This is a genomic window from Cryobacterium sp. TMS1-13-1 (genome assembly GCF_004403125.1).
In the GTDB taxonomy this organism is placed as follows: domain Bacteria; phylum Actinomycetota; class Actinomycetes; order Actinomycetales; family Microbacteriaceae; genus Cryobacterium; species Cryobacterium levicorallinum.
Window position 1 is genome coordinate 56,386 of record NZ_SOGX01000008.1, and the last position, 55,701, is coordinate 112,086.

Annotated in this window: 59 protein-coding genes, 1 tRNA gene and 1 pseudogene (2 of these 61 cut by a window edge); 20 read left to right on the forward strand and 41 right to left on the reverse strand. The window is 63.9% G+C overall.

Features of this window, described 5'->3' with window-relative positions; genetic code table 11:
* The 3 genes from E3T31_RS07105 to E3T31_RS07115 form a co-directional block, all read left to right on the forward strand.
* Window positions 1-213 carry the end of a LacI family DNA-binding transcriptional regulator gene (locus E3T31_RS07105; protein ID WP_134468131.1) on the forward strand. 750 nt of this gene lie to the left of the window's left edge, so the window shows 213 of its 963 coding nt (coding positions 751-963); its start codon lies off the left edge, out of view; its stop codon occupies window positions 211-213.
* A 62-nt stretch (window positions 214-275) separates the two neighbouring features.
* A complete protein-coding gene (locus E3T31_RS07110) occupies window positions 276-1,835 on the forward strand; it encodes an FGGY-family carbohydrate kinase (RefSeq protein WP_174844858.1) in 1,560 nt (519 codons plus the stop codon).
* Complete coding sequence (locus tag E3T31_RS07115) at window positions 1,832-3,469, forward strand: fucose isomerase (RefSeq protein ID WP_134468132.1); 1,638 nt, start codon at window positions 1,832-1,834, stop codon at window positions 3,467-3,469. The genes E3T31_RS07110 and E3T31_RS07115 overlap by 4 nt, the downstream gene beginning before the upstream one ends.
* A 76-nt stretch (window positions 3,470-3,545) precedes the next feature.
* Here E3T31_RS07115 and E3T31_RS07120 read toward each other — a convergent pair whose 3' ends face one another.
* The 3 genes from E3T31_RS07120 to E3T31_RS07130 all read right to left on the reverse strand — a co-directional run bounded on the left by E3T31_RS07120 (window position 3,546) and on the right by E3T31_RS07130 (window position 7,219).
* Window positions 3,546-4,526, reverse strand: coding sequence for an ABC transporter substrate-binding protein (locus tag E3T31_RS07120; RefSeq protein WP_134468133.1), 981 nt, complete (start codon window positions 4,524-4,526; stop codon window positions 3,546-3,548).
* Window positions 4,527-4,694: 168 nt separating this feature from the next.
* A complete protein-coding gene (locus E3T31_RS07125) occupies window positions 4,695-5,678 on the reverse strand; it encodes an ABC transporter permease (RefSeq protein ID WP_241977724.1) in 984 nt (327 codons plus the stop codon).
* 41 nt (window positions 5,679-5,719) lie between these two features.
* Window positions 5,720-7,219 (reverse strand): sugar ABC transporter ATP-binding protein, encoded by a 1,500-nt coding sequence (locus E3T31_RS07130; protein ID WP_241977725.1) that lies wholly within the window; start codon window positions 7,217-7,219, stop codon window positions 5,720-5,722.
* 194 nt (window positions 7,220-7,413) lie between these two features.
* Between E3T31_RS07130 and E3T31_RS07135 the strand changes: the two genes are divergently transcribed.
* Window positions 7,414-8,310, forward strand: coding sequence for a sugar phosphate isomerase/epimerase (locus E3T31_RS07135; protein WP_241977726.1), 897 nt, complete (start codon window positions 7,414-7,416; stop codon window positions 8,308-8,310).
* 49 nt (window positions 8,311-8,359) lie between these two features.
* Here E3T31_RS07135 and E3T31_RS07140 read toward each other — a convergent pair whose 3' ends face one another.
* From E3T31_RS07140 to E3T31_RS07155, 4 genes are read right to left on the reverse strand one after another with little or no spacing between them, the layout of a single operon-like run.
* Complete coding sequence (locus tag E3T31_RS07140) at window positions 8,360-8,773, reverse strand: RbsD/FucU family protein (protein WP_134468136.1); 414 nt, start codon at window positions 8,771-8,773, stop codon at window positions 8,360-8,362.
* A gap of 15 nt (window positions 8,774-8,788) precedes the next feature.
* On the reverse strand, window positions 8,789-9,637 hold the full coding sequence (locus E3T31_RS07145; protein WP_198416990.1) for an amidohydrolase: 849 nt from the start codon (window positions 9,635-9,637) through the stop codon (window positions 8,789-8,791).
* Window positions 9,634-10,590, reverse strand: coding sequence for an aldo/keto reductase (locus tag E3T31_RS07150; RefSeq protein WP_134468137.1), 957 nt, complete (start codon window positions 10,588-10,590; stop codon window positions 9,634-9,636). The genes E3T31_RS07145 and E3T31_RS07150 overlap by 4 nt, the downstream gene beginning before the upstream one ends.
* On the reverse strand, window positions 10,583-11,869 hold the full coding sequence (locus E3T31_RS07155) for an L-fuconate dehydratase (protein WP_134468138.1): 1,287 nt from the start codon (window positions 11,867-11,869) through the stop codon (window positions 10,583-10,585). The genes E3T31_RS07150 and E3T31_RS07155 overlap by 8 nt, the downstream gene beginning before the upstream one ends.
* A 107-nt stretch (window positions 11,870-11,976) precedes the next feature.
* Here E3T31_RS07155 and E3T31_RS07160 point away from each other — a divergent pair, with 107 nt between their 5' ends.
* The 3 genes from E3T31_RS07160 to E3T31_RS07170 all read left to right on the forward strand — a co-directional run bounded on the left by E3T31_RS07160 (window position 11,977) and on the right by E3T31_RS07170 (window position 14,548).
* A complete protein-coding gene (locus E3T31_RS07160; RefSeq protein ID WP_134468139.1) occupies window positions 11,977-12,849 on the forward strand; it encodes a fumarylacetoacetate hydrolase family protein in 873 nt (290 codons plus the stop codon).
* Window positions 12,842-13,591, forward strand: coding sequence for an SDR family NAD(P)-dependent oxidoreductase (locus E3T31_RS07165; protein WP_134468140.1), 750 nt, complete (start codon window positions 12,842-12,844; stop codon window positions 13,589-13,591). The genes E3T31_RS07160 and E3T31_RS07165 overlap by 8 nt, the downstream gene beginning before the upstream one ends.
* A gap of 156 nt (window positions 13,592-13,747) precedes the next feature.
* Window positions 13,748-14,548, forward strand: coding sequence for an isocitrate lyase/phosphoenolpyruvate mutase family protein (locus E3T31_RS07170; RefSeq protein ID WP_134468141.1), 801 nt, complete (start codon window positions 13,748-13,750; stop codon window positions 14,546-14,548).
* Between the two features lie 35 nt (window positions 14,549-14,583).
* Here the strand turns inward: E3T31_RS07170 and E3T31_RS07175 are convergent, their stop codons facing one another.
* Together E3T31_RS07175 and dcd are read right to left on the reverse strand one after the other, a co-directional pair.
* Complete coding sequence (locus tag E3T31_RS07175) at window positions 14,584-15,105, reverse strand: hypothetical protein (RefSeq protein WP_092447970.1); 522 nt, start codon at window positions 15,103-15,105, stop codon at window positions 14,584-14,586.
* 85 nt (window positions 15,106-15,190) lie between these two features.
* The gene (dcd, locus tag E3T31_RS07180; protein WP_134468142.1) at window positions 15,191-15,772 is read right to left on the reverse strand and encodes a dCTP deaminase; all 582 of its coding nucleotides are present in this window, start codon (window positions 15,770-15,772) and stop codon (window positions 15,191-15,193) included.
* A 71-nt stretch (window positions 15,773-15,843) separates the two neighbouring features.
* On the opposite strand from dcd, the gene E3T31_RS07185 reads away from it, so the two are divergent.
* Window positions 15,844-15,914: transfer RNA gene (locus tag E3T31_RS07185), tRNA-Gly, on the forward strand.
* Between the two features lie 312 nt (window positions 15,915-16,226).
* The gene (locus E3T31_RS07195) at window positions 16,227-17,090 is read left to right on the forward strand and encodes an NAD-dependent epimerase/dehydratase family protein (protein ID WP_134468143.1); all 864 of its coding nucleotides are present in this window, start codon (window positions 16,227-16,229) and stop codon (window positions 17,088-17,090) included.
* A 35-nt stretch (window positions 17,091-17,125) separates the two neighbouring features.
* Here the strand turns inward: E3T31_RS07195 and E3T31_RS07200 are convergent, their stop codons facing one another.
* Window positions 17,126-17,593, reverse strand: a complete 468-nt coding sequence (locus tag E3T31_RS07200) for a MarR family winged helix-turn-helix transcriptional regulator (protein ID WP_166788415.1) — start codon at window positions 17,591-17,593, stop codon at window positions 17,126-17,128.
* A gap of 270 nt (window positions 17,594-17,863) precedes the next feature.
* On the opposite strand from E3T31_RS07200, the gene E3T31_RS07205 reads away from it, so the two are divergent.
* The 4 genes from E3T31_RS07205 to E3T31_RS07220 all read left to right on the forward strand — a co-directional run bounded on the left by E3T31_RS07205 (window position 17,864) and on the right by E3T31_RS07220 (window position 19,753).
* Window positions 17,864-18,139 carry a hypothetical protein gene (locus E3T31_RS07205; RefSeq protein WP_134468145.1) on the forward strand — a complete coding sequence of 92 codons (276 nt, stop codon included), beginning with the start codon at window positions 17,864-17,866 and terminating at the stop codon, window positions 18,137-18,139.
* Between the two features lie 115 nt (window positions 18,140-18,254).
* The gene (locus E3T31_RS07210) at window positions 18,255-18,518 is read left to right on the forward strand and encodes a GlsB/YeaQ/YmgE family stress response membrane protein (protein WP_134468146.1); all 264 of its coding nucleotides are present in this window, start codon (window positions 18,255-18,257) and stop codon (window positions 18,516-18,518) included.
* Between the two features lie 170 nt (window positions 18,519-18,688).
* On the forward strand, window positions 18,689-19,099 hold the full coding sequence (locus E3T31_RS07215) for a DUF4383 domain-containing protein (RefSeq protein WP_092447976.1): 411 nt from the start codon (window positions 18,689-18,691) through the stop codon (window positions 19,097-19,099).
* Between the two features lie 51 nt (window positions 19,100-19,150).
* Window positions 19,151-19,753 carry a hypothetical protein gene (locus tag E3T31_RS07220; protein WP_134468147.1) on the forward strand — a complete coding sequence of 201 codons (603 nt, stop codon included), beginning with the start codon at window positions 19,151-19,153 and terminating at the stop codon, window positions 19,751-19,753.
* 38 nt (window positions 19,754-19,791) lie between these two features.
* Here the strand turns inward: E3T31_RS07220 and E3T31_RS07225 are convergent, their stop codons facing one another.
* On the reverse strand, window positions 19,792-21,147 hold the full coding sequence (locus tag E3T31_RS07225) for an ATP-dependent RecD-like DNA helicase (RefSeq protein WP_092447978.1): 1,356 nt from the start codon (window positions 21,145-21,147) through the stop codon (window positions 19,792-19,794).
* Between the two features lie 126 nt (window positions 21,148-21,273).
* Between E3T31_RS07225 and E3T31_RS07230 the strand changes: the two genes are divergently transcribed.
* Window positions 21,274-22,341: a hypothetical protein gene (locus E3T31_RS07230; protein ID WP_134468148.1), complete on the forward strand. Its 1,068-nt coding sequence runs from the start codon at window positions 21,274-21,276 to the stop codon at window positions 22,339-22,341.
* Here the strand turns inward: E3T31_RS07230 and E3T31_RS07235 are convergent.
* The 15 genes from E3T31_RS07235 to E3T31_RS07305 all read right to left on the reverse strand — a co-directional run bounded on the left by E3T31_RS07235 (window position 22,338) and on the right by E3T31_RS07305 (window position 35,507).
* Complete coding sequence (locus E3T31_RS07235) at window positions 22,338-24,329, reverse strand: cytochrome c oxidase assembly protein (protein ID WP_134468149.1); 1,992 nt, start codon at window positions 24,327-24,329, stop codon at window positions 22,338-22,340. The genes E3T31_RS07230 and E3T31_RS07235 overlap by 4 nt on opposite strands.
* 211 nt (window positions 24,330-24,540) lie before the next feature.
* Entirely contained in the window at window positions 24,541-24,828 is a 288-nt protein-coding gene (locus tag E3T31_RS07240) for an HU family DNA-binding protein (RefSeq protein WP_092447981.1), read from the reverse strand.
* Window positions 24,829-25,131: 303 nt separating this feature from the next.
* Window positions 25,132-25,437, reverse strand: a complete 306-nt coding sequence (gene rpsN / locus E3T31_RS07245) for a 30S ribosomal protein S14 (RefSeq protein ID WP_092110538.1) — start codon at window positions 25,435-25,437, stop codon at window positions 25,132-25,134.
* A gap of 2 nt (window positions 25,438-25,439) precedes the next feature.
* Window positions 25,440-25,607, reverse strand: a complete 168-nt coding sequence (gene rpmG / locus E3T31_RS07250; RefSeq protein ID WP_035880539.1) for a 50S ribosomal protein L33 — start codon at window positions 25,605-25,607, stop codon at window positions 25,440-25,442.
* On the reverse strand, window positions 25,607-25,843 hold the full coding sequence (gene rpmB, locus E3T31_RS07255; protein WP_035835252.1) for a 50S ribosomal protein L28: 237 nt from the start codon (window positions 25,841-25,843) through the stop codon (window positions 25,607-25,609). Before rpmB ends, rpmG begins: the two co-directional genes overlap by 1 nt.
* 244 nt (window positions 25,844-26,087) lie before the next feature.
* Window positions 26,088-26,507 carry a Fur family transcriptional regulator gene (locus E3T31_RS07260; RefSeq protein ID WP_134443427.1) on the reverse strand — a complete coding sequence of 140 codons (420 nt, stop codon included), beginning with the start codon at window positions 26,505-26,507 and terminating at the stop codon, window positions 26,088-26,090.
* Window positions 26,504-27,355 carry a metal ABC transporter permease gene (locus E3T31_RS07265; protein ID WP_134468150.1) on the reverse strand — a complete coding sequence of 284 codons (852 nt, stop codon included), beginning with the start codon at window positions 27,353-27,355 and terminating at the stop codon, window positions 26,504-26,506. Before E3T31_RS07265 ends, E3T31_RS07260 begins: the two co-directional genes overlap by 4 nt.
* Window positions 27,355-28,254 (reverse strand): metal ABC transporter permease, encoded by a 900-nt coding sequence (locus E3T31_RS07270; RefSeq protein ID WP_241977728.1) that lies wholly within the window; start codon window positions 28,252-28,254, stop codon window positions 27,355-27,357. The genes E3T31_RS07265 and E3T31_RS07270 overlap by 1 nt, the downstream gene beginning before the upstream one ends.
* Entirely contained in the window at window positions 28,255-29,052 is a 798-nt protein-coding gene (locus E3T31_RS07275; RefSeq protein WP_241977730.1) for a metal ABC transporter ATP-binding protein, read from the reverse strand.
* 7 nt (window positions 29,053-29,059) lie between these two features.
* On the reverse strand, window positions 29,060-30,112 hold the full coding sequence (locus E3T31_RS07280; protein ID WP_134468151.1) for a metal ABC transporter substrate-binding protein: 1,053 nt from the start codon (window positions 30,110-30,112) through the stop codon (window positions 29,060-29,062).
* 59 nt (window positions 30,113-30,171) lie between these two features.
* Window positions 30,172-30,531 carry a hypothetical protein gene (locus tag E3T31_RS07285; protein ID WP_134468152.1) on the reverse strand — a complete coding sequence of 120 codons (360 nt, stop codon included), beginning with the start codon at window positions 30,529-30,531 and terminating at the stop codon, window positions 30,172-30,174.
* 234 nt (window positions 30,532-30,765) lie between these two features.
* Window positions 30,766-32,175, reverse strand: a complete 1,410-nt coding sequence (locus E3T31_RS07290) for a dihydrolipoamide acetyltransferase family protein (protein ID WP_134468153.1) — start codon at window positions 32,173-32,175, stop codon at window positions 30,766-30,768.
* Window positions 32,176-32,207: 32 nt separating this feature from the next.
* Window positions 32,208-33,212 (reverse strand): alpha-ketoacid dehydrogenase subunit beta, encoded by a 1,005-nt coding sequence (locus E3T31_RS07295; RefSeq protein ID WP_134468154.1) that lies wholly within the window; start codon window positions 33,210-33,212, stop codon window positions 32,208-32,210.
* On the reverse strand, window positions 33,212-34,363 hold the full coding sequence (locus E3T31_RS07300) for a thiamine pyrophosphate-dependent dehydrogenase E1 component subunit alpha (protein ID WP_134468292.1): 1,152 nt from the start codon (window positions 34,361-34,363) through the stop codon (window positions 33,212-33,214). The genes E3T31_RS07295 and E3T31_RS07300 overlap by 1 nt, the downstream gene beginning before the upstream one ends.
* Window positions 34,364-34,400: 37 nt before the next feature.
* On the reverse strand, window positions 34,401-35,507 hold the full coding sequence (locus E3T31_RS07305) for a histidinol-phosphate transaminase (protein WP_134468155.1): 1,107 nt from the start codon (window positions 35,505-35,507) through the stop codon (window positions 34,401-34,403).
* Between the two features lie 113 nt (window positions 35,508-35,620).
* Here E3T31_RS07305 and E3T31_RS07310 point away from each other — a divergent pair, with 113 nt between their 5' ends.
* A complete protein-coding gene (locus tag E3T31_RS07310; protein ID WP_134468156.1) occupies window positions 35,621-36,013 on the forward strand; it encodes a phage holin family protein in 393 nt (130 codons plus the stop codon).
* 9 nt (window positions 36,014-36,022) lie between these two features.
* Here E3T31_RS07310 and E3T31_RS07315 read toward each other — a convergent pair whose 3' ends face one another.
* Both E3T31_RS07315 and E3T31_RS07320 read right to left on the reverse strand, forming a co-directional pair.
* Window positions 36,023-37,483: an alpha/beta hydrolase gene (locus E3T31_RS07315; RefSeq protein WP_134468157.1), complete on the reverse strand. Its 1,461-nt coding sequence runs from the start codon at window positions 37,481-37,483 to the stop codon at window positions 36,023-36,025.
* Window positions 37,480-37,761, reverse strand: coding sequence for a hypothetical protein (locus E3T31_RS07320; protein WP_134468158.1), 282 nt, complete (start codon window positions 37,759-37,761; stop codon window positions 37,480-37,482). Before E3T31_RS07320 ends, E3T31_RS07315 begins: the two co-directional genes overlap by 4 nt.
* Before the next feature lie 126 nt (window positions 37,762-37,887).
* On the opposite strand from E3T31_RS07320, the gene E3T31_RS07325 reads away from it, so the two are divergent.
* Both E3T31_RS07325 and purB read left to right on the forward strand, forming a co-directional pair.
* On the forward strand, window positions 37,888-38,415 hold the full coding sequence (locus E3T31_RS07325) for a low molecular weight protein-tyrosine-phosphatase (RefSeq protein WP_134468159.1): 528 nt from the start codon (window positions 37,888-37,890) through the stop codon (window positions 38,413-38,415).
* A complete protein-coding gene (gene purB, locus E3T31_RS07330; protein ID WP_134468160.1) occupies window positions 38,412-39,794 on the forward strand; it encodes an adenylosuccinate lyase in 1,383 nt (460 codons plus the stop codon). Before E3T31_RS07325 ends, purB begins: the two co-directional genes overlap by 4 nt.
* Before the next feature lie 59 nt (window positions 39,795-39,853).
* Here purB and E3T31_RS07335 read toward each other — a convergent pair whose 3' ends face one another.
* The 5 genes from E3T31_RS07335 to E3T31_RS07355 form a co-directional block, all read right to left on the reverse strand.
* Window positions 39,854-40,861 carry an NAD(P)-dependent alcohol dehydrogenase gene (locus tag E3T31_RS07335; RefSeq protein ID WP_370304388.1) on the reverse strand — a complete coding sequence of 336 codons (1,008 nt, stop codon included), beginning with the start codon at window positions 40,859-40,861 and terminating at the stop codon, window positions 39,854-39,856.
* 47 nt (window positions 40,862-40,908) lie between these two features.
* Window positions 40,909-42,402, reverse strand: coding sequence for a mannitol dehydrogenase family protein (locus E3T31_RS07340; protein WP_134468162.1), 1,494 nt, complete (start codon window positions 42,400-42,402; stop codon window positions 40,909-40,911).
* Window positions 42,403-43,215: a carbohydrate ABC transporter permease gene (locus E3T31_RS07345; RefSeq protein WP_134443440.1), complete on the reverse strand. Its 813-nt coding sequence runs from the start codon at window positions 43,213-43,215 to the stop codon at window positions 42,403-42,405.
* A complete protein-coding gene (locus tag E3T31_RS07350) occupies window positions 43,215-44,165 on the reverse strand; it encodes a carbohydrate ABC transporter permease (RefSeq protein ID WP_134468163.1) in 951 nt (316 codons plus the stop codon). Before E3T31_RS07350 ends, E3T31_RS07345 begins: the two co-directional genes overlap by 1 nt.
* 74 nt (window positions 44,166-44,239) lie before the next feature.
* A complete protein-coding gene (locus E3T31_RS07355; protein WP_134468164.1) occupies window positions 44,240-45,586 on the reverse strand; it encodes a sugar ABC transporter substrate-binding protein in 1,347 nt (448 codons plus the stop codon).
* Window positions 45,587-45,812: 226 nt separating this feature from the next.
* Here E3T31_RS07355 and E3T31_RS07360 point away from each other — a divergent pair, with 226 nt between their 5' ends.
* Window positions 45,813-46,823, forward strand: a complete 1,011-nt coding sequence (locus tag E3T31_RS07360) for an AraC family transcriptional regulator (protein WP_241977732.1) — start codon at window positions 45,813-45,815, stop codon at window positions 46,821-46,823.
* A 42-nt stretch (window positions 46,824-46,865) separates the two neighbouring features.
* Here the strand turns inward: E3T31_RS07360 and E3T31_RS07365 are convergent, their stop codons facing one another.
* The 8 genes and pseudogenes from E3T31_RS07365 to E3T31_RS07400 form a co-directional block, all read right to left on the reverse strand.
* Entirely contained in the window at window positions 46,866-47,135 is a 270-nt protein-coding gene (locus E3T31_RS07365; RefSeq protein WP_241977734.1) for a hypothetical protein, read from the reverse strand.
* A 26-nt stretch (window positions 47,136-47,161) separates the two neighbouring features.
* Window positions 47,162-47,758: a hypothetical protein gene (locus E3T31_RS07370; RefSeq protein WP_134468165.1), complete on the reverse strand. Its 597-nt coding sequence runs from the start codon at window positions 47,756-47,758 to the stop codon at window positions 47,162-47,164.
* Window positions 47,759-47,858: 100 nt separating this feature from the next.
* A complete protein-coding gene (gene dnaB / locus E3T31_RS07375; RefSeq protein ID WP_369828705.1) occupies window positions 47,859-49,166 on the reverse strand; it encodes a replicative DNA helicase in 1,308 nt (435 codons plus the stop codon).
* A gap of 595 nt (window positions 49,167-49,761) precedes the next feature.
* Entirely contained in the window at window positions 49,762-50,211 is a 450-nt protein-coding gene (rplI, locus tag E3T31_RS07380) for a 50S ribosomal protein L9 (RefSeq protein WP_092110565.1), read from the reverse strand.
* 9 nt (window positions 50,212-50,220) lie between these two features.
* Window positions 50,221-50,484 carry a 30S ribosomal protein S18 gene (gene rpsR / locus E3T31_RS07385; protein WP_035835236.1) on the reverse strand — a complete coding sequence of 88 codons (264 nt, stop codon included), beginning with the start codon at window positions 50,482-50,484 and terminating at the stop codon, window positions 50,221-50,223.
* 49 nt (window positions 50,485-50,533) lie between these two features.
* Window positions 50,534-51,052, reverse strand: coding sequence for a single-stranded DNA-binding protein (locus E3T31_RS07390; RefSeq protein WP_134468167.1), 519 nt, complete (start codon window positions 51,050-51,052; stop codon window positions 50,534-50,536).
* A 243-nt stretch (window positions 51,053-51,295) separates the two neighbouring features.
* Window positions 51,296-51,664, reverse strand: a pseudogene (gene rpsF, locus E3T31_RS18285) (30S ribosomal protein S6); the annotation flags it as partial.
* 148 nt (window positions 51,665-51,812) lie between these two features.
* Window positions 51,813-53,243 (reverse strand): CCA tRNA nucleotidyltransferase, encoded by a 1,431-nt coding sequence (locus E3T31_RS07400; protein WP_134468168.1) that lies wholly within the window; start codon window positions 53,241-53,243, stop codon window positions 51,813-51,815.
* A 79-nt stretch (window positions 53,244-53,322) separates the two neighbouring features.
* On the opposite strand from E3T31_RS07400, the gene E3T31_RS07405 reads away from it, so the two are divergent.
* Window positions 53,323-55,632 (forward strand): DUF6049 family protein, encoded by a 2,310-nt coding sequence (locus E3T31_RS07405; RefSeq protein WP_134468169.1) that lies wholly within the window; start codon window positions 53,323-53,325, stop codon window positions 55,630-55,632.
* Window positions 55,625-55,701: the beginning of a murein biosynthesis integral membrane protein MurJ gene (murJ, locus tag E3T31_RS07410; protein WP_134468170.1), read on the forward strand. The gene runs 1,552 nt beyond the window's last position; the window shows 77 of its 1,629 coding nt (coding positions 1-77); it begins with the start codon at window positions 55,625-55,627; its stop codon lies beyond the right edge, outside the window. Before E3T31_RS07405 ends, murJ begins: the two co-directional genes overlap by 8 nt.

Below are 55,701 nucleotides of genomic sequence, written 5' to 3' on the forward strand. Positions count from 1 at the left end.
CTTCGAGCGCTCATCGAGCGGGATCTCATGACCCCACTGGTCGGTATCGCCAGTTTTGGCGACCTGCCGTTCGCGACGCTCTCGCCCCGTGGCGTGACCGTGATCCCCCTGCCGGCACGCCTGCTCGGCGAAGCCGCGGCTCGGCTGCTAATCGAGCGCCTTCGCGGCGACGATCAACCGCGCCGCACAATCACACTCAGCAATCTCGCCTGATCAGGCCGCTGAGTCGGGTCCGAATTCTTGACCCTGAAATCGATTTCATTTAGGCTGAATGCATGAGCATTGATGCGATTATCGGCGTAGATATCGGCACGTCCAGCAGCAAGGGCGTTCTCGTCACGCTCGACGGGACGGTGCTGCATTCGGCCAGCCGCTCGCATGACCCGTCACGGCCCCGAGACGGCTGGGCCGAGATGGATGCCGACCTGTGGTGGAGCGAATTCGTCGCCATCTCTCGTGAGCTGCTCGATGCTGCCACGGGCGACAACGTTCACATCGTCGCGGTGGGAGTCAGTGGTATGGGACCGTGTGTCCTGGTCACCGACGCGAGCGGAATGCCGCTGCGCCCGGCCATCCTCTATGGGATCGACACCCGCGCGACGCAGCAGATCGCCGACCTCACCCGTACCCTCGGCGACGACGACGCCATCATGGCCCGCACCGGATCAGCCCTGTCGACCCAGGCTGTCGGCCCCAAGCTGGCGTGGCTCGCGGACCACGAACCCGATATCTTTGCACGGTCCCGTCGACTCTTCATGCCGAGCTCCTGGCTGGCCTGGAACCTCACCGGCGCGTACGTACTCGACCACCATTCCGCTAGTCAGTGCACTCCTCTCTACGATGCCGGCGCACATGAATGGTACGAACCATGGGCGCGGCCACTGGCCGGACCGATCGAACTCCCGACCCTCTGCTGGCCCGGCGACATCGCGGGCCACATCACGGATGCCGCGGCCGCCCAATCGGGACTGCCCGCGGGCATCCCCGTGATCGCCGGAACGATCGACGCCTGGTCCGAGGCCGTGAGCGTGGGTGCCCAGCGTCCCGGCGATCTCATGCTCATGTACGGAACCACTATGTTTCTCGTCAACACGGTTCCCGAGCCGGTCACCGCCGTCGGACTGTGGGGCACGGTCGGCGCCTTCCCCGGGACACACAACCTCGCGGGCGGCATGGCGACATCCGGCGCGATCACGGGCTGGCTGCGCGATCTGCTCGGCGCAGGCGACTTTCCCGAGCTGCTAGCGCTGGCCGCGGCATCCGGTCCGGGCGCGCGCGGGTTGCTCATGCTTCCTTACTTCGCGGGGGAACGTACCCCGATTCAAGATCCGAGCGCACGCGGTGTCATCGCGGGACTGACAATTTCCCACACGGCGGGCGATCTGTACCGCGCCGCCCTGGAGGCGACCGCCTTCGGAGTGCGACACAACATCGAAGCCATGCAGCTGGCCGGCGGTTCGATCGAGCGCATCGTGGCCGTCGGCGGCGGTGCGCAGGGCAACCTCTGGACCCAGATCGTCAGTGATGTCACCGGGCTTCCTCAGGTGATCCCGAGCGTACTGATCGGTGCGAGCTTCGGTGCCGCCTTCCTCGCCGCTCTCGCCGTCTCAAAGGCAGATATCGACTCGTGGAACCCGCCGGCCGAGGTGCGACAGCCCGATCCGAGCGTCCGTTCGGACTACGACGAGTTGTACGCGTTGTACCGCGACCTCTACCCGGCCACTCGGGAGATTACCCACTCCCTCGCCGATCGGCAGAGCCGATCGTATTCCCCTTCCCTTTCACCCACCGCGACACAACCCCACACCAGCAATCAGAAAGCGAGTCTTGTATGACCAACTACCTCCTGCCCACACCGCTCACCCGTGCATCGACACCCGAGCGCACGATTTTCACCGTCGCGAGCGGTGACCTGCGTCAGGCCGCAAACCTCAAGTGCTGGCCGACGCAGCAGCAACTCGAATCAGACTTCGGTTCGGCGGTGAATCGGTTCGGTTGGGCCGTTCAGCGAGGACATGCCGCTGACGCTTTGAGCGGTCACGGATTCATCGACAGCCAGCGCATGGGCATCGAGGTTTTCAAGACCATCCCCAGCGACGCCCCGATCGTTGTGGTTGAGGCCGTCTGGCAGTACAGCCACCATGTACTCGCCGGCCTGCGCGCCCACCGGGGGCCGATTCTCGTCGTGGCAAACTGGGCAGGGGATTACCCCGGACTGGTCGGCCTGCTCAATCTCACCGCAAGCCTCACCAAGGCCGGCATCGTTTACTCCTCACTCTGGAGCGAGGACTTCACCGACGAATGGGCCGTGTCACAGCTTCAAACCTGGCTGGAGACCGGACGGATCATTCCCGACGAGAGCCACGTTCGCGATCTTCCCGCGCTTGATTCGGCCATCCCCGAGGTCGCCCTCGGTGTGGCGCTGGCGCAGCAGTTGCAACAGGAACAGGCCATCATCGGCATCTTCGACGAGGGTTGCATGGGCATGTACAACGCCATCATCGATGATGAGTTGCTCAACCAGTTGGGAATCTACAAGGAGCGTCTGTCCCAGAGTGCCCTGTTCGCCGAAATGGCGCTGGTCACCGATGCAGAAGCAGACACGGTGAAGACCTGGCTGGACACCGCCGGGTTTACGTTCCACTTCGGCCAGGACGACGCCACCGAGCTCACTCCCGCCCAGGTGCACAGCCAGTTCAAGATGTACATCGCCGCGCTGCGCATTTCGGATGACTTCGGCCTTGACGCCGTCGGAATCCAATACCAGCAGGGCCTCAAGGACCTCGTCCCCGCGAGCGACCTCGCCGAAGGCCTCCTGAACAACGTCGAACGCCCTCCGGTCTTCTCCCGTGACGGCAAGCGAGAGCTGTACGCCGGAACGGCCCTGCCGCACTTCAACGAAGTGGATGAGGGCGTGGCTGTCGATGCGCTCATCACGAACCGGGTCTGGACCGCGATGGGACTCGATCCCGCGAACACGCTCCACGATGTGCGCTGGGGCGAAGAGTACAACGGTGAGTTCGTTTGGGTCTTCGAGATTTCCGGATCGGTCCCGGCTTCTCACAACGGCGGCTACGACAAGAGCTACAGCATGCGTCAGCCACCGATGTTCTTCCCGCTCGGCGGTGGAACGCTCAGTGGCGTGTCCAAACCGGGCGAAATCGTCTGGTCGCGGGTTTTCATTATGGATGGCGTCCTCCACGTCGACCTCGGTCGGGGCCACGTCGCAGACCTCCCCGCCGCTGAGACCCAGCGCCGGCTGGACGCAACCGACCCGCAGTGGCCGATCATGCACGCCGTGCTCGACGGAGTCACCCGCAACCAGCTGATGGGCCGGCACAAGGCCAACCACGCGCAGGTCGTTTATGCGCCGGATGCCGACACCGCCGACCGCGCGCTGGTCGCCAAGGCAGCCCTGTTTGCAGAGCTCGGTGTTCTTGTACACCTGTGCGGCGACGTCAGCGTATAACGACAGCAGCCAAGCACACATAAAGCAGCCCCCACCCGATCGGATGGGGGCTGCTTTATGTGATCAGGCCGTGAAACTACTTGTAGAGAACGGCTGCAATCTCAGCATCTTTCATGTTGGTCTTGTCGAACCAGAAGTAGCCGGTGTCGATGACCTTCTCCGGGGTTTTGCCGTTGATGGCGTCGAAGGCGGCCTGAACCGTCGCCTCGCCGATGCCGATGGGGTTCTGCGTGATCGCGCCGGCCATCAGGCCACCGGTGATCGCGTCGATCTGAGCCTGACCGGAGTCAAAGCCGATGACGGTGAGTTCACCCGGAGCAAGTCCGAGCTCGCCGACCGCGTTCACAATGCCGATGGCCGAGCCCTCGTTGGTGCCGTACAGGCCCTTGAGGTTGGGGTGTCCGGCGATCATGGCCTTGGCGATATCCGCGGACTTCAAGTGGTCACCGTCGCCGTACTGAATGTCAACGATCGTGATGTCCGGGTACTTGGCCGCGATCTGGTCAACGAACCCGTCGCGACGCTCAACGCCGGTGGAGTTGATCTGGCTGTGACCGACGATGCCGACCTCACCCTTGCCGCCGATGAGCTCTGCCATGTGGTCGGCAGCGAGCGCGCCGGCGCCCAGGCTGTCAGTCTTTGCGATGCTCAATGGGTAGTCACTGTTGCACCCGGCATCGAACTGAACGACGGGAATGTTCGCCGCCTTCGCGGCGTCCATCAGCGAAACGCACGCTTCGGGATCGAGTGCTGCATAGCCGATCGCATCCGGCTTCTTGTCGATGGCGGCCTGAAGCATCTGCAGCTGGCTGTCCACCTCAGTTTCCGAGGCCGGGCCGTCAAACGTGACGGTGACGCCGAGCTCAGCGGCCTTGCTCTCGGCTCCGCTCTTCACGGCCTGCCAGAACTGGTGCTGGAAGCCCTTGGACACCAAGGCGATATACGGCTTGTCGCTGCTTGCAGCATCGCCGCCGGCGTCTGAGCCGCCCGCCGAACAGCCGGCCAGGGCGAGCGAGATAACGGCCGCAGCGGCCAGGAAGACAACTCTCTTTTTCATCGATTAACTCCATTGTTTTTTCGGTGGACAACTTCGTAGCAGTCACGTAATACTAACGAAATGGGTGCTGGAAAGACTGCATAAGTACAGGTAGATACACGATCGTTACATTGGCGTAATCACGCTGATGCAACCGATTTCAAAAATCCTGAATGCGACCTGTCGGGGCTAGGAAACGTCCCGACGTTGACGCAAAGCATCGGTGAACACCGCGATCAAAATAACGACGCCAATGACAACGTTCTGCCATTCAGTTTGGATCGACATGATGCGCAGCCCGTTGATCAGCACGCTCATAATGAGGGCGCCGATCAGGGTTCCGAGGATCGATCCTCGACCGCCCAGGAGTGACGTTCCACCGATAATGACGGCAGCGATAGCCTGTAGCTCGTAGCCGGATCCCAACTGAGGCTGGGCCGAGTCCAGTCGCGCGCCGATGACAACACCGGCGACGCCGGTGAACAGGCCGGCGACGGTGTAAATCACGATCTTCCACTTGCGCGTGTCCACCCCCGACAGTCGGGTCGCTTCCTCGTTGCTGCCGATTGCGAAGGTGTAGCGACCGAGCAGTGTCTTGCTCAGGAGTACATAGGCAAGGAGGGCGAGCACGAACAGGATCAAGACAGCGTTCGGGAGGCCGGGGATGACGGACCCGAGAGCGATGTCCTTGAACCCAGCAACGCCGCTGAAATAGATCGGGCGAACTCCGGAGATAACGAGCGCGAGTCCCTGCGCGATGAGCATCATCGCGAGGGTCGCGATGAAGGGCGGCAGCCTGAGAATTGCGATGTTAAAGCCGTTGACAAAACCCATCAGCCCGCCGGTGAGGACACCACCGATCACTCCGACCATAAGCGGCAGCTCGAGGTTGACCAGGAAAATTCCGGTCATAACCGCCGCGAGTGTCATCCCGGTTCCGATAGAAAGGTCGATCCCGCCGGTGATGATCACGAAGGTTGTTCCCAGCGCCAGGATGCCAATCACTGCCGTCGAAAGCAGTATCCCGGAAATATTGCTCCAGGTGAAAAAGTTACTGCTCGCAAACGAGAAGAACACGAGCAGCACGACGAGCGTCGCAAACGCAAGCGATTGCTGGATCTGAGCGCGCAGGAAGCTTTTGGTCGAACGGCGCGGTTCTGGGGCCCCTCCCACGACGCCTGTCTGGTCAGTTACGGGGGTAGCATTCATGGCCGTCACAGCTCTTTCTCGTCGCCCATGCGGGTGGCGTAGTCCATTATTTTTGCCTGATCGGCATCTTCGTTGTCGAGAATTGCGGTAATCCGCCCGTTGGCCATCACCACGATGCGGTGCGACAATCGCAACACCTCCGGCAATTCAGAGGAGATCATGATGATCGATTTGCCTGCGGCCACGAGTTCGTTGAGCAGCTTGTAAATCTCTTCCTTGGCCCCAACGTCGATGCCCCTGGTCGGTTCATCGAAGATGAGAATGTCACAATCCCGCGCGAGCCATTTGGCAATGACGACCTTCTGCTGGTTGCCGCCGGACAGGTTCTTGGTTGTAGCCGAGATCGAGGGGGTTTTGATTCGCAACGACGCGACGTAGTCGCGCGACTTCTGCTTGCCCTTCATGGTGTGGACGAAACCAAGGGCATCGGTGTAGTCGCGCAGGGAAGCCAGCAAAACGTTGGTGTTCACGTCTTGTTCGAGCAAGAGGCCGTACGCCTTGCGGTCTTCCGAGAGGTAGCCGATTCCGTGCGCGACCGCATCAGAGGGCTGCTTGATATTGACCGGTTTACCATTGATGTGCACACGACCGCCGTCGGAGAGATCGGCACCGATAATTGCTCGGGCCACCTCCGTGCGCCCGGCACCCATCATGCCGGCAAAGCCGAGAATCTCCCCGCGCCGCAGTTCGAAGGAAACATTTTTGAGGAGTTGGCGGGTGTTCAGCCCCTCGACTTTGAGCACAATATCGCTGTTCGTGTGGGCGCGCGCTGTCGGACGCGCACTGGCCTCGATGTGTCGACCGACCATCATTTCAATGATGGTCGGAATGTCCAATTGCTCCTTCTGCAAGGTACCGATGTATTCACCGTCCCGCAGAACAGTGACGCGATCGGTGATCCGACGCAGCTCATCCATGCGATGCGAGATGTAGATGATACCCGTGCCCGCACTCTTCAGCCCCTCGATGAGGGTGAAGAGCGTCTCGGTTTCTACATCGGTCAACGCCGACGTTGGCTCATCCATGATGAGCACCTTCGCATCGAAGGAGAGTGCCTTAGCGATCTCCACCATCTGCTGCTTCGCGACGGTGAGGGTTTCAACGAGGGCCCTCGGGTCTAGGTTGATGCCTAGACGCTTGAGCAACTCGTCAGCTTTGCGGTTGAGTGCCCGCTCCCGCAGAAACAGCCCTCCACGCGGCTCGCGTCCGATGAAAATATTCTGCGCAATTGTCAGGTGGGACATCAGGTTCATCTCCTGATGAATAATGCTGATGCCGAGCGCCTGAGCGGTCTTGGGGCTGTCAATGGACACCTCCACCCCATCGAGGAAGATGCTGCCCTCGTCTTTGGTATAGATCCCGGAGAGAATCTTCATCAGGCTGGACTTCCCGGCACCGTTCTCCCCGACCAGCGCGAGAACTTCCCCGCGGTCGAGTTCGAATTGAACGTCTTTGAGCGCCTGGACGCCCGGAAAGCTTTTGCTGATTCCGGTGACTCTCAACAATTGGTTTGACATACATCACCTACTTCATCGGAGGATGGACCTCGGCTTCGCGCCACTTGATCATGACAGATATCAGCTCAAAGATCCGACCAATTGCGAAACAATTGGTTCGGTTATGAGCTGTATCCTAATGTATCTAATCCGTGTCGTGCGCAATAGTCTGGCGGTGCTGGTTTCGTGCGATGCAGAATTCAATGAAGAAATTTGAGAGAGAAGTCCACGTGCAAATAGGCGCCCACGCCCTCGTTTTTACGGGAACTTTTGACGAAGCAGGATTGACCCTCGCGATCGAGAAGACCAAAAAGGCGGGTTTCGATCTGATCGAAATTCCGCTGATGGACCCGTCAACATTCGACCGCAGGCTGGCGGCACGACTGCTCTACGACCACGATCTGGCGGCCACCGCATCGCTGGGACTCAGCCAATCAACAGACCTTACCAGTGCAGATCCCGCGTGCGTTGCGGCCGGCGAGAGGACGCTCGAGGAGTGCCTCGACATCGTGCATGCGTTCGGCGGCACGCGGTTATGTGGTGTGATTTACAGCGCCATGCAGAAGTACCTGGAGCCGGTGACCGCCTCTGGCCGGGCGTCAAGCGCCACCGTGATCAACCGGCTGGCTTCGCGGGCCGCGGGCCTCGGCATCCACTTGTCACTGGAGGTGGTCAACCGGTATGAAACGAATGTCATGAACACTGGCCGTCAGGCTTTGGGGTTTCTCGACGACATCGATCACGATAACGTGTCAGTACACCTTGACACGTACCACATGAACATTGAGGAGTCGGATCTTTTCTCCCCCGTGCTCGATGTGGCAGACCGGCTCGGGTACGTGCATATCGGAGAGAGCCACCGTGGCTATCTCGGCTCGGGAACAGTGGACTTCGGATCCTTTTTCCGCGGCCTCGCGCGTATCAAATACGACGGGCCGATTGTGTTTGAATCCTTCTCCTCGTCCGTCGTCAATCGTGACCTCAGCCGAACCCTCGGCATCTGGCGCAACCTTTGGGAAGACTCCGATGACCTGGCGGCACACGCCAATATCTTCATCCGAAACCAGCTCCGGGCCGTGCAGTCAATCTCACTCCAGTAGCCCCGCGCAGCCTTCTGGTCGCCGCGGCGACCCGAAGGCTGCGCTGCCGCTACTCGTGACCGACGAGACCCTTGCGCACGATGACACAACCGTAGGTGCGCGTTTCGCCGGTGCGCACGATGACATAGGCATCAGCGACATCCCGATAGAAGTCGAATCGTTCGACGAACCGAGCACCGGTCAGGTCGATCCGGGCCGCTTCCAACAGCTCGGTCTGCACCGGAAGAACCGCCCCATCGGCCGAGGTCATGAGGTCCACCGCCGGGGAATCATCCAGCGGCAACACGCTGCGGATGGCCGCCAGGACCTCCGGCGCCGTGGTACCGGGAAGCTCCACCAGACGGTTGGCCAGCCGTGCGGCCGGAAAGTGAGCATCCACGACGATGACCTTGTCCGAGTGCCCCATTTCCTCGAGGTGCTTGAGCAGATCGCCGTTCAGGAGCGGGTTGATTCCAGTGAGCATTGAAGATTCCAATCGTTAGTCGGTCAGGTGGTAAATCCGTGCGGCGGTGCCGCCAAGGATGCTCGCGCGTTCCGGTGGGCTCAGTTCAGCGGCAAGCTCGCTGATCACCTGCCAGGTCGGCTGATACCCGCCGTGCGGCACGGAGATGGGCCAATCGCCGCCGTACATGAGGCGGTCAGGGCCGAAAAGGTCGAGGGCGATCCGCCACACGTCGCGGAGTGCATCGGTCGAATACGGCGCCGTCATGCTTCGTAACCCGGAGAATTTCGCCACCGTTCCGGGGTGCTCGGCAACCCGGCTGAGGGCCAGGTGCCAGTGCGCAAAATCGTCCCGACCGCGCGGCGGCGTTCCGAGGTGGTCAACCACGAGGGTCAGTTCGGGCAGAGCGCGCACCAGCCGCTCGGCCTGGGCGAGATGACGCGGCCAGGGATCATGAAGGTCGAAGGGCAGTCCTCGCTTCGCAAGGATGGACAGAGACTCGCGCACCTCCGGCAGGTCGAGAAAATCCGCCCGCGGATCGTCATTTATCAGGTGGCGCACACCGCAAAAGGACCGGTGCTCGCCCCAGCGCTCGAGGGCATCGACGCTCCTGCGCACATCGTCGAGTGGGACCCAGCCGACGACACCGCGAACCCAGGGGCGGCTCATCGCCACCTCGAGCAGGTACGCCGTATCGACGAGGGAATCCTCCGCCTGCACCAGCACGGCACCGTCCATTCCGGCCGTCTTCAGTTCAACCTGCGCCTGCTCGGCGGTCCAGCTGGCGTACAGGGCGCCGTGCTTAGGGCCGAGCCATCCGTACTCCGACACGGTCAGATCCCACAGGTGCATGTGCGCGTCGATGCGCTCGCCCGATGCGGTCACGCCGAGATGAGTTTCTGTTCGATGAGCCGCTGCCAGAGTTCGCTCGGGATGACCTCGGCCATCCGCTTCGCATTCTGGGCCAGCTGTTGCGGGCTGCTCCCGCCGACCACGACACAGCGCACCAAGCTGTCACGCAGCGAATATTGCAGTGCAGCGGCGGGCAGCGACACCCCAAAATCGTGGCAGACGGCAGCGATACGCTGCACCCGGGCCAGCAATTCAACCGGAACGTCGCCGTAATCGTAGCGGGCGTCTGCCCCGGGACGATCAGTGGCGAGCAGCCCCGAGTTGAGCACGGAGGCATTGACGATTCCGACGCCGAAGTGTCGGCAGGCCGGTACGATCTCGGTCAGCGCGGACTGATCAGCCAGCGTGTACCGGCCCGCGATCATGATGAGGTCGAGCACGCCGGTCTGCACACAGGCCAGCAGCGCGGCCGTGGCCATGGATCCCACCCCGATGCGGCGCACCAGCCCGGCCTCACGCAGCCCGACCAGGGCCGGAATAGCCCGGTTGAGCCCGTCCTGAAGCTCATTGCGTTCGGGATCGTGCAGGTAGACCACATCAAAGCGATCCAGGCCGGTGCGCTCGAGCGACTCATCCAGGCTGCAACGGATGCCGTCGGGCGAGAAATCCCAGACGCGCTTCAGATCGGCGGGCACCGCGAAATCATTGTCCAGGTCGAGCCGGCCCGCACCCTCCGGGTTCGGCCGCAACAGTCGGCCCACTTTGGTCGACACTGTGAATTCATCCCGCGATTTTGTAGCCAGAAATGCACCGAGGCGGCGCTCCGACAGGCCGAGGCCGTAGTGCGGGGCTGTGTCGAAGTGCCGAATTCCCGCGTCCCATGCGGCGCCCAGAATCAGGCTGGCATCGGCATCCGTTATCGCCCGGTAGAGGTTTCCCACATTGGCGGCGCCGTAGCCGAGCCGCCCGGGAGTGAATTCAGTCATTTCTGGTGAAAGCGTACTCGTCCCGGCTGGCGGCCAGCATCTCGGTACCGGCGCCCGGCGCCGTCGGGGCTTGGTAGGCGCCGCCGCGCATCGCGACCGGGGTGACGAAGTGTTCGTGCAGGTGATCGACGAATTCGATCACCCGACCGTCCTTGGTTCCGGAGACGGCGACGAAGTCGAACATGGAGAGGTGCTGAACCGCTTCGCACAGGCCCACCCCGCCGGCGTGCGGGCAGACGCGCACGCCGAACTGGGCTGCCAACAAGAGGATCGTGATGTTCTCGTTCACCCCACCCACGCGGGTGGCATCAATCTGCAGCACCTGCAAGGCATCGGCCTGGAGAAACTGCTTGAACATGATGCGATTGGCCATATGCTCGCCGGTCGCAATGGGAATCGGTGCTACGCCCCGCGCGATGGCTGCGTGCCCGAGGATGTCATCCGGGCTCGTCGGCTCTTCGATCCAGGCCACATCGAACTCCGCCAGGTGCGACATCCACTCGATCGCCTCGGCAACGCCCCAGCGCTGGTTGGCGTCGACACCGATGCGAATGTCCGGCCCGACCGTTGCACGAGCCAGGCGCATCCGTCGGATGTCATCGTCGAGGTTGCCGCCCACCTTGAGCTTGATCATGCCAAAACCGTCGTCGACTGCCTCGGCTGCCAGCCGGGCTAGTTTCTCGTCGCTGTAGCCCAGCCATCCCGGTGTCGTCGTGTAGGCGGGGTAGCCGGATTCGAGCAGTTCGACTTCGCGCTCGGCCCGACCGGGCAGCGCCGCCCGCAGGATACGTAGTGCGTCGTCTGGAGTGAGCGCATCCGTCAGGTATCGAAAATCGACGAGGTCGATGATCTGCTCCGGCGTCATACGGGAGAGCAGTTGCCACAACGGCAACCGCGCGCGTTTCGCCTTCAGATCCCAGAGGGCGTTCACCACGGCACCAATGGCCATGTGCATGACGCCCTTTTCCGGGCCCAGCCAGCGCAACTGCGAGTCCCAGACAAACTCGCGCCAGGTCGCGCCCATGTTGTCGAGGAGGTCTTCTGTGGTGCGGCCGACCACATGCTCGGCCAGCGCGGCGATCGCCGCCACCTGAACATCGTTGCCGCGACCGATGGTAAAGACGAATCCGTGCCCTTCGAGGCCGTCGTCGGCGTCGGTGACGATGCGTACGTAGGCAGCCGAGTAGTCGGGGTCCGGATTCATTGCATCCGAACCGTCGAGGGAGGTCGACGTAGGAAAACGAACGTCGCTGGTTTGCAGCGCGAGAATTGTACTCACAGAATTTTCTCCTTGTTTGGCACCCCGAGCCTAAACATCCGATGTATAGAATGTCAATCGAGGACTTGATTCGGAGACACCGGACGCTCAATGACGAGAGTTGGCACATGAAGTTTGCCCGCCTGGGCCCGATCGGCCAGGAAAAGCCCACGGTGCTGGTCGACGGCACCTACTACGACCTATCGCCGATTACTGCGGACATTGACGGGGCGTTTCTCTCCACTGGTGGGCCCACGGCCGCCCGTGTCGCACTGGCTGCCGGGGAACTCCCGCCGCTCGAGCACGCCGACGCGCTGCGAATTGGTGCGCCCATCGCCCGACCGAGCGCTGTCATCTGCATCGGAATGAACTATGCAGCCCACGCAGCAGAATCCGGAGCCCTCCCCCCCGAGATCCCAATCATGTTCCTCAAAACCCCCAACACCGTCGTGGGGCCGAATGACACCGTGGAGATTCCGCCCACCAGTACCAAGACCGATTGGGAGGTCGAGCTCGGAGTGGTAATCGGCAGGCGAGCCTCCTACCTCGCGACCCCGGCGGACAGCATCCACCACATTGCCGGATTCGTCACAGCGAACGACCTCTCCGAGCGGGACTTTCAGATGAGCGTCTCGGGCGGGCAGTGGTCGAAGGGCAAGTGCGCTCCAGGTTTCAACCCGACCGGGCCCTGGCTGGTCACTCCCGACGAGGTGGACTACCAGAACCTCACGCTACGCAGCTGGGTGAACGGCGAACCGAGACAGGATTCCAGCACCGCTGACCAGATTTTCAGCGTGGATTTCGTGATCTGGCACCTCAGCCAGTATCTGACCCTGGAACCCGGGGACCTCGTGCTCACCGGCACTCCGGAAGGCGTGGCGCTATCCGGGCGTTTCTCTTACCTGGCAGCGGGGGACACCTGCGACATCGAAATCGAGGGCCTCGGACGTCAGCACCAGAAGTTTGTCCCGACCTCCTTTGAAAGGCACACGCATGAATGAGTTCGAGAAACTCGTAGCCGTTGTCACGGGCGGCGCGTCCGGGATTGGCGCCGCGATTGCCGACCGCTTACACGCCGGTGGCGCCCGCGTGGCGGTGCTCGACCTGAACCCGCACGACGCAGCGGCCGCGCACTTCGCGGTGCAGACCGATATCGCCGACTCCGCCTCCGTTAGCGTCGCGATCTCCGCGGTAGCCAAGGAATTTGGACGCATTGACATCGTTATCAACAATGCCGGCATCGGTGCGCAGGGAACGATAGCTGACAATGACGACGAGGAGTGGGCGCGCGTGCTGAGTATCAATGTGATCGGCATTGCCCGCGTCACTCGGGCCGCCCTGCCCTGGCTGCTGCGTTCACCGTCCGCGGCGATCGTGAATATCTCGTCGATCGCAGCCACAGCCGGACTGCCGGAACGGGCCCTGTACAGCGCGTCCAAAGGCGCAGTACTGGCACTCACCCGCGCTATGGCGGCCGACCACCTCCGCGACGGCATCCGCGTGAACTGCGTGAGCCCCGGCACCGCAGACACACCCTGGATTGGTCGGTTGCTCGCGAAGGCCATCGACCCCGCGGCGGAACGCGCCGCGCTCAACGCGCGGCAACCGCACGGCCGCCTCGTCGATGCGCAGGAGGTCGCCGACGCCGTTGCATACCTGGCCAGCCCGCGTTCCGGTTCCACCGTGGGCATCTCGCTGGCGGTCGACGGTGGCATGCAGCAGTTGCGGTTGCGCGCCCAATAACGACCGAGGGCCGCCCGGTTCGGTGGTGCGCCCCGAGGAAGCGCCACTGAGCACCGCTGTGTCGACGGCCGGACGCCCGCCCGTCCTTGCCTGAGCATCTACTGAATTACGGCTGTTCCCTCGCCCGGGGCGCGCAGGCCGGTCAGACTGAAGGGCATGACTCTTACCCAGCTCCAGAAGGCCGAACTCCTGCTCTCGCTGCACGTGCCCGGCGAGCCCCTCATCGTCACCAACGTGTGGGACGCCATCACCGCCAAGGTCGTGGCCGATGCGCCCGGCGTGAAGGCCCTCGCCACCGCGAGCCACTCCATCTCGAACGTGCGCGGCCTGCCAGACGGCGAGGGACTCTCGCTGGACGAGGCCATCCGTGCCGCCACGATCATCGCCGGCGCCGTCGACCTGCCGGTCTCTGCCGACTTCGAGAAGGGCTACGCACCGGATGCTGCCGGCGTGACCCGCAACGTGCGTCGCCTGATCGAGGAATCCGGCATCGTCGGCATCAACATCGAGGACTCTGTCGGCCCCGCGAAGGCCCCGCAGTTCGACATCGAGACCGCCGCCGCCCGCGTGGTCGCCGCGAGAGCCGGCGCCGAGCAGAGCGGCATTCCCGTCGTCATCAACGCCCGCGTCGACACCCTGGCCGGCGGCGGCGACTGGGACGAAGCCGTCGCCCGCGCCAACGCCTACCTCGGCGCCGGCGCTGACGTCATCTTCTTCCTCGGCCTGACCGACGAGGACAAGGTGGCCCGCGCGATCGAGCAGGTCAACGGAAAAATATCGGTGATCGGTGCGCCCGGACTCGTTCCGCTGAAGCGCCTCGCCGAACTCGGCATCAGCCGAGTCAGTTTCGGCCCGGGCACCCTCGGCCTCACCCTCGCAGCACTGCAGGCCGCGGCCACGAACCTCACCGCCCTCGGCGACTACCCGGCCGACCTCGGGTTCAAGTTCACCCTCTAAGCCACCCAGACACCGAGGCCATCAGCATCCGTTTCTCAGCGGATGCGGGTGGCCTCATTGTGTTCAACGAGTTGCCAGGTCGCGCCTTCATCGGCGGAGACCCACCCCTCCCACTTGTAGCTGTCGGGGGTGATGGCGGTGAAATTCCAGCGGATCGGGCGGCCGTCCGTGCGGGTGCCCTCCTGCCGAACTCCATGCCGGTATGGGGTGGCCACAAGCTGGCAGTATTCGCCCAGCGCCGGGGCGAAGTAGCTCACGCGCCAGGCTCCGGCGAACGGGTCGTAGACGCGCACGGTAGTGGCGACGGTTTCAAACCCAGACGGATGCGTCGTGCTCGCGACGACCTCGACGTCTTGCACGGCCCGACCGTCGAGGATGAATTCGACCATCCAGACGAAGTCACGTTCGATCCACTCTCCGGTGGTCTCGTCGAGGCGGGTACCCTTGGCGGCCCAGGATCCGACCATCTGGCCGAAGCGGTGCATGCGCCCCGGATACTCCGGCGTGGGACCGTGCGCGATGAGCGCCTCGTCGAATCGGGTGGGCATGGAGGTCATACCCCGATTTTACCCGACGCGAGGTTACGTTCGACGTATTACGTTTGCTCGGCCCGCGCGCATCCGCTTGTGTTGGAAGGCTGCGTCAGCGGTCGATGACCGTGCGGTGAAAATTTTGGAACGAGCGCGACGCCGTCGGGCCGCGCTGGCCCTGGTAGCGGGAGCCGTATTCGCTCGAGCCGTAGGGCTTCTCGGCCGGGGAGCTGAGCTGAAAGAAGCACAGCTGGCCAATCTTCATTCCGGGCCAGAGCTTGATCGGCAGCGTCGCAACGTTGCTGAGCTCGAGCGTGACGTGGCCCGAAAAGCCGGGGTCGATGAACCCGGCCGTGGAGTGGGTCAGCAGACCGAGACGTCCGAGCGAGCTCTTGCCCTCGAGCCGGGCGGCAATGTCGCCTGGCAGGGTCACCTGCTCGTAGGTGGCGCCGAGCACGAATTCGCCCGGGTGCAGAATGAACGGCTCGTAGGGCTTGGTCTCGATCAGGCGGGTCAGCTCTGGCTGGTCCTCGGCCGGATCGATGTAGGCGTACTTGTGGTTGTCGAACAGCCGAAACAAGCGGTCGAGGCGCACATCAATGCTCGATGGCTGGATCATTGCGGGGTCGAGCGGCTCCAAACCGATTCGTCCAGCGTCGAGTTCAGCCTTGATATCGCGATCTGAGAGCAGCACGGTGCCAGCCTAGCCGCGCCGGGTTGATATGCTGGCACGGTTCCGATTGTTGTTCACTCACGGTCGGGCGTGCGGATGTAGTTCAATGGTAGAACTTCAGCTTCCCAAGCTGATAGCGCGGGTTCGATTCCCGTCATCCGCTCCGAATAAGCACCGTCACGTTCTCACTGGACGACTTCGTGTGGTGCAACCGGACTGTGACCACCCAAAGTTGTCCAGTCAGCGACGAGGTTGGTCGGCACCCATGTCGTGCAGAAAGTACGCCCCGAGCGTCGTCACCAGGCCACCTCGCCGGCCCGAAAACCACAGGCCGGGCATGGGCGTTCGAGTACCCAGGTCCAGTCAGACGTGTCAGGAACGATAGGCATGGTTTCATGGTAATGCCCGCACTTCGCGGCGCTGCGGGCTCATCGTCATGGTGCGCCCGCTAGCGTGGAATAAATCAAGGAGACAGATGACGGTACTCATTGCCGGATGCGGCGACCTCGGCACCGAGGTTGGCCTGCGGTTCGCGCGGCTGGGGCACACTGTGGTCGGGCTGCGGCGCAACGCACGCCTGCTCCCCCCAGAAATCACCGGCCAGTCCATCGACCTGAGCGTCGAGAAGCCCGCCATCCCGCCAGACACCGAGTTCGTGATCGTCGCGATCTCGGCCGGCAGCCCCACGGCCCTGGCCTATCGCGCCGCCTACCTTGATGGCCTGCGCAACCTGCTCGACGCGCTCAATGAAGCGCAGGTCACGCCGCGCCGCGTGCTGCTGGTCTCGTCGACGGCGGTCTACGACGTCAACGACGGCAGCCGGGTCGACGAACAGACGCCGGCGAATCCGAAACCGGGCACCGATTCAATAGTGCTCGATGCCGAACGGATGCTCCACTCCAGACTCCCCGCCGCCACCGTTCTGCGCCTGGCCGGCATCTACGGCCCCGGCCGTGAACGCCTGATCGAACAGGTACGCGCGGGTGCCGGGCTCTCCGCCCAGTCACGCCACACCAACCGCATCCACCGGGACGACGCCGCCGCCGCGATCGTTCACCTGCTACTGCGTTCTGAGCGACCGGCGCCGCTCTATCTCGGCGTCGACAATGAGCCAGTGCGCAGTGACGAGGTGCTGACCTTTCTCGCCGCCGAGCTCGGCCTGCCCGAACCGTCGCTGAACGAGTCGGACCAGCCGACGCGCACCCGCGAAAGCCAAAGAGGCGGCGACAAGCTACTGAGCAACCAGCTTCTGCGCGATACCGGCTTCATCTTCAGCTACCCCACCTACCGGGAAGGCTACCGGGCTATGCTGGCCGGGCGCGGAATCCGCCACCCCTAACGGTGGCCCAGGCGGTCATACTCAGGCGGTCAGGCTCAGGCGGTCAGGCTCAGATCGGCATCCGATCCTACGGTCAACGCCATCGCGGACAGCATGGCGCCCAGCCGTGCTTGGTCCTCCGGGCTCACGTCGCGCACGGAGTGAGCGATGAGCGCCTCGAAGTCGTCGTAGATTTTCTGCGTGATCTGCTCCGCGGCCGGTGTCAAGGTCAAGAGCAGACTGCGTCGATCGTGCGGGTGAGCCACCCGAACCAGCAGTTGCAAGGCCACGAGTCGATTCGAGATCGCGGTCACTGCACCGGTCGTCATTTCCATCGATTCCGCGAGCAATTTCGGGGTAATGCTGCCCGTTTCCGCGACGCGGGCAATGGCGCGCAGCTCACTCCCGGTCAGACCGCTCTCGGTCGCAACCCGGTTTCGATTGCGATCCATGGCGCGCAGAAAAGCTAAAGCGGATGCCGACAAGGCATCCGGGGTGCGTCCGGAACTGTCCCGACCATACATTCGTTCTCCTGACCTCTGGTCTGTTGGTTTCGCCCAACTTAAGGCTCGCAAAATTGCCCGTGAGGGCATTCTGTTCTGTCAGTGTAGCCGCTAGATCAATTTGTAAGTTTCTTAACTCTTAAATAGTTTACTGTTTGAAGTAAATCCCGTATATTGAATCTCGCGCTGCCGAGCAGCGCGACGCGCGGAGTCAGCGGTGGCAGCGAAGCCCCCGCACGCTCCTAACCGGCAGCGCGCTCACGAACCTGTCACAACGAAATGGACCATGCAATGCAGAGCTATCGGTTGACGATCAATGACGACTGGTTTTACCTGTCGGCCGAGTACAACATTGCCGGTCTCAAGTCAGCCCTGTCCGCCGCTGTGCACAGCGGCGGAGGCTTCGTCGACGTCGTCAGCCCCATGCGGGCGCACGTCTCCCTGCTGATCACGGCCCACTCCATGGTCAAGATTGAAACGATCAATGCCGTCGACCTCCCCGATATCAACGACGCAACCCCGGTGATCGGCCCGCAGCACCTGGACGACGACTACTGGCTGGACTGAAGCCCGCAAGTCGAATCGTTGGCCGGAGGCTATTGACGGTGCACAGACAGACGGGTACATTCACGCGAACGGCTTAGTCCGCGCCACATCCAGGCCAACCTGAAAGGCAGTTCTCATGAGTTTCCTCGGATTTCTCCTGCTCGGTCTCATCGCCGGAGCCATCGCGAAGGCGATCCTGCCCGGTCGCCAGGGCGGGGGCTGGTTTATCACCCTGCTGCTCGGGGTTGTCGGTGCCTTCCTCGGTGGCTGGCTCGGCGGGCTCCTGTTCAATGTCAGTCTGGAGGAGTTCTTCTCGCTGACTACCTGGGCCCTCGCTATCGTCGGATCGCTGATCGTGCTGCTTATCTACGGCGCGATCACTAACCGTCGCAAGGCCTGACCCGCCTCAGCACACAGCGCGTCACCCAATTCGGGTGGCGCGCTGTTTTTGCGCACCGATCCCCCCAAACGGGGAGATCAGGGCCACAATTAGTACCAATCCGAAGCGGATGGAGCTCCGAATAAATAGCAACCACGGGTTAGCCGTGAATCACCTAGGAGGCACCTGAAATGCGCACATCACCCAATCGCCTGATCGCCACCGTCTTCGGCGCGGTCTATCTTCTCGTCGGATTACTCGGCTTCGCCGTCACCGGCAGTGTCGGCTTCATCGCCACCGAGGGCGGATTGCTTCTCGGCATCTTCGAGGTCAACCCGCTGCACAACATCGCGCACCTCTTGATCGGAGCGGCCCTGCTCATCGCCGGACTCTCCAACGCCATGGCAGCCAAGGCCACCAACAGCACGATCGGTGCCGTGTACCTGCTCCTCGGAATCGTCGGATTCTTCATCGCGAGCACCTCGCTGAACATCCTGGCGCTCAACACCGCCGACCACTTCCTGCACCTCGCCAGCGCGATCGTGCTTCTCGGTGTCGGCCTCACCGCAGACAAAACGGTTCACAGCAAAGCCAACGCCTAACGCCGCACCGCTTCACTCCATCCCTTCGCGCACCAAGTCAATAGGAGCATCATGTCCCCGGTCGTTCGCACCTGGCTCGGCTTCGCCGCTTTCGGCGCCGCCCTGATCCATCTGGCCGTGGGTGTGACCGCTCCATTGCCCCTGTCGGTTCTGCTGGTCGGGTTCGGCATTGCCGAACTCGGCTGGGGAATCGCCACCCTCGCTGCTGGCCGGGTGCTGGTGCCCCGGATCATCGTGGGCGCGGCGCTTATCCCGGTCTTCATCTGGGGTACCACCGCCGTGCTCGGCAGTGGCCTCGGGGTGACCAGTGGCCAAACCGGCCTGCCGCTCTACCCGATGTCCGTCGCTTCACTCTTCAACGTATTCCTGGCCGCCACGGTAGCCATCGCACTGCGCCACTCACCGACCGGGCCCCCTACGCCCGCGACCCCCAGCATTGAAACGCGACGTGCTTCCGCAGCAGGCGCTGCCACACCCAGCGGCTGGCGTTTTCTTACCGGCCTCGTCGTCGGAGGCTTTCTGCTCTCGGCGCTCACCACCCCGGCCCTCGCCGCCACGGAGGTCGGCTCCCATGCCGTGCCCCACGGTTCACACGGTTCACACGGAGTGACCGAACCGACCATCCCCGACTCCGGCGGCCACGGAGCACACTAGAGTCCCTCGCAGAGCTCACCAGCGCACGACACCACGGGTCAGGCGGGCAGCCCGGTTTCAGGGTCGGTTGGCTCCTGGCCCGACGTGTCAAGCCCCGCCAGGTTAGCCACAGGCGGCACCACCTCGATGTTCATGAACCGTTTGACGTTCTCGTCGACGATTATGTCGCTCGGTCGCAGTGGCCTGGTCAGGTACAGGCCATTGAGGCTGGTAAGCCGGCTCAGCGCAACGTACGTCTGACCGGGGCTGAACACCCGTGCTCCCAGGTCGACAATCGCCCGCTCGTAGGTCGCACCCTGCGACTTGTGAATGGTGACCGCCCAGGCCAGCCGCAGCGGAAATTGCGTGAATTCCGCCACGACATCCCGGCTCAGCTTCTTGGTCGCGGCGTTGTAGGTGTACTTGTACTTCTCCCACACCGTCGGCTCAACCTCGTGCACGTCACCGTCGATGTCGACGAACACCGTCGAGGTGACCTTGGTGACCGTGCCGATACTGCCGTTCACCCAGCGCGGCCCGCCATCGAGCGGGGAGTCGTTGCGCAAAAACATCACCTGTGCTCCCACCTTGAGCTCGAGCACCTCGTCGGCCGGAAACTGCTTTCCGCCGAAATCCCCGGTGATATCGGCCTTCGCGGTGAGCGATTTGCCCGACAGCTTCTTCAAAGCGGATGCGTTGATGCGGTTTACCGCATCATTGCGCGTCGCGAGGGTGATCACGCCCTCACTCGGCGGGGTTCGCATCCCCGCACCGTTGAGCGCACCACCGATCTCGGCGGTGACCTGACCGTGGCGCACGGCATTGAGCATGAGCTTGAAATCGTTGTCACGCTGGCGGTGAATCTCGGTGAGCTCGAAGATGCGCAGCTCGGCATCCCGCCAGACCTTGGCGTCGAAGAACCACATCGACCGATAGTGGTCGGCGAAATAGGCGCGCTCGTCGGGGCCGCCGGGCACCGGGGCCAGCTGGTACGGGTCGCCGAACAGCACGATCTGCACCCCGCCGAACACCTCGAACGGGCGTTGGCGGGCCTGACGCAAACTGCGGTCGATCGCGTCCATCAGGTCGGCGTTGACCATCGAGACTTCGTCGATCACGAGGGTGTCGATGGTATTGAGGAGCTTGCGCACCTGGTCGTTCTGGTCGATCGGGCTGTCGGCGATGACTCCGATCGGCAGGCGAAAGAGCGAGTGAATAGTCTGGCCACCCACGTTGAGCGCAGCGACACCGGTCGGTGCCGCAATCACGATCTGCTTGCTGGTGTTCCAGGAGAGATGGTTCAGCAGCGTCGATTTACCCGTTCCGGCCCGACCGGTGACGAACACGTTCTGCTTGGTTCCCTCGATTGCCGCGAAGACCAGCGCCTGTTCACGGCTGAGCGGAATCTCGGACACGGCACACTTTCTCTGGCAGGCTCATGCTGCGCGGGGGACATACCACTGTAACGTCCCGTGGACCCACAGCGAGCACTGGATCGGGCACTGGCCGCATGTCCGACCCGCCCCCCGTACAATATTTATGTGACCACCCCGGCCGAAAACCAGCGGGCGAGCGGGCGCCGCGGCAGAATGCTCCGGGCCGTCCTCGCCCTCGTGGTGGTCGCTGCCCTCCTCGCGGCCGGTCTCGTGGGAACCATCACCGCCCTCAATCGCACGGTGTATAGCGCCGGCGGATTCGTGGAACAGTACCTCGACGCCCTCGCCCGCGGCGATACCGTCGGAGCCCTCGCGCTCGGTGGGGTCATGCCTTCGGCTGCGGAACTGACCGCGGCGGAACTGACCGTCGAGTTGCCGGAGACGCTGCTGCGGGCATCCGTTTTGAGCGGTCTGAGCGATATCGAGTTGAAGAGTGACACGCCCAGCGATGCGGCCGGCGATGACACGCACCGGGTCGTCTTCGACTTTGATTTGAACGGCACAGCGTCGAGCATGGCGTTCACGGTCGAGCGGGCCGGAACCTTCGCTGGCGTCTTCAACGCCTGGACGTTTGCCGTCAGCCCGCTCGCTGTGCTGCAGGTGTCGGTGCTGCACGAACGCACCTTCACGGTCAACGGCCTCACGCTCGATACCCGCGCCCACGCGGCAGCGGATGCGCCAGCCACCTTCTCTTCCGGCGCCGCGTACCTCGCCTTCGCCCCGAACCGCTACACCATTGAACACTCCTCAGCCATGCTGACCGCGGAGAAGACGAGCGTGCGCGTGACGGCATCCGGGGCCACCGCGGTCGAGATCGACGCCCTGCCTAACGAAAAGATGATTGCGCAGGTGCAGTCAGAACTGAACAAGTTCCTCGACGAGTGTGCCACCCAGACCGTGCTGCAACCGACCAGCTGTCCGTGGGGTATCACGATCGATGACCGCATCGAGGGCGCCCCGGCCTGGTCGATCACCGGTTACCCCGCGGTTGAACTCACCGCCGGCGAGCGGTCCTTCGAGATGGTGGCGACGGCCGGACAGGCCCACATCGTGGTCGAGGTGCAATCCCTGTTCGACGGCGACATCAGCACCCGCGACGAAGACGTGCCGTTCACCATGGGGCTCAGCGTCATCGTGCAGCCCAGCGGCGCCCTGGCCATCCAGCTGCACTAGCCGCGCGGACTTTGCGCGTCGCGCTCGGTGATCCGGGCCAGGTTGGTATTGTAGGCGATCAGCTCGGCGTCTTCGTTGCGATCGGCCTTGCGATCCAGCCTTCTCGTGACCTTGGTGTCGTCGCGGCTCCACTGAATCGCCACGACAACGGCCAGCACAAAGGTCGGCAGCTCGCCGATGCCCCAGGCGACGCCACCGCCCATCTGCTGGTCGGCGATGGCGGAGAGACCCCAGGTGCGGCCCATCGCGCCGTACCAGTCGGCCAGGAGCAGCCCGGTACCGCTCATCAGGGCGAGGCCGAAGAAGGCGTGGAAAGCCATCGTCACCAGCAGCAGCAGCAGTCGGAAGGCATACGGCAGGCGGTACGGCACCGGGTCGATGCCGATCAGGGACTGCACGAACAGGTAGCCGGTGATCAGGAAGTGCACGATCATCCATTGGTGGCCGATGTGGTCGGTCGTCGCCCAGCTGAAAATGGACGTGTAGTAGAACACCCAGAGTGAGACGCCGAAGAGTAGGGCAGCGACGATCGGGTTGGCGACGACGCCGGCGAAGCGCGAGTGCACGGCGGTGAGAATCCATTCGCGCGCCCCAAGGCTGCCGTCGTGGCGCTTGGCGATGGCGCGAGCTGCCAGCGTCACCGGGGCTCCCGGAACGAGCATCAGGGGCACGAGCATGGTCAGCAACATGTGCATGAGCATGTGGGTGGAGAACAGGTACTTCTCGTACACGTTCACCCCACCGTTGGTGATGTAGAACAGGGTGAGGATGCCCAGAATCCAGAGCACGCTGCGATAGATCGGCCAGGAGTCGCCGCGGCGGTGCAGCCGCCAGACGCCGGCCAGGTAGAAGAAGATGCCGAAGGCGCAGAACAGAATCCAGGCGAGGTCGAAGCCCCACTCGGTGAAATAGCGGGAGAAGGTCAGCTCCGGCGGCAGGAGTTCGCCGGTGAGAATCTGGGCCGGTGTCGACTGCGGAATCTCGGTGGCGACAACCTGGTCGACCGGTGTCGCCGTGCGAGCGAGGGCGGCGGCTACGCCCGAGGCGAGCCCCATGAAGCCGAGTTCGGTCACCACGAGCCACCAGAACCAGCGGCCGTGCGTCGAGTCGGTCCGCTGCATCCGCTTGATGAAGAACCGGCGTTGCAGAATGCCGAAGCCGCCGAGGGCGACGAGGGCAGCGACCTTCACGAGCACAAGCAAGCCGTACGGGCTGAACAGGTTGTCCCAGCTGCCGATGCGCAGTTCGGCGCTGACATAGCCGGAGGCGGCCACCACGACGAAGGAGACCAGGGCGAGGGAGGAATAGCGTGCAATCACCGAGCGGATGCGTTCGCCGTCGAGCTGGGTACGCAGCACGATGATGGTCAGCAGGCCGCCGAGCCAGATCGCCGCGAAGACAAGGTGCAGGCCGAGGGCGGTGATCGCAGCGTTGTGGCCGGCAGCGCCCGCCGAGTGGCCCTGCTGGGCCATGGGCAGCAGCGAGAGCAGCGCCAGCACGGTGACGAAGATCAGAGCGGTCTGATTGCGCACGGCGAAGCAGAGCACGGTGACGCCGGCGGCGATCAGCGTGGTCGCGAGCCAGGCCTGGCCGAGGTCGATCTGGCTGAAGAACTGACCGACCGTGGCGCTGAACTGATCACTGAAGCCGAAGGGAACATTGGTGACCTGGAGAAAGGTCAGAAAGCCGGTGACAGCGGATGCGACGGCGAACAGTGCGGCCGAGGCTGCGGCGAAGTCGAGGGCGGTGCCGAACTCGCGTTCCCTGGGGCTGAGGGCGAAAAGCGTCAGCACGAGGGCACCGATCGTTCCGGCCGCGCTGATGTTGACAATGACCTTGGCGAGGGGAAGTCCCCAACGCACCACCGGCCCGGGGTCGGCCAGCAGTTGGGCCGAAGCTCCGCCGCCATAGGCGAGGGCAACAAGGGTGGACAACACAGCGACCAGCAGCAGGGCTGCCGGTCCGAGAACGCGGACGAGACGGGGCACCCGCCCAGCTTATTCGCCCAGCCCTGGGCATCCGTCTCGCCTGAGGCCGGTGCCCGGTGCCGGCGCGCGCCGAGCCGTGAGTTTTGGCCCGTTTGCCGGCCTTTTTCGACGAGAAATTCACGTCTCGACGCGGCCCTCGATCGACATCGGATGCCCGGGGACGCCAAAGGGGGCGCCGACCGTGGTCGACGCCCCCTTTCAGTACTGAAAGCTACTTCGCGGCAGCCTTGAGCTTGCTTCCGGCGGTCAGCTTGACGCGGTGGCCGGCAGCGATGGCGATTTCGGCGCCGGTCTGCGGGTTGCGGCCGGTGCGAGCAGCGGTTGCGGTGCGCTCGACGCCCAACCATCCCGGGATGGTGACCTTGCCGTCAGCGGCAACGGTCTCGGCCAGGGTTGCAAAGAATGCATTCAGAACGCCGTCAACGGCGGCCTGGCTCTGTCCGGAGTCAGCGGCAACCTTGGCAACGAGCTCGGTCTTGTTCAGCGACTTGTCAGCCATTGAGTGTCCTCCTCGGACCTTCGTCTGTATAAACAGCGATATTCGTAATACGGATGCTCCTCGAGAGAGAAGCCCCGCTGGTCGGTTCGACCGAGTTGAAATCTAGCATTGATCCGCCAAAATCCCCGGATTTACGGCGATTTTCGACCATTTCAGGGCAGTTTCACCCGCTCAGACACCCGATTTCGCTCTCCGCGAAAGGTCGTGAACAACAAAACGGGATGTCGACCGAAGTCGACATCCCGTTTTGATGGTTCAGAAGCCGGCGAAACCGGCTACCAACTGCACTTACCAGCGCAGGAGTTACCAGCTGGACTTGGTGATGCCGGGCAGCTCGCCACGGTGCGCCATGTCGCGAAAACGAACGCGCGAGATGCCGAACTTGGAGAGGTGGCCACGGGGACGACCGTCAACGGCGTCACGGTTGCGCAGGCGCACCGGGCTCGCGTTGCGCGGCAGCTTCTGCAGGCCCTTGCGAGCAGCTTCACGCGACTCGTCGGTGCCGGCAGGGTCAACCAGGGCCTTCTTGAGCTCAAGGCGCTTGACGGCGTAACGCTCGACGATGACCTTGCGCTGGTTGTTCTTGGCAATCATGCTCTTCTTCGCCATGTTTAGCGCTCCTCACGGAAGTCAACGTGCTTACGGATGACCGGGTCGTACTTCTTGAGTACCAGACGGTCGGGGTCGTTACGGCGGTTCTTCTTGGTCACATAGGTGTAACCGGTTCCAGCCGTGGAACGAAGCTTGATGATCGGACGTACGTCATGAGCCTTAGCCATTAGATCTTCACCCCACGAGCGAGAACGTCCTTGACGACGCTCTCGATACCACGAGCATCAATAACCTTGATGCCCTTTGCGGACAAGGTCAACGTGACCTTGCGACGAAGCGACGGCACGTAGTACGTCTTCTTCTGAACGTTCGGGTCGAAACGACGCTTGGTGCGTCGGTGCGAGTGCGAAATGTTGTGTCCGAAGCCGGGAACAGCTCCGGTCACCTGGCATACAGATGCCATGGTTTCCTCCATTACCGAAGAGCGAATGCTCTTCCCAAGATCCCTTGTCGACGGGCAGAACCACATCGGCCCGGAGCTAACTCAAGGCCGGGGGAGAATCGCCCGCAATGTACGCACACAGGCGTAGCAGCTCTCAACGCTACTAGATCCGCGCGCCTCCCGCAAACTCTCCTGGCCGCGAGAGCGGGTGAACGGTTACTTCAGCGAGCACGAAGCAACCGTTCACCCGCTCTCGCACAACTTGTTAAGCGGATGCTGCGGCTGCTGCTTGACTCGTCGCCGTTGCAGTGCAGGCGGCGCAGAGACCGAAAACATCCACGACGTGGGCGGCGGCGGTGAAACCATTCTTGGCGGCGACGTCTTTCGCCCAGGTTTCCACGGCATCCGCTTCGATCTCGACCGTGAGCCCGCAATTGCGGCAGATCAGGTGGTGGTGATGATCATTGGTGCTGCACGCGCGATACAGGCTCTCGCCCTCCGGCGACTGCAGGGAGTCGGCGTCACCCTTGACCGCGAGGTCGGCGAGGGCGCGGTAGACCGTGGCGAGGCCGATTGGGGATCCGGTCGCGTGCAGGGCGGAGTGCAGCGCCTGGGCGCTGACGAAGCCGTCGTTGGCATCGAGGGCGCCTCGAACGGCCTCACGCTGCCAGGTGTTTCGCTTCATGACTTCAACCGTAGCGATGTTCGCGCGGGCTGGCGCGCATCCGCTTCTTGGGGCACCCGCGCGGCACCGACCAATCGCCGAGCGACCAGGGCGAGCAGAAAGAACGCCGCCGCGGTGAGGGCGATGCTGGGGCCAGCGGCCACATCGAGCGAGCGGGAGAGCAGCACGCCGACCACTCCGGACGCTGCACCGAGCACGGGAGCGATCAGGAACATCTGTGAGGTCGTGCGCGACACCAGGCGGGCCGCGGCGGCGGGGGCGGCGATCAGGGCGATGGCGAGGATTGCCCCGATGGCCGGCATCGCGGTCACGACCGTGGCCGTTATGAGCACGAGGGTCAGCAGTTCGATCGCCCATTCTCGATAGCCCGCTGCGCGAAAACCGTTCACGTCGAAGGTCGAGAAGATGATCTGTTTCCCCAGAAACACGATGGTCAGCACTGCGAATGCCAGCACGATGGTTACGAGGGTCACATCTCTGGTGGTCACCGTGAGAATCGAGCCGACCAGATAGGAGTCGACCTTGACCGGCAACGAGGGGTTGAGTCCCTGCAGCAGAACACCGAGCGCGAATCCGGCGGTGAGCAGAATGCCCGATGCGACCTGATTTCCCTGTCGCTTGACGCGTCCGATCATGGTCATGATCCCCACAATGAGTACGCTAGCCACTGCGGCGCCGAGCGGGATGCTCACGCCCAGGATCGCGGCGCCGACCGCTCCCGGAAAGGTCGCGTGGGTGAGGGCCTGGGCGAAGAAGGTGCGCTGGCGCAGTACCACGAGGGTCCCGACGAGGCCACTGAGCGCGCCGATCAGCAGCGCGGCGAGGAGCGCCTGCTCGAAGTAGCCCATCAGCGCAGCACCGCGCCCGCAGTGCGACGAGGGCCGCCGATCCGGTCAATCCCGAGCCGAGCGACCAGGGCCAGCACGTAGCCGCCGACGAGCACGAGCACGACGGTGGCGCCGCTCGGCAGGTCGACACCGCGGTTCACCGAGGCTTCGTAGCCGAGCGCGAGACCCAGCCAGGCGGCCAGAATCGCGAAACTGGCGGCGACCAGAAAGAGCAGCCAGAGGCGACGGGTCACCAGACGAGCGACCGCGCCCGGCACGATCAGCACGGCAAGCACGAGCAGGTTGCCGACCGCGCTACTGGCGGCCACCACGACCAGGGCGATGGCGACGTTGAGCAGAATGTCGAGGACGAGCGGGCGGTATCCGGCCGCAGCGGTGCCCTCGAGGTCAAAGGCGCGAAAGACCTGCTCCTTGAGGGTGAACCCCACGATAATCAGCGCAATCAGGCAGACCACGACGGTCTGATTGACCTCGGCCGCACTGACGGTCAACAGCCGCCCGAACAGCAGCGCGTCGAGCTGGCCGACGTAATTTGTTTCCCGTGAAACCACAATGATTCCGACGCTGAACATGGCCGTAAAAACGATCGCGATCGCAGCATCCGAGGTGACTGCCCGTCTGACGATCACCGTGAGCACGACTGCGGCGATGAGGGCCGCCACCAGTGCTCCGACAAAGAGTCCGTCACGACCACCCCAGACGAATCCGATCGCCACCCCGGGGAAGACGGCGTGGGTGAGTCCGTCGCTGATGAATTCGAGTCCGCGCAAGTTGACGAGTACGCCGACGAGGCCGGCCACGAGGCTCAGCACCACGAGCACGAGCAACGCCCGAGCCATGAAAGGCAGATCGAACGCGGTGATCAGCACGGTATTCATCACCGGCGTGACGGCATCCACTCAGTGACCCCCGTGGCCGGGAACCACGATGGTGTGCTCGTCCATTTCGACGCCGACCGAGCCGAACGCCTGCTGCACGTTAGCGAGGGTCAGCACCGTATCGCGCGGCCCGAACGCCACCTGGGCGCCGTTGAGCAGCAGCACGCTTTCGCACACGGCGCGGGCCAGGTCGAGGTCGTGGGTGGATACCAGCACGGCGACCCCCTGCAGCTTGAGCCGCTTTACCGTTTCGATGAGGGCATCGCGGTTCACCTGGTCGAGTCCATTGAAGGGCTCATCGAGCAGAAGCAAACGCGGGGCGGATGCGACGGCTCGCGCCAGCAGACCGCGCTGCTGCTGCCCGCCCGACAGCTCCCCGAACCGAGTCTTGGCTCGATTGCTGAGTCCGACGGTCTCCAGCGCCTCGGCGACAGCCTGCCGATCAGCCTTGGCCGGCATGCGCCACCAGCCGAGCGAGCGGTAGCGGCCCATCATGACGACTTGCTCGAGCGAGACCGGAAAGTGCGGGTCGAGCTGGTCGGTCTGGGGTACGTAGCCGATGTAGCCGGCGGGGGCTGGCCACTGGCCGAGCACCTCGACCGTGCCGTCCGTGCGGGTGATGAGTCCGAGAATGCCCTTGAGCAGGGTGGACTTGCCCGAGCCGTTCGGGCCGATCAGGGCAACGGCCTGACCCGGCAACACGGTGAAATCAATGCCGGTGAGCGCAGGCTCTGCGCCGTAGGCAAACGACGCTGCCGCCACTCGAAGAGCGGCGGCAGCGCTCGATGTTGGTGTTTCTTGAGAAGTGTTCTCGATCACGTGTTAACTATTGCAGCTCGGCGGGCAAAGCAGAGGGTGTGACGCCCCACGATTCGAGCATCAGCGTTGAATTGTGCAGCTGCGCCTTGATGTAGGTGTCGCCGGCGCTACCGTCGGGGCCGAGCGAGTCGACGTAGAGGGCGTCGTCACCGGAGTAGACGGTGACGCCGGCTTCGGTGGCGATCGTCTCGGCGGTTTTCGGGCTGAGCGACGCCTCGGAGAACACGGCCGTCACACCGGTGGCCGTGATCGCCGCGACCAGTGAATCGATCTCGGCGGCGCTCGGCTCGGCGTTGTCGTCGAAGCTCGGAATCACCGATCCGACGTAATCGATGTGGTAGGCAGCGGTGAAGTAGCCGAGGGCGTCATGGTTGCTCACGAGCAGGCGGTCGCTTTCCGGCACGGTCTCCACGTTGGTGCGGATCCAGTCGTCGAGCGCACTGAGCTGGGCGGAATACGCTGCGGCGTTGACCTCAAAGTCCGCGGCGTTCTCACTGTCGGCAGCCACGAGGCCGTCGGTGATCGTCCGCACGATGGTCTCGGCGTTGTGCACGTCGGTCCAGATGTGTGGGTCTCCACCGTCGTGGGCGTCTTCGGCCTCGCTGGCGTGGGCATCCGCTTCTTCGTCAGCGTGGTCATCCTCCGCCGCGACTTCGTCGGAGTGATCTTCGCTGGCCCCAACCTCGGAGATGGTGATGCCCTCGTCGGCGTCGATGGTGACACCGTCGAAGCCCGACGCGGCGATGGCGTCGTCGAGCCACTCCTCGAGTCCGACACCATTGATGACGAGCACGTCGGCGGCGCCGAGCGCAGTCAGGTCGGCCGCGGAGGGGTCATAGCTATGGGCGCTCTGGTTGGGCTGGATCAGCTGCGTGAGGTCGACACCGCTGGCGTCACCGATCACGTTGCGGGTGAAGTCGGCGACCTGGGTGGTCGTGGCGACGACCTTGAGTCCAGCGTCCGCGCTGTCGGCGCTGGCGGTCGTGCCGGCCGAGCACCCCGAAAGGGCGAGTGCTGCGGACGCGAGGAGTGCGGGAACGGCGAAATATCTCTTGTGCATGCTTCGAGATTAGCCCTGTTGATAATGATTGTCAAAACCATTAACCGTGCCGGAGCGTACTACTGGTAGCTGACGAGGTCGGGCACCGGCACGACCTGCAACAGGGTTTGCTCCGGGCTGAGCCTGGGGGTGTCTTCGTCGTAGAAGTTCTTCCACCCCCAGGCGACACCGGCCGGGGCATCCACGTGCAGTGCCGACCAGGTGGCCTGTTTGTCGGGCTGGCCGCCGAGACCGTCCACGTGAATGAGCAGTCCGATCTCCGGATGCGTCACGTCGAGCAGCGTACGGTTGCCGATCATGCTGGAGCGAAACTGGTGCAGGACGAGGAGTTTCTGGGGCAGGGCCTCCTCACTGGTCAGCGCAGCGAGCCAGCTGACGACGGCATTGATCTCCGCCACATCGACCGAACCGATCTGCACGAAGTGGCGCTGATCTCGTCCAGGGGCACGACGGTTCGGGCCGTCAGCGACGCAAAGGCCAGGGGGGATGCCAACCGCCGCACGCGTACATCGACCGCCGCCAACTCGCCCTCCTCGACCGTTCATCCTGAGGTCTACCACGATCGGGGCGTCACAACTGCGGTCAGGTCGAAGGAATGGGCCACATTCGACGCTGACCGTGGGTCTTTCCGCCGTTGTGAACGACGCGCCGTCCTACTCGAGCAGCAGGGCCGGTTCCTCCATGATGCTCGCGACGTCGGCGAGAAAACGGCTCGCGACGTCGCCATCGACGACCCGGTGGTCGAAGCTCGCACCGATCGTGGTCACGTACCGCACCCGTACCTCGCCGTCGACGACCCACGGCTTCTGCTTGATCGTGCCGAGGGCCACGATTCCGGCCTCCGGGGAGTTGAGAATGGGGGTGCCGGTGTCCATACCGAACACGCCGATATTGGTTATCGTGATCGTGCCGTTGCTCATCTCGGCCGGGCTGGTCTTGCCGTCGCGCGCGGTCATGGTGAGCTTCTCGAGCGCCGCAGCGAGCTCGAGCAGGCTCATGTCCTGCGCTTCCTTAATGTTGGGCACGATCAGCCCGCGCGGGGTCGCCGCGGCAATGCCGAGGTTGACGTAGTGCCGCACGATGATTTCCTCATCGGTGAAGGTGGAGTTCACCGTTGGATTGCGGCGCACCGCCCAGATCATGGCCTTGGCCATGATCAGCAACGGCGAGACGCGAATGCCGGCGAAGTCGGTCGAGGCCTTGAGCCGCTTGACGAATTCCATCGTGCGGGTGGCATCCACGTCGACGAACAGGCTCACATGCGGTGCGGTGAAAGCGCTCTTCACCATGGCCTGGGCGATGGCCTTGCGAACGCCCTTCACCGGAATGTGCTCGTCGCGATCGACCGGCCATTCCGGCGTCTGGATGTTGCGGAACACACTGGCCTGGGTCGCCCCGCGCAGCACGTCTTCCCGGGTCACGTCACCCACCGGGCCGGTCGCTTCGACGAGGGCGAGGTCGACGCCGAGGTCTTTGGCGAGCTTACGAATCGGCGGCTTGGCCATGACCGGGCCGACGGATGCCGCGCGCCGGGTCGGTTCCAGCGGCTCGGCCCGCGGGCGCACCGCGGGTTCGGGCGCCAGCGTCTCGTGGGCGACACTCGAGCCGCTGTGCCGACGCCGCCGGGTGGGCATCGTCGCGGCAGCGCCGCGGCCGACGAGAAGCGGTTCGGGCGCCTCATCGCTGATGCTGCTGCTGGTGTCCGTTGTGAGCGTGGTCGTGTCGGCGCTGTCAGTGTCGGCCGTCTGCGCAGCGGATGCACCGGCATCCGCTGCCAAACCGGCCGCCGGCAGGTCTGCACTCGCGTCGGCGTTCGGCCCGCTACCGGAATGTATCGTGATGATCAACGTACCCACGTCGACCGTCGTGCCCGCCGCGACCAAAATCTCACCGACGACTCCCACGAACGGAGACGGCAGCTCGACCAGGGATTTGGCCGTTTCGATCTCGACCAGCACCTGGTTGATCGTCACGGTATCGCCGGGGGCGACCTTCCATTCCACGATTTCGGCCTCAGTCAGGCCTTCGCCGACATCGGGGAGGGTGAATTTCGACACGCTCATAAGGCGCCTTTCTTGAAGTTCATAAGTACCAATTAGTAAGCGAGAGCGCGGTCCACGGCTTCGAGCACCCGGTCGGGACTCGGCAGAAAGTGCGTCTCGACCGCCGCCGGCGGGAAGGGGGTGTCGAAGCCGGAGACGCGCAGCACGGGCGCTTCGAGCGTATAGAACGCCCGCTCGGCGACCGTGGCGGCGATCTCGCTGCCGACACTGACAAAGCCGGGGGCCTCCTGGGTGACCACGAGGTGACCGGTCTTCTGCACGGAGTTCAGAATCGGTCCGTAATCGATCGGGGAGATCGAGCGCAGGTCGATCACCTCCAGGCTGATGCCCTCGGTGGCGGCCAATTCGGCGGCCTGCAGCAGCACGCTCACCATGGCGCCGTGGCCGACGACGGTCACGTCGGTCCCGGCGCGCACCACGCGGCTGGCGTGCAGCGGCGTTCCGCTCTGCTCGAACCGCACGTCGCCCTTGGGCCAGTAGCGGCTCTTCGGCTCGAAGAAAATGACCGGATCGTCACTCGCGATAGCTTCCTGCATCATCCAGTAGGCATCGTGCGGGTTCGACGGGCTCACCACGCGCAGGCCGGGGGTGTGCGCGAAGTACGCCTCCGGGCTTTCCTGGTGGTGCTCGATCGAGCCGATGTGTCCGCCGTAGGGAATGCGAATCACGACGGGCATGATCAGGCCGCCCTCGTGGCGGTTGCGCATACGCGCCAGCTGGCTGGTGATCTGGTCGAACCCGGGGAAGACGAATCCGTCGAACTGGATCTCACAGACCGGACGAAACCCGCGCATGGCCAGGCCGATGGCCGTGCCGATGATTCCGGACTCGGCGAGCGGGGTATCGAGTACGCGCTTGTCGCCGAATTCAGCGATCAGCCCCTCGGTGACCCGAAAGACGCCGCCGAGCGGGCCGATGTCCTCGCCCATCAGCAGCACCTTGGGATCGTCCAGCATCGCCCGGCGCAGGCCGGCGTTCAGGGCCTTCGTCATCGGCAGTGAAGCGGATGCTACACTCGTGTCAATGACAGCGGTCATCAGTTCTTCCCCTCGTCGAAAGACGCTTCGTAGCGTTCCAGCCAGGTCTTCTGCTCGGCCACGAGCGGATGCGGTTCGGCGTACACGTTGTCAAAGATCACCGATTGCTCCGGGCCGGTGATCTCCAGCGCCCGCTTGCGGGTGTCGGCAGCGAAGTCGGCCGCTTCTTCATCGACGGCGTCGAGGAACTCCTGCTCGATCCCCCGGCCCTGCAGATAGCTGCGAAAGCGCACGATCGGGTCGCGGGCCACCCAGTAGGCAAGTTCGTCCGGATCACGGTACTTGGTGGGGTCGTCGGCGGTGGTGTGCGCGCCGACCCGGTAGGTGAGTGCCTCGATCAGTGCCGGGCCGTGGCCGGCGCGGGCGTCATCCATCGACTTCGCGGTGACGGCGAAGCTCGCGAGCACATCGTTGCCGTCGATCTGGGTGCCGGGCATGCCGAAACCACCGGCGCGCAGGTAGAGCGGAGTGCGCGACTGCCGGGCGACGGGTACCGAGATGGCCCAGTGGTTGTTCTGCAGAAAAAACACCTGCGGGGTCTGGTAGCTGGCCGCGAAGACCAGCGCCTCGTTGGCGTCGCCCTGCGAGGAGGCACCGTCGCCGTAGTAGACGATGACGGCCTGGTCGGTCTCCGGGTTGCCGGTCGCGGTCGACCCATCGAGTTGCATGCCCATGGCATAGCCGGTGGAATGCAGCGTCTGCGAGGCCAGCACGAGGGTATAGAGGTGAAAGTTTCCGTGTTCTTCCGGCACCCAGCCACCGAGGGTCACGCCGCGCAGCATCCGCAGAATATCAACGACGTCGAGGCCGCGGATCATGCCGACGACGTGCTCGCGGTAGGAGGGAAAGACGTGGTCCTGGGGCCTTGTGGCATAGGCCGACCCGACCTGGGCGGCCTCCTGGCCGTGGCTCGGAACCCAGAGGGCAAGCTGGCCCTGGCGCTGTAGGTTGGCCGCTTCGGTATCGAACTTTCGCACCACGACCATGTCACGGTAGAAGCGGCGGTGGTCCGCCTCACTGAGGCGATCGAGGTAGGGCAGAAATTCCTCGGCGGCGGCATTGGGTTCGAACATGCCGTTCGGGGAGATCATGCGTACGCAGGTCTCGGCCCCATCGAGGCCGAAGGCTGCTGACGTGGGCGCTGCTGTCATGGGCACAGTCGCATCGTTTCGGGTGGCTGACACCGTACTAACCTATCTTTCGTGCCGGGTGACCGGCGGGAAGGGCGTCGACAAGATCCGCGCTCATTAATAGGAGTGTCGCCACAGCCTGCTCCTCACCGATCGACACCCGAATGCCCTCCGGCACGAAGGGGCGCACGATAAGGCCGGCCTCGCCGAGAGCCTCGGCCACGCTCGCGGTTTCGGCACCCGTGGGCAGCCAAAGAAAGTTGCCCTGCGGCTGGGGAATGTTCCAGCCCTGCTGGGTGAGCGCCTTCCAGGTTGCATCGCGACGCGCAGCAATGGTTCGAACCCGGTCAAGCAGTTCCTTTTCGGCGTCGAGCGAGGCGATCGCTGCCGCGGCTGCTGGCGCGGTGACCGAGAGCGGGATGGCGGTCGCGCGGGCGGCGTTCAGAATATCTACCGGCCCGAGGGCATAGCCGATGCGCAGTCCGGCCAGGCCGTAAGCCTTGGAGAAGGTGCGCAGCACGACCAGATTCGGGTAGCGGGCCAGGAGCGGCGGGCCGGTCACGGCATCCGCTTCGGTGACGAACTCGATATATGCCTCATCGAGAATGACCAGCAGATCGGTCGGGACAACGGCCATGAAGGCCTCGAATTCGTCCTTGGTGACGATGGTGCCGGTGGGGTTGTTGGGCGAGCAGACGATGACGACCCGGGTCTGGTCGCCGATCGCGGCGGCCATTTCGGGTAGGTCATGACCGTGATCGGCGCGGTTGGGCACGCGCCCGCTGGTCGCGCCCGCGACGGTGACGAGCGAGGGGTAGGCCTCGAACGACCGCCAGGAGTAGAGCACTTCATCGCCCGGGCCGGCGGCAGCGAGAATCAGCTGGGCCAGCAGGGCCACCGAACCCGAACCGACGTGCACCTGGTCGACATCGACGCGGTATTTCGCGGCGAGGCGTTCGCGCAGGGCCAGCGCCGAGGCATCCGGGTAGCGGTTGAAGGCCGTTTCGGCGGCGACCGCCGCCACGACCCCCGGTAGCGGGTCAAAGGGGTTCTCGTTGCTGGAGAGCTTGAAGTCACTGGCGTCAGCCGGTTTGCCCTGCTTATAGGCCGGGAGTGCGATGATCTCCGGGCGCAGGCGGACGGAGGGTCGGTCGGAGAGGCTCACTCGTGGAGTCTACGCCCGCATATATTCGCAATGGCGAATGAATGATTGCCCGCCTTTCGACCGCGCGGCCCGGGCGCCGCCCCGACGGCGCTTCCCGGTGAGATAGTAGGGACATGGCCAGATTCCTGATCAAGTTGATCGTCAACGCGGTGGCCCTGTGGCTCACCGCCCTGCTCGTCACCGGAGTGCACGTCATTCCGTACGCACCCGACTCGGGTGCGAGCGTGATTACCTACCTGCTCATCGCGCTCATCTTCGGGTTCGTGAACACCGTCGTCGGCGGCGTCGTGCGGGTCGTCGCATTTCCGCTGTACATTCTCACGCTCGGACTGTTCGCACTCATCGTCAACGGTCTGCTGCTGCTGCTCGTCGCCTGGCTCTCCGGGTTTCTGGGTTTCGGCCTCGTTGTCGATGGCTTCTGGTGGGGCGTGCTCGGTGCCCTGGTACTCGGAATCATCTCCTGGCTGCTCGGTCTGATCGTGCGCCCGGTCACCAACCGTAACTGAGCCGCGCCGTCACTTCGGCGCTGGCCCGGCCGGCAAGCGGATGCCGCGCCACAAGACGGCCTCGCCCTCCGCGCTCCCGACAATGCCGGTCACCGTGTCCTGAAAATTTTGCAGGTTCTCTTCTGGGGAGGCGTCGATGAGTTGCGCCGTCTCGCGGTAGCGATCAAGGTGGTGGGCCGGCACGTCCTCCCCAACCGGGGGTTCGGTCGTCGCGAAGACCTCCCGACGCACGGTGAGACGATCCTCCGAGTCGATCAAGCATGACCCACCAAGAGCCGTCACCACGTCATCGCTGTGCTCAACGGTGAGCGTCGCGACACCGAACGGCACCGGAACACACGTTTCCGGTGCCCCAAAAGTGGCCACCGCCTGCACGTTGAACGCCTCAGAGGCAGCTACCTGCGTGGCGACGATGCCACCCTGCGAATGACCGGCCACGACTACTGGATCACCGGGTTCAACGCCGGCGGCCTGCATCGCCTCCATCACCGACCGAAAGGACCCCGCGTTTTCCTGGGCAATCGCAGACACGTTCGCGGCGAGGTCGAAGGGCTCGTTCGTGGCGACCGGATCCCAGTCGACAGTCCCACCGATGTACACGGCCCAGGACGTTTGCTCGCCGTCACCATATTTCTCGATGCGAACCTGCGCCCCGCCCTTGGCGGCTTTGGGAATTCGCGCGGCCACGTCACTCACCCCGGTGGGTGGCTTCAATTTTGCCAAAACACGGACCCGCCGCACCCGTACCGCGCCTTCCCGCAACAGCCCGCCACTTCGCGCGACGGCGAGCACGGCGACCGCGGTGCTCGAGATGCCCGTCACACCCAGGCCGGTGTCTCCGACAATCAGGTCAACTCCAAGAGGCACTCCCAGTGCGCCCAGAGCGACGTCATCGAGCGAAGAGACGAGCAGCTTGGCCATCAGGACCGTTTGCGGGTCCGTGATAACCCGTTGGTCGAGAACAAACCCGTAACCCGTCTCGCGCTTCACGAGCCCCGCCATCGCCCAGACGACCAATCCCAGAGCAGGCAGAGAGGTTGCCATTACTCCCAGGACCAGTGGAGTGGCTCCGAGCAGGAGCATCAGCCTGATAATCGTCCCGACATCATGCCCCACTTTCGCGCTCCCCAGCACGGCCAGTTGCAGGGCGCTGCGCTCAGCCCAGCCGTACCGTTCCGCGGCAGCCACCAGGGACTCGGCCAGGTCGCCGCTGCGCTGCTTCAGTTCGCCGAGCGTCCCACTGGCCCAGAGCAGGGGTATCCCTGCGTCCCCCGGCGTCCATTTCATGGCCCCACCGGCGGAGTCGAGTTGCCGGATACTGTCCACCCTGACGCGAAAGTCCTCGGCCTGGGATTGGGCATACCGCAGCATCTCGGCCTCGGCCAGTACGACATCCGTTGACACGATTGTGGTTCCCCCCACGGACACTGTCAGTTCGCTTCCACCCACGCCAACGTCGTACTCGCTCATTGCTCCGACTCCAGCTGCCAAATGTTCTGCCTTAACTGGTCCTGCGCTTCGTCCAGAAAGTTCACGACCAGGCCCAGGTCGTGAACAATCTCTGCGACCCGCTCGCGGTAGGCACGCTTCGAGGCCGACTGCCAGAATTCGCTCTCGTCCCCCCGGCGTAACCGTCCCTGTAAATCCACGACATCGGCTGTGAGGGCCTGCACCCGCAGCCGTTGAGCTCGAAACACGGAAAGCTGATCGGTGCGCCCCGATGCGATGAGTCCAGCCAAATCATCCATAGCACCTCCCCGACAGGACCGATCGTCGCAGAATCGCCGGCCACCGGGCCTCCCCTCGACGATTCTGTGCACAGACTCCGGATACTGGGCATGTGCAGGAGCCGAATCTACTCCACAATGGGACACATGTCTTTCGCGTCACTCACCCCCGACGAGTCGACGCCATTCCGCATCATTTTCGTCTGCACCGGCAACATCTGCCGATCGCCCATGGCCGAGGTCGTGCTGCGTGATCTGATCACGAAGCTCGGCCTGGGGCGACTGATCGCGACCAGCTCGGCCGGCACCGGAGACTGGCATGTGGGTGAGCAGGCCGACGGTCGCACGATTACCGCGCTGGCCAAGCGGGGTTATGACGGCAGCCACCACCGGGCTCGCCAATTCGATCCGCTCTGGTTCGCCGACCACGACCTGGTCGTCGTACTAGACCGCGGCCAGGAGCGCATCCTGCGGAACTGGGCGCTGGCTGATCGCGATCGCGCCAAGGTGCGCCTGCTGCTGAGTTTTGACGCCGAGCAGGCCTCCCTGTGCGACGTGCCAGACCCCTACTATTCCGACGATGCGTTGTTTGACTCCGTATTGGGCATGATTGAGAGTGCCAACCACGCACTTTTGAAACAACTTGCACCCGCAATTCGACAGGGAGTCCAATGAGTCACCTACCCGTACAGGTTCTAAGCCCGCTTGACGGCCGCTACCGATCCGCCGTTTCCGATCTGGGCGAGTACCTGTCCGAGGCCGGCCTCAACCGCGCCCGGGTGCGCGTGGAGGTCGAGTGGCTGATCACCCTCACCGACCGCAGCCTGTTCGGCTCGGCCCCGCTGACCGCCGAGCAGAAGCTCGCCCTGCGCGCCCTGGTGACGAATTTCGGGCAGGCCGAGATCGATGAGCTGGCCGAGCTCGAGGCAACCACCCGGCACGACGTGAAGGCTGTCGAATACCTCGTCCGTCGCCGCCTCGGCACGCTCGGCCTCGCCCACATCAGCGAGCTCACCCACTTCGCGGCGACCAGCGAGGACATCAACAACCTCTCCTACGCCCTCACCGTGCGTGACGCGGTGCAGACAGTCTGGCTGCCCAAGCTTCACCTGGTCATCGACGCGCTGCGCAGCCGTGCTCTCGAATTTCGAGCGGATGCAATGCTGGCCCGCACCCACGGGCAGCCCGCGACGCCGACCACCATGGGCAAGGAACTCGCCGTGTTCGTCTATCGACTCGAGCGCATCGTGGCCCAGATCGACGCCGGCGACTACCTCGGCAAGTTCAGCGGCGCCACCGGCACCTTCGCCGCCCACGTCGCCGCCGAGCCGTCGGTGGACTGGCCCGCCGTTTCCCGCGAGTTCGTCGAGGGCCTCGGCCTCGGCTGGAACCCGCTCACCACTCAGATCGAGTCGCACGACTGGCAGGCCGAGCTGTACTCCCGCGCCTCCCACGCCAATCGCATCCTGCACAACCTGGCCACGGACATCTGGACCTACATCTCGATCGGCTACTTCCGCCAGATTCCGCAGGCCGGAGCCACCGGATCCTCCACCATGCCGCACAAGATCAACCCGATCCGGTTCGAGAACGCAGAGGCCAACCTCGAATTGTCCTGCGCCATTCTCGACTCGCTCGCCGCGACGCTGGTGACCAGCCGGCTGCAGCGCGACCTCACCGATTCCACCACCCAGCGCAACATCGGCGTCGGTTTCGGGCACTCGCTGCTCGCCCTCGACAACATTCTGCGCGGCCTCGGCGAGATCGACATCGACCGCGCCCTGCTCGAGCGCGACCTCGACTCCAACTGGGAGATTCTCGGTGAAGCGATCCAGACCGTGATTCGCGCCGAGGTCTCGGCCGGACGATCCTCGATCGAAGATCCCTACGCCCTGCTCAAGGAGCTGACCCGCGGCAAGCGCATCACCAGCGCCGATCTGGCCACCTTTGTCTCAGCCCTCGATATCGGCCCGGCCGCGAAGACTCGCCTGCTCCACCTCACCCCGGCCGGCTATGTCGGCCTCGCCGACTCCCTGATCGACTTTCTGCGCTAGGAGGTCCTGATCGGTTAAACGGCGCACGTTGCGGATTGCTCCGGACGTGCGCCGTTTCATCACCGGCCGGGGTAGACGATGACCTTCATCTGGCCGGGCTGGCGACCGGCATTGAGGGCCTGCTCAGCGTCGGCAAGCGCAAAGGTGCTCGTGACCAGCACATCGAGGTCGACGGCGCCGCTCTCGACCAGCTGAATGCCGAGCGGCCAGGTGTTGGTGTAGCGAAAGACGCCGCTCAGCCAGATCTCCCGGTTCTGAATCCAGGAGACGGGCAATTCGACGGTGTCGTTGCCCATCCCGACGAGGATGGCCCGGCCACCCGGTCGCACCGCCAGAATTCCGGCCTGCACCGCCGCCGCAACTCCGGAGGCGTCGATGAACGCATCCACTTCCAGGCCTTCGACCGAGTCGACCCTGGGGTCGAGGGCGACGGTGGCCCCGTGCTCGAGGGCGAATGCGCGACGGTCATCCGCGATATCCGTGATGTAAATTTTTGTGGCACCGAACGCGCGTGCAGTCTGCGCCAGGATCACGCCGATCGGGCCGGCGCCAGCTATGAGCACCGAGCTTCCCGGGCTGATGTCGGCGCGTTTGCAGGCCCAGATCCCGACCGAGAGTGGTTCGATCAGCGCGGCGGCCTCGTCGGAGATACTGTCCGGAATTGCATAAGCAAAGTCCGTTTGAATCGCCACGTACTCGCAGAACGCCCCGTCGATCGGCGGCGTCGCAAAAAACTCGATGTCGGGACAGAGGTTGTAACGACCGGCCTTGCATTGCTCGCAGATGCGGCACGGCCGCTGCGGTTCGACGGCCACACGCTGCCCGATGCGAGCGGGGTCGACCCCCGAGCCGACCGCGGTGATGCGTCCGGACAACTCATGACCGAGAATAAGCGGATGCTCGACCACATACGGCCCAATTCGGCCGTGCTGGTAGTAATGCACATCGCTCCCGCAAACACCGACCGCGGCAACCTGCACAAGAACTTGGTCGTGTTCGAGGTCGGGAACGGGGACCGTGTCGACGGTGACCTCTCCGGCAGCGCGCAGCAAGGAGGCTTTCATCATGGTCACTGGGGGTTCTTTCGGTAGGAGTGTCGTGGCTGAGGCATCCGTCATGAACGGTCCTCGATGGACAGGTACGACATGACGGTAGCGTGCGCGCCCTTCTCAAGGAGCGAATCCAACGCCGCCAGGTAGGCGGCGGCGAATCGCTCGTTGTCGGCGAGATTTCCGAACAGTTTCTTATTGCGCACGAAGGCGAGCCGGTCGCCCCGCTGAGTCTGCGCGATGGCCACAAGCTCGGCGCTCAGGGGGTCGACGACCGTGATCGGCTCGCCCTGTTCGTCGATGCCTTCGGCATACCGCGCCCAACTGGCGACGATAGCGGCCGAGCACTCGATCTCGCCACCGCTGGCGAGCTGATCGTGAATGACCGGCACGAGCCATTTGGGGATTCGGTCGGATGACTCGGCGCAGAGCCGGGCGAGAGTGTCGCGCACCTCGGGGTTGGAGAACCGCGCGATTAGCGTGGCCTTGTAGTCGTCGAGGTCGATTCCGGGCACCGGTTTGAGCGTGGGTGTGCCCTCTCGGTCCATGTAGCGTTGGACGAATCTGCGGAGGGCGTCATCGGCCATGGCCTCGTGGGCATAGCGGTGGCCGCTGAGATAGCCGAAGTAGCACAGGGCCTGATGGCTGGCGTTGAGCAGCCGCAGCTTCATGTACTCGTAGGGCGTGACGTCCTCGACCAGCTGCACACCAGCCTGCTCGAGCGGCGGACGACCGAGACCGAAGTCGTCTTCGACGACCCACTGAAAGAACGGTTCGCAGACCACGGGCCAGCCGTCGTGCAGCCCGGTGAGGGCAGCAGCTTCGATGATGTCGTCGGCCGAGGTGACGGGGGTGATGCGGTCGACCATCGCGTTGGGAAAGTGCACGTTGTGCAGCATCCACTCGCCGAACTCGGCGTCCTTCTGCACCGCGAAGGCCGAGAACATGCGTTTCGCCATGTCGCCATTGCCCTGAATATTGTCACAGGACTGCACCGTGAATGGCTCGAGCCCGCGTTCGCGTCGGCGACGGAGGGCCTCGGTGACATAGCCGAAGACGGTCGTCGGCACGGCTCCGTCGACCAGGTCCGCGATGACTCCGGGGTGGGTCTGGTCGAATTCGCCGGTCACCCGGTCGAAGTTGTAGCCGCCCTCCGTGATCGTGAGCGACACGATACGGATAGCAGGGCTAGCCATTTTCTCGAGCACGGCCTCCGGATCGTCGGGCGCGAACAGGTACTCGATCATGCTGCCGATGATCGATGACTCGCGGTGGCCGTCCGGGTGTTTGAGGGTGACCGTGTAGAGGCAGTCCTGCTGGTCGAGCACTTCCTTCATTCTGCGGTCGCCCTCGAGCAGTCCGACCCCGCAAATCGCCCAGTCCTGGGCGAGGCCGGCGTTCATGAGCTCATCGAGGGCGACGGCCTGGTGGGCGCGGTGAAAGCCGCCGACACCGAAGTGCATGATTCCCGCAGTGAGGGTCGAGCGGTCGTAGCTGGGCCGGGCGACACCGGACTTGAGGTTGCCGAGTGTCGCCGTGCACAGTGTGGGCTGCGCCATCTACTTCACCGCTCCCATGGCGAGTCCGCGTACGAGCTGCTTTTGGGCAACCCAGCCGGCGATGATGACCGGAAGCACGGCGATCGTTGACGCGGCGGAGAGCACCGCAAGGAACTGGCCACGACCGTCGACAAAGCTCGCCAGAAACGGCGGCGTCGTGCGAGCGATCGAGGTCGTGAGCAGCGTGGCGAGAAAGTACTCATTCCAGGCGAAGATGAAGCAGATCAGCGCGACGGCCGCGATTCCGGGCAGCAGAATCGGCAACACCACCCGGATCAGTTCGGTGCGCAGGTTTGCCCCGTCGATCTGGGCGGCTTCAACGATCTCGCGCGGAACCTCGTTGAAGAACGACCGCATCATCCACACAGCGATCGGAAGGTTCATCGCCGCGTAGAGCAGGCCGATGGCGGTGATGTTGTCGAGGGCGCCGAGGGCCTTGAGAATGAAGAACACCGGCAGGATCGACGCCGCAGCCGGCAGGAAGCGCGTGGAGATGAAGAAAAACAACACGTCCTGCACGCGCTTGATCGGGCGGATGCTGAGCCCATAGGCCGCGGGGATGGCGAGGAGCAGCACGATCGCCGTCGACGAGATGCTCGCGGTGAGGGAGTTGAGCAGGTAGGTTCCCATGCCGCGGTCGAAGACGAGCTGGTACTGGTCGAAACTCAACGCGGTGAAGAGGGTCGGCGGGATAGAGGCCGCTGCGCCCTCGGTCTTGAAACTGGTGAAGACCATCCAGGCGATCGGAAAGAAGAACATCAGCACCAGAACCCACGTCATTGTCGTGATCAGGGTGCCCTTGAGCGTGCGCATCAGCGTTCACTTCCGTTCATGAATACTTTGAAAAGGGTGCGGAGAGCGATGGTGGCGACGGCGATCGTGACGATGACCGTGACGACCCCGAAGGCGGCGGCCTGCCCGACGTCGAGTCCGATAAAGGCCCGCTCATAGAGCAGATAGGAGAGGGTCTTGGTGCCGCCCGTTCCTTTGGTCATGATCGCGATCGGGTCGAAGGCCTGCAGCAACATGATCGACCCGAGCAGGGTCGCGATTTCAATGTACTGGCGCAGGTGCGGCAGCGTCATCCACTGGAAGGTGCGGAACGGGCCGGCACCGTCGACGGACGCGGCCTCGAGCACTTCCCGGCTCTGGCTCTGCAGCCCGGCGAGCAGGATGAGCATCATGAACGGCGTGTACTGCCAGGTCAGCATCATGATGATGGTGAGCGCCGGAAAGTCGGTGTTCCAGGCGATCGAGGGCAGACCGATGAAGTTGAGTCCAACGTTGACCATGCCGACGTTGACGTCGAGCATCGACCACTTCCAGATGAGCGCCGCGGCGGCCGGCATCACCAGGAACGGCGTGATCATGAGGGTGCGGGCGAGGCCCTGGCCCATGAACTTGCGGTCGAGCAACACGGCAAAGAACAAACCGAAAACGAGCGACAGCACCACGGACGAGCCCGTGATGACGACGGTTGCCATCAGTGAAGGGAAGAAGTCGGGGCCGGTGAAGACGACCGCGTAGTTCTGAAAGCCGGCGAACGCGATCTCGGCCGGACGAAGTTGATTCCAGTTCAGGAACGAGAAGTAGATCGTGACCAGAAACGGAATTTGGGTCAGCACGATCGAAAAGAAGAGTGCCGGCAACACGAGTGCCCGTGACGCTCGAGCCTTCTTACGGAGGGATTGTGCGGCGGCGTGCGATCTTTTTGCCGAGGGCGGCGCCGGCGCCGGAGGCGGGGCTGTCGTCAGGGTTGTCATTGCTTCTTCCTCATCGTTGAGGTGCTGTCGGGGGCCGTTCGACCGACCCCCGACAGCACGTACCTGGTGCCGTGCTACTTCTGCTTGTCGCCCGCGGTCTGGGCGATGACCTGGCCCTTATCCAGGGCCTCCTCCACGGTGGTCCGTCCGGCGATGGCATCAGCCACCAGCTGGGCGACCTGGTTTCCCACGTCCTGGAACTCTGGAATCGTCACGTACTGGATTCCGACCCACGGCTGCGGGTTGAGTCCTGGCTGCTCCGGATTGACCGCATTCATGACGTCGAGCGTGATCGGGGCGAAGGCGGCAGCGGCTTCCTCGTATTCGGGGATCGAGTAGGTCGACGTGCGCGCTCCCGGGGGAACCCGGGTCCAGCCGAGGGTCGTTCCGACCAGCTGCTGGTACTCCTTGCTCGTGGCCCACTTGACGAAGGTGGTGGCGGCTTCGGCGTTCTTCGTGGTCTTGGGAACGGCGAGGTTCCAGGACCAGAGCCAGCCCGATTCTTCTGTCTTGTAGACGGGAGCGTGGGTGTAGGCCATTTTGCCGGCAACGGCCGAAGTCTCGGGGTCCTCGAGGATCGACGCGGCTACCGATGCGTCGTACCACATGGCGACCTTGCCGGACTGGAGCTGGTTGAGGCACTCGGTGAAGCTGTTCGACACGGGGTCGGGCTCGCCAGCCGCCGCGAGCAGGTCGACGTAGAAGTTCACGCCTTCGACGAACTCGGGCGAGTTCACCTGCGCGTTCCAGTCTTCGTCGTACCACGCGCCACCGAAGGTCTGCACGACGGTGGTCAGCGGTGCGAACAGGTCACCCCAACCGGGCTTGCCGCGCAGGCAGATGCCCGCAACGTCCGGCGTGTTGAGCGCTTTGGCTGCCGTCGCGACTTCCTGCCAGGTGGGGTGGTCGCTGATCGTGATTCCGGCCGCGTCGGTCATTTCCTTGTTGTACATCAGGATCGACGATTCACCGTAGAAGGGAACGGCATACTGCTTGCCGTCGACAGTGAGTGCGGTGCGCACGGCGGGAAGGGTATCGTCCACGTCGTAGGTCGGGTCGTCGGCGAGGGCCGAGGTGAGGTCGGTGAGCCAGCCCTGGGCGCCCCACTGCGGTACCTCGTAGGCCCCGACCGTGACAATGTCGTACTGGCCGGCCCCGGAGGCCACGTCGGCGGTGACGGCGGCCCGCAAGTCGCCCTCTTCCATCTGCACGAAGTTGATGTTGATGCCGGGGTTGTCCTCTTCGAACGTTCCCTTGAGCTGTTCCATGTCCTTCATCTGCGGGTTGTTCACCGTGGCGAGGGTGAGGGTGACGTCTCCCGACGCCGCTCCGCCCCCGCCGGCACCGGTACAGCCCGTGAGCGCGAAGGCGGTCACGATGAGCCCCGCCCCCAGCGTGATCGCACGTTTCTTTCCAAGCATTGGAACTCCTTTGTCGTCGTTGCTCTTGCTGTGTGCGGGGGCGGGTGGGTAGAAATCCACCGCTCCGTCCGGAGCGTTCCCGCCGTCATCCGATTCTTGAAGTTACCCGCATTCGCTCGCGCCCTCCTAGTCCGCGCAGAGTACGATTCTGATACTTTCTTTCCAATGGATGCTGCGGCTACGCTGTATGATCGGCATCCGCTTGACTGGTCGGATCGGAGTTGTGATGAAAGCGTTACCCACGGACGAAACGCGACCCGTCGCCATGGCGGCCCGGTTCCTCGAACGACCCGCGACGCGCGAGGTGATCCGACACCTGCCGAGCGAATCTTTTCGCTGGCTGGAGCACGATTACCCGAGCGAAATCGCGCGCTGGAACTACCACCCCGAGTACGAACTACACCTCATTCGGCACGGCACGGGCAGCTACATCATTGGCGACCAGGTCGGCCCGTTTGGGCCCGGTCAGGTGGCGCTCATCGGACCGGGGGTTCCGCACGATTGGATGAGCGACCTGCAGGCCGACGAGGTGGTCTACAACCGCGACGTTGTGCTGCAGTTCACCGGCGAATGGTTTGACCGGTGCGCCAGCACGCTGCCCGAACTCAATCCGGTGCGGGCGCTTCTGGAATCGTCGGGCCGGGGCATCATTTTCACCGGGTCGACGGCAGTGCGTGCGGCCGCCGAGCTCGAACTCATTGGCACCGCGCAGGGCGCCCGCAAGGTCTCGCACGTGTTTGCCGTGCTGGCAACCCTGGCCGAAGCACCGGTCGGCGAGAAGGTCTTTGTCGCCCGGGAGTGGTTCTCCACGGCCGGTCAGGGCGACGGCAAACTCGCCGTCGAGGCCGGGCTAGCCTACATCTTCGACAACCTGTCAACCCGCATTCGAATGTCTGACGCGGCCCGGCTGGCCCACATGTCGGAGCCGACGTTTTCGAAGTACTTCAAGAAGTCGAGCGGACTGACCTTCAGCGCCATGGTGAAGAAGTTGCGCATCGCGAATGCCTGCCGGTTGCTGGCCCAGACCGATGACCCGATCGCTTCGGTGTCTCTCGGCGTTGGCTATGCCAATCTGGCTAACTTCAATCGACAGTTCCACACCGAGGTGGGAATGACTCCGAGCCGCTATCGGCGACTGGATGCCACTGAACGCCCGACAGGACAGACCCCCAGTCTCGACCTCAAGACCCGACGATCACCGTCGGTACTCGAGTCCGCGGCGGGCATCCCGGTCTAGGACTGTTGGGCTGGGCGTGCCACGTGACGCGCCAGCGTGCGGTCAGTGGCCGTTCTGCTCATCAAGGTCGGTCTGCTCCGACGCGTTCGGCTTCATGCCGAGCACGAGCATCGCAATCACCACGAGAGCCACGATGAAGGTCACGCCGAAACCGATCGCCGAAAGTATCAGGTCGCGGGTGGTCAATAGAATCGTGCCGGCGATGAACAGGCCCATCAGGCCGGAAATACCGAGCAGTTCGGCTGGTTTCAGCCGATCGGACCGGCTCGGCTGGTGCGCGGGATTGGGCATATCGGGAGTCTTCTTGGTCATTTTTTTCCTGGGGACGCGTTTTGATGTCACAGGGAATCCGAATCGTTGGGGACGGGAACGCCGCGGCGCTGCCGCGGGGAATCCCATTTGAGGGAGAGCCCGGCAATGGGCAGGAAAACTGCAAGAAAGACCAGATACGCCCCGAACAGCCCGACCGACACGACGGGGTTGGGCGGAAGCAGGAGGAACAGCAGCGCGAGGATGGCGGTGCCGATGCCGGTGAACAGCCAGTCCTTCGCGGGTAGTGCTCGCTTGCGCACGCGAATACCTGCATAGATCTCCAGGAACCCCGTGACGGCTCCCCAGACGCTCAGCACGAACAGGAAAAACCCGTGCCCGCCGGCGTGAAAGGCGAGGGCCACTCCGCCGGCGACCATGCTCACGATGCCACTGATCAGGAACAGGCTGCGGTCGGTAGCGACGGTCAGGGTGCGAGGTCCCGACAGAATGAGCCAGAGTCCGCTCGCGAGGGCGAATACGCCGAACGTGATCACACCGAACTCGGCGGAATGATCGCCATTGAAGGTAATGATCGCGGCCGGAATCAACGCGATCAGGGCGCGCCCGAAGGGCACGCGCCAGTACCCGGGACCGACGTTTGATGGCGCCTGGACCTTCGCCACGCACGACCTCTTTCGTTGCACAATTTTGTCCTCCTCAGTCTACGTGGCGAGGTGGTCGCGGGGCTGCGAGCGCGCTGCGTGCGGGGTTGCGTAGGGGAGGTTACCCGCCAGCGACCATGTCGGCAAACCGGGAGTAGTGGCCGTGGAAGGCGACCGTGACGGTACGGGTGGGGCCGTTACGGTGTTTGGCCACGATGAGGTCGGCCTCGCCGGCTCGCGGGTTGTCTTTCTCGTATGCGCTCTCGCGGTGCAGCAGGATGACCATGTCGGCGTCCTGCTCGAGCGAACCTGATTCTCGAAGGTCGGAGATGGCCGGCATCTTGTCGGCGCGTTGCTCCGGACCACGGTTGAGCTGGGACAGCGCGATCACGGGAACCTGCAGTTCTTTGGCGAGCAGCTTGAGCGCCCGCGAGAATTCACTGACCTCCTGCTGGCGCGATTCGACCTTCTTACCGCTCGTCATGAGCTGCAGGTAGTCAATGATGACCATCTTGAGCCCCACCCGTTGCTTGAGACGGCGGCACTTCGCCCGAATCTCGACCAGGGTCATGTTCGGGCTGTCGTCAATGTACAGCGGCGCATCGTTGATGCGACCACGGGTGGACGCGATCGTGGTCCAGTCGCGGGCCTCGACAGTTCCCTTGCGCATGCTCTGCAGGGGAACGGATGCCTCGGCTGCGAGCAGACGCATCGCAATTTCACTGCGCCCCATTTCGAGGGAGAAGAAGATGCTGGGCATGTTGTTGTGGATCGAAGCCGAGCGCGCGAAGTCGAGCGCGAGGGTGGACTTTCCCAGTGCCGGACGGGCCGCGACGATGATGAGCTGGCCGCCGTGGAATCCGTTGGTGAGTTCGTCAAGGTCAGCGAAGCCGGTCGGTACGCCGCTCATCTGGCCGTCTTTGAGCTTGGCCGCCTCGATCTCCTCGATGGCGGCGGTGACAGCATCGGTCAGCGGAACGTAATCTTCGGTTTCGGTGCCGCCGGTGACCGAGTAAATTTCGGCCTGGGCGGTGTTGACGAGGTCGAGCACCTCGCCCTCGCCGGCGTAGCCCATTTGAGCAATGCGGGTACCAGCCTCGACCAGGCGGCGCAGCAGGGCACGCTCAGCCACGATCGTGGAGTAGAAGCCGGCATTGGCTGCCGTGGGCACGAGGCTTGTGAGGGTGTGCAGGTAGTCGGCACCACCGGCCCGCGACAGCTCTCCGAGTTTGGTGAGCTCGTCGGTGACCGTGATGACGTCGGTGGGCTCACCCTGCGCGTAGAGCGAGAGAATGGCATCGAAGATGATCTCGTGCTTGGGAATGTAGAAGTCCCCGCCGCGCACGGTCTCGACGACATCGGCAACGGCGTCTTTACTGAGCATCATGCCACCGAGGGCGCTCTGCTCGGCCAGCAGGTCGTGTGGCAGGGCACGCTCCGACTTCCAGGCTTCAGCGGGCCGCTCGCCTCGATTTTGGTCGACTGCGCCGCCGCGGGCTGACGAAGCGTACTCGTTTGACGCTGGCTGGTTGGCCAGGCCCAGGTGAGCGATCGACACTCGGTACCTCTTTCTTCGTGCACTTCGGAGAATCCGTGTGCTTTCAGGTGTATCAGGACCCACCGACACGGGCCACGATGCACCAGCTTGAGCTGGAAACCGCCACTGCATCACCCTAGGTAGGTAGCAGCGCCCCCCACAAACCCCCTTGTGGATAACTCTGTGGAGAATCTGCGCGAAACGCCGTGCAGATTGTGCAGAACCTGTGCACTCAGTTGTGGATAAATAGTTGAACTGAGTCACATAAATAGCTTTGATCAGCAATTTTGTTGATTATCAAGGCTGTGAATAAAGTAGCCTCAACCAACCGTTGAACCTTGACGAGACGAATGCTCACCTGTGCACAAAAGCGTTGCGTCTACCCCGACAAAATGTCTCTTAACGCCACATAGCGGAGGGTTCCTTTCGGAACCCTCCGCTATGGAAGAGGCAAACGTGCCGGTTACTCGCGGAACCGGCAGTGACCTTACTTGGCTGCGACGACCACCAGGGTGATCGTGGCGCTGAGCTCGTCGCGAAGACGAACCGTTGCCGTGTGCTCACCGGTCAGCTTGATCGCGGTGAGTTCAATCTTGCGCTTGTCGACCGTGCCGAGACCGGCGGCTGCAACGGCGTTAGCCACATCCGTGGTCTTGACCGAACCGAACAGACGTCCGCCGGCGCCGGCCTTGACGACCAGGGTGACCTTGGTGTTCTCAAGCTTGACCTTGAGCGCCTCGGCCTCTTCGAAGGTGGCGTGCTCGCGCGCTGCGCGGGCTGCCTTGATCTGCTCGATCTGCTTCTCGCCACCGCGGGTCCACGCCACAGCGAAGCCCTTGGGAACGAGGTAGTTACGAGCAAACCCGTTCTTGACGTCTACGACGTCGCCGGGTGCACCGAGGCCGGAGACCTCATGCGTCAGAATCAATTTCGACATTTGGTTTCCTTACCGGCCTGAGCCTGCGTAGGGCAGCAAAGCCATTTCGCGGGCGTTCTTGACGGCACGGGCGATGAGGCGCTGTTCCTGAACGGAAACGCCTGTGATGCGGCGGGCGCGGATCTTTCCGCGCTCGGAGATGAACTTGCGCAGGGTGGGGACATCTTTGTAATCAATGACACCAACCCGAATCGACTTCGCGGGAGCGGCGTTCTTGCCACCCTTTGCTCCGCGAAGCGGCTTGCGGCGGTCGCCGCTCGACTTTCCAGCCATGATTTCCTTACTTTCTAAAAGAAGACGTTAGCTCCGCGCGAGGCGAGGCTTAGAAGGGGGTCTCGTCGCTGAAGTTGCCTGGGCTGTTCCAAACGTCCCCACCGGATGCTGCGGGCGACGCAGTCTTGGCGGGTGCGCTGGGAGCCCACGGCTCATCATTGCCCTGGCCACCGGCAGCGGGAGTGCTGCTACGGGGGCCGGACGACTGCGCTCGAGTGAGGGAAGCGGTGGCGTAGCGCAGCGAAGGACCAATTTCGTCGATCTCAAGCTCCATGCTCGTGCGCTTTTCACCTTCCTTCGTCTCATACGAACGCTGCTTGAGACGACCGGAAGCGATGACACGCGAACCCTTGGTCAGTGAACCTGCCACGTGCTCGGCGAATTCACGCCAAACGCTCGCACGCAGGAACAGCGCGTCGCCATCTTTCCACTCGTTGGCCGCACGATCGAACGTACGCGGAGTGGAAGCGATGGTGAAGTTGGCAACCGCCAGCCCGTTCTGCGTGTAACGCAGTTCCGGATCGCTGGTGAGGTTGCCCACCACGGTGATTACGGTCTCGCCAGCCATGGGCTACTTGTCGCTTGCCTTGTCGGCAGCAGCGGCCGGAGCCGGAGCGGCCTTGGCAGCAGCAGGCTTAGCGCCAGCAACCTTCGCGGCCGGAACTGCGGTGGAGGCAGCAGCAACCGGAGCAGCAGCGGCCGGAGCCTCTGCCACAACGGCCTCGGCAACGACCGGCGCGGTATCAACCTTCGGGGCAGCGGCAACCTTGGCGGCCGGTGCTGCGGCAGCTGCAGCAGCAGCGTCGGCCTTGGCAGCAATGACCTTCGGGTTGGCAGCCTTGCGGGCAGCCTTCTCGGCGGCCAGCTTGCTCGCGACGACAACCTGGGCGATGCCCTCTTCGGCGCGGAGCACCTTGGTGCGCATGACGGCCTCGGACAGCTTCAGCTGGCGGTCGAGCTCGACCGTGGCTGAGGCGTTCGCGGTGAAGTCGACAACGGCGTAAATGCCTTCGGTCTTCTTGTTGATCTCGTAAGCGAGACGACGACGACCCCAGACATCAACCTTGTCAATGGTTCCGCCATCGTTGCGAACAACGTTGAGGAACTTGTCAAGGCTGGGAGCTACGGTGCGCTCATCGATCTCGGGATCGAGGATAACCATAAGTTCGTACTGATGCATGACTAACCCACCTCCTTCGGACTAAAACGGCTGCAGACTTTCTGCAACAGGAGGGTTGTGCATGTGCTGCCGGCGCTGGTCCGGGGAATCCGGCACGCAGGCAACCTGCCCAGACTACCGGATGTTGGCAGCTTTTGCCACCGCGCTCCTACCGTTTCCGCCCTGCCCACCACTCCTGCAGCCGGCGGGTGGCTTCCGCGTCGCCCAGCGGACCGTCGTCGAGTCGCTGTTCGAGCAGATACCGGTAGGCCTCGCCGACCTCACGCCCCGGCTTCAGTCCGAGCACGGCCATGATCTGCTCGCCGTCGAGGTCGGGGCGCACGGCACCGAGCTCTTCCTTCTCGTTGAGCTCGGCAATGCGCTGTTCCAGGTCGTCGTACGCGAAGCCGAGCCGGTCGGCCTTGCGCCGATTGCGGGTCGTCACGTCGGCCCTGGTCAGAATGTGCAACCGCTCCAGCTGGTCACCGGCATCGCGAACATAGCGGCGAACGGCGGAGTCGGTCCAGGCGCCCTCGGTATACCCGAAGAACCGTAGGTGCAGCTCGATTAGCCGGGACACCGCGTTGATCGTGTCATTGTCGAAGCGCAGGGCGCGCAGCCGCTTCCTGGCCAGCTTCGAGCCGACCACGTCGTGGTGGTAGAAGCTGACGACCCCGCCCGGTTCAAGTTTGCGGGTGGCCGGCTTGCCAATGTCGTGCAGCAAAGCTGCGAGCCGCACGATCAGGTCGGGTGCCTCCAGGTTGCCGCGGGATTTCTCGTAACCCATCGCCTGCTCGAGTACCGTCAGCGTGTGCTGATAGACGTCTTTATGGTGGTGGTGTTCGTCGATCTCCAACTGCAGGCCGGGAATCTCCGGCAGCACGATCTCGGCCAGTCCCGATTCCATCAGCACCTCTATGCCGGCGCGCGGGTCCGCTGATACGAGCATCTTCGAGAGCTCGTCACCGATACGCTCGGCCGACACGATGCGGATGCTGGCGCACATCCTTTCCATCGCGAGTGCGGTGTCCAGATCCAGCGTGAAACCCAGCTGGCCGGTGAATCGGGCAGCGCGCAGCATCCGTAATGGATCATCTCCGAAGGAGACCTCCGGGGTGCTCGGGGTGCGCAGGCGCCCGGCCAGCAGGTCGTCGATGCCACCGGACGGGTCGACCAGGCTCAGCTGCGGCAGGCGCAGCGCCATGGCATTGACCGTGAAGTCCCGGCGGAGCAGGTCGGGTTCGAGGCTCGTACCGAAGACCACGTCGGGTTTGCGGGTGGTCCCGTCGTAGCTGTCGGCGCGATAGGTGGTGATTTCCACGGTTTCACCGGCCAGGCTCGCTCCGATCGTGCCGTAGGCCCGACCGATGTCCCACTGTGCCTCGGAGAGTGGTTTGACGAGCGCGAGAATCTGATCCGGCGTCGCATCCGTCGTGAAGTCCAAGTCATGCACTGGCCGATCGAGGAACGCATCTCGCACCGGACCGCCGACCAGGGCCAGCTCATGGCCGGCCGCCGCAAATGCGTTCGCCAGACGGGATACCGTGGGAGAGGCAGCCAGGTCGCCCAGTCGTGCGAGGGCTGCCGCGACGCTCTGCATATGCCCATATTAGTTGCCGGCGCGCGGCGCGCAGACGCGGTGCAGGTGGCTTCCGGCTGGCACGCCGTAGAATCCCCCTATGGTCGCCGAGTCAGATTCCGCGCATCGGCCCGCGCTCCCGGCTGCCGCACGCACTGCCGTGCGCCCGGCCCAGCGCACCAGCAGAGCAAGGCGCTTGCGGCCGACGGCGGGGTTACTGGTGGGCATCCTCACCCTGGCCGCGCTGATTCTGACGCCAGTCAGTGGGCTCTCTGCAGCCCAGGCCCAGGCTCCACGGACGGCGGTCGGCACCGCCACGACCGCCGCCGATTCGGTCGGGATCACCATATCCGGCACGAATTCCTCCGAGCTGTCGCCCGGCCAGGATCTGCTCCTTACGGTTGCCGTGCAGAACAATACCGATGCGGCGATTCCGATCGGCCGGGTCGATGTGTACCTCGCCGACCTCGCCCTCACGACCCGAGCGGCCCTCGAGTCCTGGCTCCGCCCGGACGCTGACGCCAATTCGGGCGATCAAATGCTGAGCGTGCCGACTACGCAAGCTATTCCGGCCGGTGCGAACACGAATCTGTCGATCACCGTTCCCGCTGCCTCCCTCGGCTTGACCGACCAGAACGCCTGGGGGGCGCGCGGTGTTGCGGCCATTCTCACGGTCGATGATGTCGTTCGCTCCGAGGGCCGGGGAACTTTTGTCTGGTCACCGGGCAGCGCCACCACCCCGGTCGGGCTGGCGTCGATCATGCCGATCACGACCCCGGAGAGCGCGACCGGCCTGATTACAGCCAAGGCGCTCGAGTCCTATACGAGTTCGGTCGGCCTGCTCTCACGCCAGCTCGATTCCGTGATCGACCTGCCCACGATGGCTATCGCCATCGACCCGCAGATCATCGCGTCCATTCGAGTTCTGGGCAGCAAAGCTCCCGCATCCGCGGTGGCCTGGCTCGATCGCCTTGCCACGGCGAGCAACGACATTTTCCCGCTTGGCTACGCCGACGCCGATATCTCCCTGCAGGCCCAGGCCGGTGCGTCCACCCTGCGCGCACCGACGTCCTTCGCGCAGGCCATCGATCCGAGTTTGTTCGTCGTCCCCTCGAACACTCCCGTTCCCGAGACGACCAGCGACGTGCCGAGCGTCACCTCCCGCACATCCACTCAAACCACGCCGTCACCGACTCCGACGCCCGCCCCGACGGTGACGCCGGGCGAGACGGTCATTCCTACAACCAGTGACCTACTGGCCTGGAACTACACCAGCACGACGATCGGCTGGCCCAGCGCAGGCCAGGTCGCCAGCACCGACCTCGACGTGTTCGCCGCGAGTGGGCTGACCACCACCATCCTCTCCAGCGGAAATGTGGAGCAGTCCGACGTCTTCACCCCGAACACCGCGGTTACCCTCCCCACCGGGCTCGGCCTGGTCAGCGACAGCGCGCTGTCCTCGGCCATTCGTGCTGCCGCCGATGCCACGACCGACCATGACTGGCGGGTCAGCATGTCAGAAGCCGCCTCGCTGCTGGCAATCGTTTCGGCCGAGAACCCGAACTCGGCGCGCACGCTACTGGCCACGTTTGATCGCAGCGGTCCGACCCCCGCCAACCGGGTCGGGCAAACCATGGCCGCCGTGGCCGGTCTTTCCTGGGCGGATGCCGTCTCCCTTCAGGCGGCGCAGGAGTCCACTCCGGCCACCACCGTGACGTTCCAGGACGAGGCAATCGACTCCGGCAGGGTCACGCTGGCCCGTTCCCTGCTCGACCGTGAGGGCGCGGTCGCTGACTTTGCCACTATCCTGGCCGATCCGATCGTGGTAACCGCCCCCCAGCGCCTCGACCTGCTGGCACTACTGGATACCTCGTGGAACGTGCAGTCCTCGGCCTGGGCTGACCATGTCGCGGCCAGTCTGGCGTCATCCTTCGACCTCATGCATGCCGTCACCGTGACTACGCGCGGGCCGATCATCGTCGTCGGTAGCCAGGTCGACCTCCGCATCACCCTCAACAACGCCCTGGAACAGGCCGTGACCGTGCGCACCGAGGTCGTACCGTCGAATGGGCGCCTCGTTGTGGGCGACACACTCGAGACGATCATCCAGCCCAACTCCGCGCAGGCGGTGTCCGTGCCGTTGAGCGCTGCGGTCGGAAACGGTGACGTCGTTCTTCGGGTCACCCTGTTCACCCTGAACGGCACCCCCCTCGGCCAGCCCGCTCCCATCGACGTCACCGTGCGCGCCGACTGGGAAGGCGTCGGCGCGAGCATTTTTGCGATCCTGGTCGTGGGTTTCTTCGGATTCGGTATTTGGCGCAATATCATCAGCCGTCGGCGGGAACACTCCGCCGAGGCATCCGCTGGTGAAAATGCGGCGGGGCAGCTGGCGGTGACCCCCGATGTCTAACACCCCAACCAGCACAGGCGGCAGCATCGGCCGGGCCAGCGCCTTCCTGGCCTCCGGCACGATCGTGTC

Coding starts and splice junctions, on each gene's coding strand:
- E3T31_RS07110 (WP_174844858.1), top strand. CDS start 276: ATGAGCATTGATGCGATTATCGGCGTAGATATCGGCACGTCCAGCAGC.
- E3T31_RS07115 (WP_134468132.1), top strand. CDS start 1,832: ATGACCAACTACCTCCTGCCCACACCGCTCACCCGTGCATCGACACCC.
- E3T31_RS07120 (WP_134468133.1), bottom strand. CDS start 4,526: ATGAAAAAGAGAGTTGTCTTCCTGGCCGCTGCGGCCGTTATCTCGCTC.
- E3T31_RS07135 (WP_241977726.1), top strand. CDS start 7,414: ATGAAGAAATTTGAGAGAGAAGTCCACGTGCAAATAGGCGCCCACGCC.
- E3T31_RS07140 (WP_134468136.1), bottom strand. CDS start 8,773: ATGCTCACTGGAATCAACCCGCTCCTGAACGGCGATCTGCTCAAGCAC.
- E3T31_RS07150 (WP_134468137.1), bottom strand. CDS start 10,590: ATGACTGAATTCACTCCCGGGCGGCTCGGCTACGGCGCCGCCAATGTG.
- E3T31_RS07160 (WP_134468139.1), top strand. CDS start 11,977: ATGAAGTTTGCCCGCCTGGGCCCGATCGGCCAGGAAAAGCCCACGGTG.
- E3T31_RS07165 (WP_134468140.1), top strand. CDS start 12,842: ATGAATGAGTTCGAGAAACTCGTAGCCGTTGTCACGGGCGGCGCGTCC.
- E3T31_RS07170 (WP_134468141.1), top strand. CDS start 13,748: ATGACTCTTACCCAGCTCCAGAAGGCCGAACTCCTGCTCTCGCTGCAC.
- E3T31_RS07175 (WP_092447970.1), bottom strand. CDS start 15,105: ATGACCTCCATGCCCACCCGATTCGACGAGGCGCTCATCGCGCACGGT.
- E3T31_RS07195 (WP_134468143.1), top strand. CDS start 16,227: ATGACGGTACTCATTGCCGGATGCGGCGACCTCGGCACCGAGGTTGGC.
- E3T31_RS07200 (WP_166788415.1), bottom strand. CDS start 17,593: ATGTATGGTCGGGACAGTTCCGGACGCACCCCGGATGCCTTGTCGGCA.
- E3T31_RS07205 (WP_134468145.1), top strand. CDS start 17,864: ATGCAGAGCTATCGGTTGACGATCAATGACGACTGGTTTTACCTGTCG.
- E3T31_RS07210 (WP_134468146.1), top strand. CDS start 18,255: ATGAGTTTCCTCGGATTTCTCCTGCTCGGTCTCATCGCCGGAGCCATC.
- E3T31_RS07215 (WP_092447976.1), top strand. CDS start 18,689: ATGCGCACATCACCCAATCGCCTGATCGCCACCGTCTTCGGCGCGGTC.
- E3T31_RS07220 (WP_134468147.1), top strand. CDS start 19,151: ATGTCCCCGGTCGTTCGCACCTGGCTCGGCTTCGCCGCTTTCGGCGCC.
- E3T31_RS07240 (WP_092447981.1), bottom strand. CDS start 24,828: ATGGCTGACAAGTCGCTGAACAAGACCGAGCTCGTTGCCAAGGTTGCC.
- rpsN (WP_092110538.1), bottom strand. CDS start 25,437: ATGGCGAAGAAGAGCATGATTGCCAAGAACAACCAGCGCAAGGTCATC.
- rpmG (WP_035880539.1), bottom strand. CDS start 25,607: ATGGCTAAGGCTCATGACGTACGTCCGATCATCAAGCTTCGTTCCACG.
- rpmB (WP_035835252.1), bottom strand. CDS start 25,843: ATGGCATCTGTATGCCAGGTGACCGGAGCTGTTCCCGGCTTCGGACAC.
- E3T31_RS07260 (WP_134443427.1), bottom strand. CDS start 26,507: ATGAAGCGAAACACCTGGCAGCGTGAGGCCGTTCGAGGCGCCCTCGAT.
- E3T31_RS07265 (WP_134468150.1), bottom strand. CDS start 27,355: ATGGGCTACTTCGAGCAGGCGCTCCTCGCCGCGCTGCTGATCGGCGCG.
- E3T31_RS07280 (WP_134468151.1), bottom strand. CDS start 30,112: ATGCACAAGAGATATTTCGCCGTTCCCGCACTCCTCGCGTCCGCAGCA.
- E3T31_RS07290 (WP_134468153.1), bottom strand. CDS start 32,175: ATGAGCGTGTCGAAATTCACCCTCCCCGATGTCGGCGAAGGCCTGACT.
- E3T31_RS07295 (WP_134468154.1), bottom strand. CDS start 33,212: ATGACCGCTGTCATTGACACGAGTGTAGCATCCGCTTCACTGCCGATG.
- E3T31_RS07300 (WP_134468292.1), bottom strand. CDS start 34,363: ATGACAGCAGCGCCCACGTCAGCAGCCTTCGGCCTCGATGGGGCCGAG.
- E3T31_RS07310 (WP_134468156.1), top strand. CDS start 35,621: ATGGCCAGATTCCTGATCAAGTTGATCGTCAACGCGGTGGCCCTGTGG.
- E3T31_RS07315 (WP_134468157.1), bottom strand. CDS start 37,483: ATGAGCGAGTACGACGTTGGCGTGGGTGGAAGCGAACTGACAGTGTCC.
- E3T31_RS07320 (WP_134468158.1), bottom strand. CDS start 37,761: ATGGATGATTTGGCTGGACTCATCGCATCGGGGCGCACCGATCAGCTT.
- E3T31_RS07325 (WP_134468159.1), top strand. CDS start 37,888: ATGTCTTTCGCGTCACTCACCCCCGACGAGTCGACGCCATTCCGCATC.
- purB (WP_134468160.1), top strand. CDS start 38,412: ATGAGTCACCTACCCGTACAGGTTCTAAGCCCGCTTGACGGCCGCTAC.
- E3T31_RS07335 (WP_370304388.1), bottom strand. CDS start 40,861: ATGATGAAAGCCTCCTTGCTGCGCGCTGCCGGAGAGGTCACCGTCGAC.
- E3T31_RS07340 (WP_134468162.1), bottom strand. CDS start 42,402: ATGGCGCAGCCCACACTGTGCACGGCGACACTCGGCAACCTCAAGTCC.
- E3T31_RS07345 (WP_134443440.1), bottom strand. CDS start 43,215: ATGCGCACGCTCAAGGGCACCCTGATCACGACAATGACGTGGGTTCTG.
- E3T31_RS07350 (WP_134468163.1), bottom strand. CDS start 44,165: ATGACAACCCTGACGACAGCCCCGCCTCCGGCGCCGGCGCCGCCCTCG.
- E3T31_RS07355 (WP_134468164.1), bottom strand. CDS start 45,586: ATGCTTGGAAAGAAACGTGCGATCACGCTGGGGGCGGGGCTCATCGTG.
- E3T31_RS07360 (WP_241977732.1), top strand. CDS start 45,813: ATGAAAGCGTTACCCACGGACGAAACGCGACCCGTCGCCATGGCGGCC.
- E3T31_RS07365 (WP_241977734.1), bottom strand. CDS start 47,135: ATGACCAAGAAGACTCCCGATATGCCCAATCCCGCGCACCAGCCGAGC.
- rplI (WP_092110565.1), bottom strand. CDS start 50,211: ATGTCGAAATTGATTCTGACGCATGAGGTCTCCGGCCTCGGTGCACCC.
- rpsR (WP_035835236.1), bottom strand. CDS start 50,484: ATGGCTGGAAAGTCGAGCGGCGACCGCCGCAAGCCGCTTCGCGGAGCA.
- E3T31_RS07390 (WP_134468167.1), bottom strand. CDS start 51,052: ATGGCTGGCGAGACCGTAATCACCGTGGTGGGCAACCTCACCAGCGAT.
- E3T31_RS07400 (WP_134468168.1), bottom strand. CDS start 53,243: ATGCAGAGCGTCGCGGCAGCCCTCGCACGACTGGGCGACCTGGCTGCC.
- E3T31_RS07405 (WP_134468169.1), top strand. CDS start 53,323: ATGGTCGCCGAGTCAGATTCCGCGCATCGGCCCGCGCTCCCGGCTGCC.